The sequence below is a fragment of the Streptomyces venezuelae genome, assembly GCF_008642355.1.
Taxonomy (GTDB): domain Bacteria; phylum Actinomycetota; class Actinomycetes; order Streptomycetales; family Streptomycetaceae; genus Streptomyces; species Streptomyces venezuelae_B.
In genome coordinates this window covers 171,749-227,940 of record NZ_CP029193.1, presented here as the reverse complement: position 1 = coordinate 227,940, position 56,192 = coordinate 171,749, and the positions used below count along the sequence as shown (strand labels likewise).

54 protein-coding genes (2 of these 54 running past the window's edge) are annotated in these 56,192 nt (G+C 72.3%); 27 read left to right on the top strand and 27 right to left on the bottom strand.

What is annotated here, in order from left to right:
• Window positions 1-617, bottom strand: partial view of a M20 family metallopeptidase gene (locus tag DEJ47_RS00985; RefSeq protein WP_150164025.1) — the 5' portion only. Its footprint begins 514 nt before the window's first position; only the first 617 of its 1,131 coding nucleotides appear in the window; its start codon is at window positions 615-617; the stop codon falls past the left edge of the window.
• Window positions 618-812: 195 nt separating this feature from the next.
• Window positions 813-2,486 carry a PucR family transcriptional regulator gene (locus DEJ47_RS00980; protein WP_150175354.1) on the bottom strand — a complete coding sequence of 558 codons (1,674 nt, stop codon included), beginning with the start codon at window positions 2,484-2,486 and terminating at the stop codon, window positions 813-815.
• A gap of 274 nt (window positions 2,487-2,760) precedes the next feature.
• Between DEJ47_RS00980 and DEJ47_RS00975 the strand changes: the two genes are divergently transcribed.
• The 3 genes from DEJ47_RS00975 to DEJ47_RS00965 all read left to right on the top strand — a co-directional run bounded on the left by DEJ47_RS00975 (window position 2,761) and on the right by DEJ47_RS00965 (window position 5,658).
• The gene (locus DEJ47_RS00975) at window positions 2,761-3,909 is read left to right on the top strand and encodes a hypothetical protein (protein ID WP_150164024.1); all 1,149 of its coding nucleotides are present in this window, start codon (window positions 2,761-2,763) and stop codon (window positions 3,907-3,909) included.
• Between the two features lie 164 nt (window positions 3,910-4,073).
• Window positions 4,074-4,760 (top strand): response regulator, encoded by a 687-nt coding sequence (locus DEJ47_RS00970; protein WP_150164023.1) that lies wholly within the window; start codon window positions 4,074-4,076, stop codon window positions 4,758-4,760.
• Between the two features lie 142 nt (window positions 4,761-4,902).
• Window positions 4,903-5,658, top strand: a complete 756-nt coding sequence (locus tag DEJ47_RS00965) for a hypothetical protein (RefSeq protein WP_150164022.1) — start codon at window positions 4,903-4,905, stop codon at window positions 5,656-5,658.
• A gap of 32 nt (window positions 5,659-5,690) precedes the next feature.
• On the opposite strand, the gene DEJ47_RS00960 is transcribed toward DEJ47_RS00965, so the two are convergent.
• On the bottom strand, window positions 5,691-6,800 hold the full coding sequence (locus DEJ47_RS00960) for a hypothetical protein (protein WP_150175353.1): 1,110 nt from the start codon (window positions 6,798-6,800) through the stop codon (window positions 5,691-5,693).
• Between the two features lie 20 nt (window positions 6,801-6,820).
• The gene (locus tag DEJ47_RS00955) at window positions 6,821-7,939 is read right to left on the bottom strand and encodes a hypothetical protein (protein WP_223828181.1); all 1,119 of its coding nucleotides are present in this window, start codon (window positions 7,937-7,939) and stop codon (window positions 6,821-6,823) included.
• Window positions 7,940-8,185: 246 nt separating this feature from the next.
• On the opposite strand from DEJ47_RS00955, the gene DEJ47_RS00950 reads away from it, so the two are divergent.
• The 6 genes from DEJ47_RS00950 to DEJ47_RS36725 all read left to right on the top strand — a co-directional run bounded on the left by DEJ47_RS00950 (window position 8,186) and on the right by DEJ47_RS36725 (window position 13,007).
• Window positions 8,186-8,422 (top strand): phosphopantetheine-binding protein, encoded by a 237-nt coding sequence (locus DEJ47_RS00950; protein ID WP_223828180.1) that lies wholly within the window; start codon window positions 8,186-8,188, stop codon window positions 8,420-8,422.
• Window positions 8,419-9,675: a beta-ketoacyl-[acyl-carrier-protein] synthase family protein gene (locus DEJ47_RS00945; protein WP_150164021.1), complete on the top strand. Its 1,257-nt coding sequence runs from the start codon at window positions 8,419-8,421 to the stop codon at window positions 9,673-9,675. Before DEJ47_RS00950 ends, DEJ47_RS00945 begins: the two co-directional genes overlap by 4 nt.
• A gap of 73 nt (window positions 9,676-9,748) precedes the next feature.
• Window positions 9,749-10,606 carry an alpha/beta fold hydrolase gene (locus tag DEJ47_RS00940; protein WP_150164020.1) on the top strand — a complete coding sequence of 286 codons (858 nt, stop codon included), beginning with the start codon at window positions 9,749-9,751 and terminating at the stop codon, window positions 10,604-10,606.
• Window positions 10,607-10,661: 55 nt separating this feature from the next.
• Window positions 10,662-11,345, top strand: a complete 684-nt coding sequence (locus tag DEJ47_RS00935; protein ID WP_150164019.1) for a helix-turn-helix transcriptional regulator — start codon at window positions 10,662-10,664, stop codon at window positions 11,343-11,345.
• Window positions 11,346-11,377: 32 nt separating this feature from the next.
• A complete protein-coding gene (locus DEJ47_RS00930) occupies window positions 11,378-11,878 on the top strand; it encodes a DUF3291 domain-containing protein (RefSeq protein WP_150164018.1) in 501 nt (166 codons plus the stop codon).
• Between the two features lie 88 nt (window positions 11,879-11,966).
• Window positions 11,967-13,007, top strand: coding sequence for a helix-turn-helix transcriptional regulator (locus DEJ47_RS36725; protein ID WP_223828179.1), 1,041 nt, complete (start codon window positions 11,967-11,969; stop codon window positions 13,005-13,007).
• 13 nt (window positions 13,008-13,020) lie between these two features.
• Here the strand turns inward: DEJ47_RS36725 and DEJ47_RS00920 are convergent, their stop codons facing one another.
• The 4 genes from DEJ47_RS00920 to DEJ47_RS00905 form a co-directional block, all read right to left on the bottom strand.
• Window positions 13,021-13,716 carry a hypothetical protein gene (locus DEJ47_RS00920; RefSeq protein ID WP_150164017.1) on the bottom strand — a complete coding sequence of 232 codons (696 nt, stop codon included), beginning with the start codon at window positions 13,714-13,716 and terminating at the stop codon, window positions 13,021-13,023.
• 75 nt (window positions 13,717-13,791) lie between these two features.
• A complete protein-coding gene (locus DEJ47_RS00915; RefSeq protein WP_150164016.1) occupies window positions 13,792-14,469 on the bottom strand; it encodes a response regulator in 678 nt (225 codons plus the stop codon).
• Window positions 14,466-15,689, bottom strand: coding sequence for a sensor histidine kinase (locus DEJ47_RS00910; protein WP_150164015.1), 1,224 nt, complete (start codon window positions 15,687-15,689; stop codon window positions 14,466-14,468). Before DEJ47_RS00910 ends, DEJ47_RS00915 begins: the two co-directional genes overlap by 4 nt.
• On the bottom strand, window positions 15,686-16,294 hold the full coding sequence (locus DEJ47_RS00905; RefSeq protein WP_150164014.1) for a hypothetical protein: 609 nt from the start codon (window positions 16,292-16,294) through the stop codon (window positions 15,686-15,688). The genes DEJ47_RS00910 and DEJ47_RS00905 overlap by 4 nt, the downstream gene beginning before the upstream one ends.
• Window positions 16,295-16,450: 156 nt before the next feature.
• Between DEJ47_RS00905 and DEJ47_RS00900 the strand changes: the two genes are divergently transcribed.
• Window positions 16,451-16,789, top strand: coding sequence for a hypothetical protein (locus tag DEJ47_RS00900; protein ID WP_150164013.1), 339 nt, complete (start codon window positions 16,451-16,453; stop codon window positions 16,787-16,789).
• A 127-nt stretch (window positions 16,790-16,916) separates the two neighbouring features.
• Here DEJ47_RS00900 and DEJ47_RS00895 read toward each other — a convergent pair whose 3' ends face one another.
• Window positions 16,917-17,156, bottom strand: coding sequence for a chaplin (locus DEJ47_RS00895; protein ID WP_150164012.1), 240 nt, complete (start codon window positions 17,154-17,156; stop codon window positions 16,917-16,919).
• A 200-nt stretch (window positions 17,157-17,356) separates the two neighbouring features.
• Complete coding sequence (locus DEJ47_RS00890; RefSeq protein WP_190415209.1) at window positions 17,357-18,067, bottom strand: ribonuclease H; 711 nt, start codon at window positions 18,065-18,067, stop codon at window positions 17,357-17,359.
• Window positions 18,068-18,239: 172 nt separating this feature from the next.
• On the opposite strand from DEJ47_RS00890, the gene DEJ47_RS00885 reads away from it, so the two are divergent.
• Window positions 18,240-18,725 (top strand): hypothetical protein, encoded by a 486-nt coding sequence (locus tag DEJ47_RS00885; protein ID WP_223828178.1) that lies wholly within the window; start codon window positions 18,240-18,242, stop codon window positions 18,723-18,725.
• Between the two features lie 48 nt (window positions 18,726-18,773).
• On the opposite strand, the gene DEJ47_RS00880 is transcribed toward DEJ47_RS00885, so the two are convergent.
• Window positions 18,774-19,832 carry a vWA domain-containing protein gene (locus DEJ47_RS00880; protein ID WP_150164010.1) on the bottom strand — a complete coding sequence of 353 codons (1,059 nt, stop codon included), beginning with the start codon at window positions 19,830-19,832 and terminating at the stop codon, window positions 18,774-18,776.
• 94 nt (window positions 19,833-19,926) lie between these two features.
• Window positions 19,927-21,282 carry an MFS transporter gene (locus DEJ47_RS00875; protein WP_150164009.1) on the bottom strand — a complete coding sequence of 452 codons (1,356 nt, stop codon included), beginning with the start codon at window positions 21,280-21,282 and terminating at the stop codon, window positions 19,927-19,929.
• 116 nt (window positions 21,283-21,398) lie between these two features.
• On the opposite strand from DEJ47_RS00875, the gene DEJ47_RS00870 reads away from it, so the two are divergent.
• Complete coding sequence (locus DEJ47_RS00870; RefSeq protein ID WP_150164008.1) at window positions 21,399-21,863, top strand: winged helix-turn-helix transcriptional regulator; 465 nt, start codon at window positions 21,399-21,401, stop codon at window positions 21,861-21,863.
• Between the two features lie 75 nt (window positions 21,864-21,938).
• Window positions 21,939-22,634, top strand: coding sequence for a haloacid dehalogenase type II (locus tag DEJ47_RS00865; RefSeq protein ID WP_150164007.1), 696 nt, complete (start codon window positions 21,939-21,941; stop codon window positions 22,632-22,634).
• A gap of 15 nt (window positions 22,635-22,649) precedes the next feature.
• Here DEJ47_RS00865 and DEJ47_RS00860 read toward each other — a convergent pair whose 3' ends face one another.
• A complete protein-coding gene (locus DEJ47_RS00860; protein WP_150164006.1) occupies window positions 22,650-23,528 on the bottom strand; it encodes an alpha/beta fold hydrolase in 879 nt (292 codons plus the stop codon).
• A gap of 230 nt (window positions 23,529-23,758) precedes the next feature.
• Between DEJ47_RS00860 and DEJ47_RS00855 the strand changes: the two genes are divergently transcribed.
• Together DEJ47_RS00855 and DEJ47_RS00850 are read left to right on the top strand one after the other, a co-directional pair.
• On the top strand, window positions 23,759-25,780 hold the full coding sequence (locus DEJ47_RS00855; RefSeq protein WP_150164005.1) for a BTAD domain-containing putative transcriptional regulator: 2,022 nt from the start codon (window positions 23,759-23,761) through the stop codon (window positions 25,778-25,780).
• A 211-nt stretch (window positions 25,781-25,991) separates the two neighbouring features.
• Entirely contained in the window at window positions 25,992-26,705 is a 714-nt protein-coding gene (locus tag DEJ47_RS00850) for a hypothetical protein (RefSeq protein WP_223828177.1), read from the top strand.
• Window positions 26,706-26,789: 84 nt separating this feature from the next.
• On the opposite strand, the gene DEJ47_RS00845 is transcribed toward DEJ47_RS00850, so the two are convergent.
• Entirely contained in the window at window positions 26,790-27,707 is a 918-nt protein-coding gene (locus tag DEJ47_RS00845) for an MBL fold metallo-hydrolase (RefSeq protein WP_150164004.1), read from the bottom strand.
• A 111-nt stretch (window positions 27,708-27,818) separates the two neighbouring features.
• Here DEJ47_RS00845 and DEJ47_RS00840 point away from each other — a divergent pair, with 111 nt between their 5' ends.
• Genes DEJ47_RS00840 through DEJ47_RS00830 form a run of 3 tightly spaced genes read left to right on the top strand, consistent with a single transcriptional unit; the run spans window position 27,819 to window position 30,045 of the window.
• Window positions 27,819-28,046, top strand: coding sequence for a hypothetical protein (locus DEJ47_RS00840; RefSeq protein ID WP_150164003.1), 228 nt, complete (start codon window positions 27,819-27,821; stop codon window positions 28,044-28,046).
• Window positions 28,033-29,472, top strand: a complete 1,440-nt coding sequence (locus tag DEJ47_RS00835) for an amidase (RefSeq protein WP_150164002.1) — start codon at window positions 28,033-28,035, stop codon at window positions 29,470-29,472. Before DEJ47_RS00840 ends, DEJ47_RS00835 begins: the two co-directional genes overlap by 14 nt.
• Window positions 29,473-29,496: 24 nt before the next feature.
• Window positions 29,497-30,045, top strand: coding sequence for a TetR/AcrR family transcriptional regulator (locus DEJ47_RS00830; RefSeq protein ID WP_150175347.1), 549 nt, complete (start codon window positions 29,497-29,499; stop codon window positions 30,043-30,045).
• Window positions 30,046-30,058: 13 nt separating this feature from the next.
• On the opposite strand, the gene DEJ47_RS00825 is transcribed toward DEJ47_RS00830, so the two are convergent.
• The gene (locus tag DEJ47_RS00825; RefSeq protein ID WP_150164001.1) at window positions 30,059-30,766 is read right to left on the bottom strand and encodes an MgtC/SapB family protein; all 708 of its coding nucleotides are present in this window, start codon (window positions 30,764-30,766) and stop codon (window positions 30,059-30,061) included.
• Between the two features lie 469 nt (window positions 30,767-31,235).
• Between DEJ47_RS00825 and DEJ47_RS00820 the strand changes: the two genes are divergently transcribed.
• The 7 genes from DEJ47_RS00820 to DEJ47_RS00795 all read left to right on the top strand — a co-directional run bounded on the left by DEJ47_RS00820 (window position 31,236) and on the right by DEJ47_RS00795 (window position 38,531).
• Window positions 31,236-32,450: an MFS transporter gene (locus tag DEJ47_RS00820; protein WP_223828176.1), complete on the top strand. Its 1,215-nt coding sequence runs from the start codon at window positions 31,236-31,238 to the stop codon at window positions 32,448-32,450.
• Window positions 32,447-34,231: an alpha/beta hydrolase family protein gene (locus DEJ47_RS00815; protein WP_150164000.1), complete on the top strand. Its 1,785-nt coding sequence runs from the start codon at window positions 32,447-32,449 to the stop codon at window positions 34,229-34,231. The genes DEJ47_RS00820 and DEJ47_RS00815 overlap by 4 nt, the downstream gene beginning before the upstream one ends.
• Window positions 34,232-34,261: 30 nt before the next feature.
• Complete coding sequence (locus DEJ47_RS37285; RefSeq protein ID WP_263398878.1) at window positions 34,262-34,390, top strand: hypothetical protein; 129 nt, start codon at window positions 34,262-34,264, stop codon at window positions 34,388-34,390.
• A gap of 66 nt (window positions 34,391-34,456) precedes the next feature.
• Entirely contained in the window at window positions 34,457-36,388 is a 1,932-nt protein-coding gene (locus DEJ47_RS00810) for a RiPP maturation radical SAM C-methyltransferase (protein WP_150163999.1), read from the top strand.
• Entirely contained in the window at window positions 36,385-37,038 is a 654-nt protein-coding gene (locus DEJ47_RS00805; RefSeq protein ID WP_150163998.1) for a DUF5825 family protein, read from the top strand. Before DEJ47_RS00810 ends, DEJ47_RS00805 begins: the two co-directional genes overlap by 4 nt.
• Before the next feature lie 123 nt (window positions 37,039-37,161).
• Window positions 37,162-38,277, top strand: coding sequence for a winged helix DNA-binding domain-containing protein (locus DEJ47_RS00800; RefSeq protein WP_150175345.1), 1,116 nt, complete (start codon window positions 37,162-37,164; stop codon window positions 38,275-38,277).
• A 68-nt stretch (window positions 38,278-38,345) separates the two neighbouring features.
• Entirely contained in the window at window positions 38,346-38,531 is a 186-nt protein-coding gene (locus DEJ47_RS00795) for a hypothetical protein (RefSeq protein ID WP_150163997.1), read from the top strand.
• Window positions 38,532-38,610: 79 nt separating this feature from the next.
• Here DEJ47_RS00795 and DEJ47_RS00790 read toward each other — a convergent pair whose 3' ends face one another.
• A complete protein-coding gene (locus DEJ47_RS00790) occupies window positions 38,611-40,149 on the bottom strand; it encodes an MFS transporter (RefSeq protein ID WP_150163996.1) in 1,539 nt (512 codons plus the stop codon).
• 204 nt (window positions 40,150-40,353) lie between these two features.
• Here DEJ47_RS00790 and DEJ47_RS00785 point away from each other — a divergent pair, with 204 nt between their 5' ends.
• A complete protein-coding gene (locus DEJ47_RS00785; protein WP_398337834.1) occupies window positions 40,354-41,316 on the top strand; it encodes an RNA polymerase sigma-70 factor in 963 nt (320 codons plus the stop codon).
• Here the strand turns inward: DEJ47_RS00785 and DEJ47_RS00780 are convergent.
• From DEJ47_RS00780 to DEJ47_RS00770, 3 genes are all read right to left on the bottom strand, one after another.
• Complete coding sequence (locus DEJ47_RS00780; RefSeq protein WP_150163995.1) at window positions 41,250-42,509, bottom strand: serine hydrolase domain-containing protein; 1,260 nt, start codon at window positions 42,507-42,509, stop codon at window positions 41,250-41,252. The two genes, DEJ47_RS00785 and DEJ47_RS00780, sit on opposite strands and share 67 nt — an antisense overlap.
• 97 nt (window positions 42,510-42,606) lie before the next feature.
• Window positions 42,607-44,607, bottom strand: coding sequence for a DNA topoisomerase (ATP-hydrolyzing) subunit B (gene gyrB, locus DEJ47_RS00775; RefSeq protein ID WP_150163994.1), 2,001 nt, complete (start codon window positions 44,605-44,607; stop codon window positions 42,607-42,609).
• A 445-nt stretch (window positions 44,608-45,052) separates the two neighbouring features.
• The gene (locus DEJ47_RS00770) at window positions 45,053-46,204 is read right to left on the bottom strand and encodes a hypothetical protein (protein WP_150175343.1); all 1,152 of its coding nucleotides are present in this window, start codon (window positions 46,202-46,204) and stop codon (window positions 45,053-45,055) included.
• 95 nt (window positions 46,205-46,299) lie between these two features.
• Here DEJ47_RS00770 and DEJ47_RS37565 point away from each other — a divergent pair, with 95 nt between their 5' ends.
• Complete coding sequence (locus DEJ47_RS37565) at window positions 46,300-46,479, top strand: hypothetical protein (protein ID WP_398337838.1); 180 nt, start codon at window positions 46,300-46,302, stop codon at window positions 46,477-46,479.
• Here DEJ47_RS37565 and DEJ47_RS00760 read toward each other — a convergent pair.
• From DEJ47_RS00760 to DEJ47_RS00725, 8 genes are all read right to left on the bottom strand, one after another.
• Entirely contained in the window at window positions 46,466-49,384 is a 2,919-nt protein-coding gene (locus DEJ47_RS00760) for a LuxR C-terminal-related transcriptional regulator (protein WP_190415203.1), read from the bottom strand. The two genes, DEJ47_RS37565 and DEJ47_RS00760, sit on opposite strands and share 14 nt — an antisense overlap.
• Before the next feature lie 175 nt (window positions 49,385-49,559).
• Window positions 49,560-50,510: an alpha/beta hydrolase family protein gene (locus DEJ47_RS00755; RefSeq protein ID WP_190415724.1), complete on the bottom strand. Its 951-nt coding sequence runs from the start codon at window positions 50,508-50,510 to the stop codon at window positions 49,560-49,562.
• Between the two features lie 127 nt (window positions 50,511-50,637).
• Window positions 50,638-52,248: a sigma-70 family RNA polymerase sigma factor gene (locus DEJ47_RS00750; protein WP_398337841.1), complete on the bottom strand. Its 1,611-nt coding sequence runs from the start codon at window positions 52,246-52,248 to the stop codon at window positions 50,638-50,640.
• Between the two features lie 172 nt (window positions 52,249-52,420).
• Entirely contained in the window at window positions 52,421-53,554 is a 1,134-nt protein-coding gene (locus tag DEJ47_RS00745; RefSeq protein ID WP_150163993.1) for an LCP family protein, read from the bottom strand.
• A 53-nt stretch (window positions 53,555-53,607) separates the two neighbouring features.
• Window positions 53,608-54,093: a transglycosylase SLT domain-containing protein gene (locus DEJ47_RS00740; RefSeq protein ID WP_150163992.1), complete on the bottom strand. Its 486-nt coding sequence runs from the start codon at window positions 54,091-54,093 to the stop codon at window positions 53,608-53,610.
• A 343-nt stretch (window positions 54,094-54,436) separates the two neighbouring features.
• On the bottom strand, window positions 54,437-55,336 hold the full coding sequence (locus tag DEJ47_RS00735; RefSeq protein ID WP_150163991.1) for a family 16 glycosylhydrolase: 900 nt from the start codon (window positions 55,334-55,336) through the stop codon (window positions 54,437-54,439).
• Between the two features lie 181 nt (window positions 55,337-55,517).
• Window positions 55,518-55,961: a GNAT family N-acetyltransferase gene (locus DEJ47_RS00730; RefSeq protein ID WP_150163990.1), complete on the bottom strand. Its 444-nt coding sequence runs from the start codon at window positions 55,959-55,961 to the stop codon at window positions 55,518-55,520.
• 29 nt (window positions 55,962-55,990) lie between these two features.
• Window positions 55,991-56,192, bottom strand: the final stretch of a protein-coding gene (locus tag DEJ47_RS00725; protein ID WP_150163989.1) for an alpha/beta hydrolase family protein. The gene runs 1,016 nt beyond the window's last position; the window shows 202 of its 1,218 coding nt (coding positions 1,017-1,218); its start codon lies off the right edge, out of view; it ends in the stop codon at window positions 55,991-55,993.

The window sequence follows — 56,192 nt, the reverse complement described above, 5'->3', positions numbered from 1 at the left end:
TCCGTGGCGGCGTTGACGCCCTTCTGGGGTTCCAGGCCCGAGTGGGCGGCACGGCCGTGGACCGTGATCTCGTAGTGGGAGACGCCCTTGCGGGCGGTCTTCAGGGCGCCGCCGGTCGCCGACGCCTCCAGGACGAGGGCGGCCCGGCAGGCGCGCGCCGTGTCCTCGATGAGCGCGCGCGAGGTGTCCGAGCCGACCTCCTCGTCACCGGTGACGAGGACGGAGACGCCGTCGAGGGAGGGCAGCAGGGACAGGGCGTGGAACATCTGCACGAGGCCCGCCTTCATGTCGAAGACGCCGGGCCCCCGCGCGACACCCTCCCGTACCGAGAACGGATGGGTCTTGAGGGTGCCGACGGGCCAGACCGTGTCGTGGTGGCCGAGGAGCAGGACGCGCGGGGTCCCGAAGCTCCACTGCAGGTGGGTGACCCCACCGATCTCCAGCGTCCGCGGCCGCGCGCCGAGCAGCCTGGTGCCCTGATCGGCGACGACCCGCGCGCTGCGGGCCACGGCCGCGTGGTCGGCGGAGTAGGACTCGCAGGTCACGAGCTCCTCGAGGTCGTCGAGGAGCGCGCCGAGGGGTGGTGGCGCCGGGTGGGAAGGGTCTTCGGCCTGCACGAGGAGTCCTCCAGAAGTGGGATGGCCGGGGTGGGATGACCTCGGATGACCACCACGCTAGGCAGGACGCGAGCAGCTGCGTTCGTACGCGGACCACACACATCGGCCGAACTTTCGTACGGGGAACCGAAACGGGGAACCGAAACGGTCACCCGTCGGCAGGGCACCCACCCCGATACGCCCGAAACGGTGCGGTCAGCCTTCCGCGGGACGCCCCGCCCCGGAGACGCCGCTCCCGTCGTACGCCCCCATCAGCCGCAACTCCAGCATCGCGGCGAACCGCGCGGACGGATCCCCCAGATCGATCCGCCCCACCTCGGCGACGCGCCGGATCCGGTAGCGGAAGGTGTTGGGGTGGACGAAGACACCGGCCGACGCGGCGATCACGTCGCCGAACGCGTCCAGCCACGCCCGCAGCGTCTCGACGAGGTGGGCGTTGTGCCGCCGGTCGTACGCCGTCAACCGGGCGAGGGGGCCCGACAGTTCGTCGCGGTTGGCGACCGCGAGGTCCCTCATGTCCAGCAGCAGCGCGTCGATGTGGACGTCGGCGATGGCGGCGACGCGCCCGCCGCCGTCGCCGGGACGGTTCGTCAGCACGCGCAGCGCGCGGTCCGCGTTCGTACGGGACCTGGCCAGTGCGGCGGGCTCCGACGCCACCGAGCCGATGCCGATGACCGCGTCACCGCGGTCCCCGGTGCGCTGCAGGAAGTTCTCCGCCACTTGCACGGCCCGCTCCCGCGCGGCCCCCGCGTCGTCGGCGACGGGGAACAGCGCGTACGCGACATCGCCGAGCAGCGCCACCGCCGAGCGCGGCTGCACCGCCGTCAGATGCACGGCCAGCGCCGAGGCGAGCCGCTGCCGCTCCGCGGCGCGCCGGGCATGGTCGCCGCCCGTCGCGGACGTGGCTCCGAGCCCCATCGCCAGGACGAGCAGCGGCTCGTCGGCGAGACCCAGCCGGCCGAGCGCCGCGACCGCCCCGGGACCGCCCTCCAGCGCCGTCGTCACCAGATCGGCACGCAGCCGGTTCTCGGCGTCGGCGCCCGCCCGGAAGCGGAGCATGTGCAGGGCGACCAGCTTGGCCGCCTCCTTGAACGCCTCTTCCCGCTCCTCGGTCAGCGGTTCGCGCAGCGCCGCCCACACCGAGCCGAGGACTTCGTCGCCCGCCCGCACGGCGATCGCCACGCGCGGCAGCGCGACCTCGTCCCCGAGCGTCGGCGGCGGGATGTGCACGGGCCGGTCCGTGCGGTAGAGCTCCTTGAAGACGCCGTGCTCCTCGTGGAGGCGCAGGTACCGCTCGGGCACCCGCCGGGCCAGGATGCTCGCCACCCGTGCCGGGTCCGCCTCGTCCTGACGCCCGGAGAAGGCCAGGATGCGCGAGCGGCGGTCCTCGATGGTGATCGGCGCGTCCAGCAGCGTCGCGATGGCGTTGGCCAGCGCGAACAGATCCCCGGCCGGTACGCCGCCCAGCGTCTGCTCGTCGGTCCCGCCCACGTCGCCCTCCGACAGCAGAGTCCGCAGCATCGCCGCCAGCTGGGCCCAGGACGCCCCGCGCGTGAGCGCGAGCAGCGCGATCCCGGTCTCCTCCGCCACGGCTTCCAGGTCCGCCGTGTCCACGGGCCCGCGCACGACCAGCGCGGCGGCGCCCACGCCGGTGAGCGAGCGCATCAGCCGGGCGGTCTCCTCCGCCCCGTGCACACCGACACCGAGCACGACGGCGCGCTCCGGATAGTGCTGTTCGTCGTGCGGATCGTGGATGCCGACGCCGCCGATCCCGGTCACGGACGCGGGGTCACCGAGGAGCAGATCCAGGAGCGAGGGCCCGAGGTCGTCGAGCACCCGGCTCAGACCGCGGGCGGGGTGCGTCGACATATGGCTGATCATCTCCGCAGGTTAGGGCCGCTGGGATCCCGCGCATCCGTACGGGGATACGAGATTACGCGGCCATTCCCGTACCCCTGAACGAACCCCTTCCGATACGGTCCCGGAACTGCGACCCGCACCACACCCCTCACAAGAGCCGCACCCGGTACGGTCACCCCACCGGTCTCCGTCCCGGCCGCCGTACTACGGGAAAATCTCGATGGGCGCGTCGAGCGTGAGATGCGGATACGGTGCTGACGTGATGATCGAGAGGGAGGGACCCATGCCTGGAACCGTGCTGCTCGTCGCGGCCGCCCCGGTGGGCAAGGGACGCCTGGTGGACGCGGCTTCCGTGCTTCCCGTCCTCGCGGCGGTGCCCACGGAGACGCTCGCCGGGACGCCGACCGCGAGCATCGTGGAACTGGCGGACCCGCTGGACCCGCAGACGGTGCTGACCCGCCTGAGAGCCGCGGCCACGACCCCGGGACACCTGACGGTCTACCTGATCGGGCAGGTCCATCTCGACCGGCGCCAGCGGCAGTTGCACGTCGCGCTCGCCCGCACCACCACGGCGACGGTCCGCTACACGGGCTTCCCGTGGCACTGGTTCGCCCAGGAACTGCGGCACCGCCCATCGGGAAGCACCACGGTGATCGCCGACCTGCACGCCGACACGGAGAGCTGGCAGGTCCTCACCGAGCACCCCCTCGACGCGGGACCCGGCGTCGCCCTCCACGGCCGTGTCGCCCCGCCCGCCCGGCGCCGTACGCCCGCGATCCCCGCGTACATGAAGGCCGTCGCCACGATCCTCCGCAGCGGCCACCGCCCGCCACCCCTCCAACTCCACCAGCAGGCCGCAGCGCAGGGCCTCGGCGACGACGCCCCCGACCTGCTGCCCTTCCACGATCCGGCCACGCCCCCGGCCCCGCACCAGCAGCCCGCACAGCCCGCCGACGCCCACATGGACCCGCACGCGGCGATCACCGCGGCCGTCGAGGCGGGCCGGCACGGCGAGGCGGCCTCGCTCGCGGCGTCCTGGGAACAGAGCGCGCTGCGCATGCACGGCCCCGGGTCCAAAGAGGTCATCCACTGGATGGAAGTACGGGCGGACCTGGCGAGGTTCGCCGGTGACCCCGCGCGCAGCTGCGAGACGTGGCTCGCCGTGGCGTCCGCCCGCCTCACGTCGGGCCAGGCCCCCGATTCCCCCGAGGTGGAAGCGGCGGCGGACCGCGCCCACCACCTCTGGGACCGCATCAAGGACGCCGAGGCGGTCCGCGCCCTCGGCCCCGCCCTGGTCTCCCTGCGCCGCCAGGTGCCGGGCCGCCAACGCGGCACGCTGCTGCTCGCGCAGCGTCGGCTGGAACAGTTCCACGCACAGGAGATCCCCAGGATTCCGGCCCCCGGCGCCCAGCCGACGGCGAGCACGCCCTGAGGAACGGGCGGGGCGAGGGCGCACAGCGCACGACATCGGGTTCGGGACGCGAGGCTGGACCTCACATCTCTCTGCGCTGATTCGTCAGTAATAGGGAGACGGCACAACCCAGCAGCCGGCCCAGACCGCCCATCCCTCGCCGCTCGCCCCAGGGAGTAGAAGCCATGAGCATCTCCGTGCTCCTCGTGGACACCGACGCCTTGCTGCGCACCTGCTGCGCCACACTGCTCGCCGCGCAGCCGGACATAGCGGTGGTCGGGGAGGCCGGAGACGGTGCCCGGGCCGTGGAACTCGCGGAGCGGCTCCGCCCGGACGTCGTCCTCATGAACCCCCAACTGCCCGTCATGAGCGGCATCGAGGCGACCCGCCGCATCTCGGCCCGCCCGCACCTGTCCGGCGTACGCGTCCTCGCGATGGCCGCGCCCACGGCGGACTCGCAGGTGTTCGACGCGCTCGCGGCGCACGCCTGCGGGTTCCTGTTCCAGGACGCCGAGCCCGAGGAACTGTTTCGCGCGATCCGCGTGGTTTCTCAGGGCCAGGCGCACTTGTCTCCCCGCATCGTGCAGCGGGTCATCGACGAGTGCGTGTTACGGGAGAGGACCGCCGAACAGGCGCCCGGCATCCCGCTGGACAGCCTCACGCCGCGCGAGCGGGAAATGCTGGTGCTGATCGGCACCGGCCTGTCCAACCAGGAGATCGCCGAGAAGCAGTTCGTCTCCTGCACGACGGCCAAGACCCGCGCCTGCCGCATCATGGCCAAACTGGGCGCCCGGAACCGGGTGGAGCTGGTCTCCATCGCCTACCAGTGGGGTCTGGTCCGCCGCCGGGAAGCGGCCCGTCCGGCCAGGTGAGACCGGCGCCCCGCGACGTCGGACAGCTGAATCCGGCCCCGGGCGCGGGCGCGTGTGCCCCGTGGGACTCCGCGCACTAGAGTGCGGCGGACGTGCCCGGCGTACGCCGGGTTCTGCCCCGACGACAGGAGCCCCACCCCTCATGAAGCGGACCCGAACCGCTCTGGCCGCGCCCGCTCTCGCCCTGGTCTCGGCCCTGACTCTCAGCGCGTGCGGAGACTCGGACTCGTCCTCCTCGTCCTCCGAGGACACCTCAGCCTCCTCCGGCACGTCGGAGGAGTCCGCGAAGTCCCCGGAGAAGCCGGTGGATCCGGCCGCCGAGCTGCGCCGTGCCGCGCTCACCGAGAACGACGTCAAGGGGTTCACGGTCAAGAAGCCCGACAAGAAGTACGCGTTCGCCGCGTCCCAGGACCAGATGAAGGTCGACAAGGCCGCCTGCGCCCCCGTCGCCTACGCGACCAACCAACTCCCTCTGGGCACACCGCAAGCCGACCTGATCCGTCTCGCCACGGGAGCGAAGGGCCCCGGCGACTTCACCTACGTCACGCTCGCCACCTACGGCGACGGTGAGGCGAAGACCACCCTGGCCGACCTGGCCGAGGCCGTCCGCTCCTGTGGCACGGGCTTCTCCGCCAAGGCGGGCCGCAACACGGGCTCGTACTCCTCGATCACCGCCGAGACCGCCCCCGAGCCGAACGGCGCCGACGAGTCCCTCGCCTTCAAGGTGACCACGAAGTACGAGGGCATGACCCACACGATGCGCGCCCAGGCTGCCCGCCACGGCGACACCATCGCCCTGTACTACGCGGTGGACGGCATGGCCTTCACCCAGGCCCGCCCGGGCAACGCCAAGATCGGCAAGGCAGTGGTGGACGCCCAGAGCGCGAAGTTGGCGTAGCCGCGGAACCCGGCGCCGCGGTCACCCGAGTCTCAGTCGAACCGCAGGATGCGCGGAGCGAACGTACCCTCAGGTCCGGCCGCACGGCCGACCGCCCAGACCGACTCCGTGCCCGGCACCGACGCCAGCTGCAGCACCGACGAATCGCCCTCGCCCGGCACCGTCGGATCGCTGTACTCGGCGAAGGACTGACCGTCCCAGGCGAGGAAGTCCGGCCCCGGCACGAGCGGAGGGTACGTGCCGGGCGGGCCCCACTTCTGCGAGCGGGCCACCGAGACCCAGCCGAGCTTGCCGGACGCGGAGGGCGCCAGCGAGGTGATCGCGCCGAAGTTCGTGGGCACGGTGACCCGGCTCCACGACTCCCCGTCCCACCGGACCAGCAGCGGCGGGATCGGCTTGCCGGGCGGGCCGCCGACGAACCCGGCCGTGCCGCCCGCCCACACCTCCGTCGGAGAGGTCGCGAGCACCGTGCCCACGCCCGCCCGCGGGAACCCGTCCACGACCGTCTGCTGCCAGGCCTTCCCGTCCCAGTGCGACACGGTCGCCCCCGACCCGCTGGAGCCCGCGGCCCATACGTCGTCGGCCGCCAGGATGTGCAGGCCGTACACCGCCCCGGGCGGCACCGGCAGATCCCGCCAGCCGCCGGAGTCCCGGCGCAGCAGCACCTGCGCGCCCTCCCGCGAACCGATCAGCCACGTCTCGCCGCCACCGGCCACCACCTTGGTCAGCGCGACACCGCGCGGCGCCCGGCTCTCCTGCCACACCTTGCCGTCGAAGCGGAGCAGGCGCGCGCCGCCCGCCGAATCGCGCCCCACCGCCCAGGCCGTCGTCGTCGAGTCTGCGGCGACGGACAACAGTTCTCCCTGCCAGCCGACCCCGGGCAGGCTCTGGCGCTGCCAGGCGGTTCCGTCCCAGCGCAGCACCAGCGGGAACCCCGGCGCCTCGCGCCCGACGGCGTCGGCACCCACCGCCCACGCCCGGTCCGGGCCGGACGCCACGGCCTCGTTCAGGCCGGCCTGCGGACGCACCTGCTCCGGAACCGGCACGTGCTGCCAGGAGCGGGGCTCCGCCGCGGCGGACGACATGACGGCCACGACCGTCATGGCCACGGCGAGAACGGCGACGAGGAGGCGGCGCCACACGGGGCGTTGAGGTCTGCGGGTCATGACCGGCCTCCCAGCCGCTCGCTCATCAGATTCGGTTTCGAGCCGTAGATCTCCACGGTCCCGAAGGACAGCAGCGAGTCCCCGACGGTCGTCAGCGCCCGCGGTTTGACGTCGATCGCGTTCGTGCGTTCAGGACCGTAGGAGTAGGTGATGCGACGGCCGTCCAGGCGCGCGTACTTCGACTGGAACGCCCGGTCGCTGCGGACCGGCAGCCACAGCGCGCGGTCCGGGCCGCGCACCATGGCGGAGGTGGAGGCCTCGCCCAGCGCCGGATACGTGGTGCGCCAGGCATGCCCGTTCCAGGTCATCAGGTAGGTGCGGCCCACGCCGTCCGTGTACTGGCTGCCGACGATCGTCATCCGGCCGTACGGTTCGAGCAGCATCGTGTGGACGTTGCTGTTGGTCGGCAGCGGCACCTTCGCGTCCCGCCACTGTGTGCCGTCCCAGCGCAGGACGACGGTTCCGGCACCGGTGCTGGTGTCCGCCCACGCCCAGGCGTCGGTGGCCGTACGGGCGGTGATGCCCATCAGGTACAGCACGCCGTCCGGGGTGGGCTGCAGGGTCCAGCGGGACCCGTCGTAGTGCAGCACCTTCAGTCCGGTGCTGTCCTCGCCGACCACCCACGCGGCACCCGGCACGGCGACGAAGTCCTGGTACGTCCACAGGGTCTGCGGCAGCGGGACAGTGCTCCACGCACCCTCCGCCGAGCGGCGCAGGATCTCCCCGGCCCCGTCCCGCGTACGGAAGATCCACGTCTCCTCGCCCACGAACTGCACCTTGCCGAGGCGCCCTGGCTCCCCGGCGCCGGGGAACGTCGCGTCCCGGCTCCACGCCGCGCCGTCCCAGCGGTACAGCATCGGGCGCGGCCCGTCGGCGGCCTGCTCGGCCCCGGTCGCCCACGCCTCGTCGGGCCCGCGGGCCGCGAGATCGGAGACGGACGGGGGTGGGGCGGCAGCCGGCACGGGCACCGCCGACCAGTCGGCGTGCGCCGCCGCCCCGGGGCCCGCGGCCGCGGCCGGCGACACGACCGCGGCAGGTGACACCACCGCGGCACACGCGATCACCACGCAGAAGCAGACGGTGCGGAGCCTACGAAGAGTACGGAGACCGTTCACGACACCCCCAGGACGCGAAGGTCGCACAGCCTATTGGCATGCACACGACCCCGGATAGGCGGCATTCAGCCGTCCCGCCGCCCCGTCTCCCGCCGTCAATCCCGCTACGCCGACACTCCGCCGACGAGTGAATGACGCGGGACGGGGCGCGCCGGAGAATGCACTCCCCGCCGCCCGTGACCCGTGACCTCCCCGTGCGGTGGCGCGTTCCCCAGTCGACCATCGCGACCAAGGAGCGGTACCGACGTGGAAGCCACTGAGCGTGTCACGGTTCTCATGAAGAAGAACTTCGGGGTCCGTCTCGACGACGTGTCGTCGGACGTCCCCCTCTACCAGCTGGCCATCGACTCCCTCGCGCTGGAGGAACTGCTCCTGCTGATCGAGGACGAGTGCGCCATCGATCTGGCCGACCAGACCCTCTCGTCGCGCGACACCGTCGCGACGCTCATGTCGGTCGTGCGCCAGAAGGCGGCGGCGGAATGACGGCAGCGAACACGACCGCCTCCGCGCCCGCGGCCGTCGTCACCGGCCTCGGCCTCGTGACCGCCGCCGGCGTCGGTGTGAAGCACGCCTGGCACCAGATCACCAACGCGACCGTCCCGCAAGGAGTGCGGCGACCGGACCCGTTGCAGGATCTGCCCTGCGATTTCATGTACACCATCGACGACGGCGACCTCGACGTCGACGCCGTGCTCGGCGTGGCGAGCCACCGGCTCATGGACCGCTTCGCGCAGCTCGCCGTCGTCGCGGCCCGGGAGGCCGTGGCGGACGCCGGGCTCGGCCCCGACGTGTGGGACAGCGCACGCGTCGCCGTGGTCGTCGGGTCCGCCCACGGCGGCCTCACCTTCTACGACGAGCAGCACCGCACCCTCACCGAGCGCGGCCCGCGCAGGGTGTCCCCGAGAATGGCGCCGCTGACCGTCGTCAACGGAGCGGCGGGCAGCGTCGCCCGTGACCTCGGCACCCGCGGGCCCAGCTTCGCCGTGGCCACCGCGTGCTCCTCCGGCACCGACGCGATCGGCACCGCCCTCCACCTGCTGCGCGCGGGCGCCTGCGACATCGCCGTCGCGGGCGGCACGGAGTCCATGTGCTCCCGCGCCGTCTTCGCCGGCACCTGCAACGCGAAGGCGCTGTCCACGCGTACGACGGAACCCACCACCGCCTGCCGCCCGTTCGACGTGGACAGGGACGGGTTCGTGGTGGGGGAGGGGGCCGGGATCCTCGTCCTCGAGCGCGCGGAGCACGCCAGGGCACGCGGCGCGAAGGCCCTGGCCGCCTTGCGCGGGTACGGGGCGGCCACCTCGAGCGAGGCTTCCTCCCCCGTCGCCACGAGTGAGGCCGGTATCGAGCTGGCGCTGCGCGCCGCGCTCGCCGACGCGGACGTGGCCCCGGGCGACATCGGACACGTCAACGCCCACGGCACGTCCACCGTCATGAACGACCTGGTGGAAGCGGCCGTGCTGCACCGCGTCCTGGGCGAGGGCCCGTTGGTGACCTCCACGAAGTCCATGACCGGGCACACGCTGGGCGCCGCGGGCGGCATCGAGGCGGCGTTCACCGTGCTCGCCCTGCAGGAGCAACTGGTGCCGGCCACGGTGAACCTCAGGACGCAGGACCCGCGCGTACCCGTGGAAGTGGTCGCCGGATCCGCCAGGCCGGCCCGCCTGGACTGTGCGGTGAGTACATCGCTCGGATTCGGCGGGCACAACTCCGTACTCGTCTTCGCCCGAGACTGACCGACCGGGAGTGACCGTCCGAGACCGCTCGCCCTCGCCCGAAACGATCGCTGTGACCGAACCGGAAAGAAGCATGATCGAGGAATACGTCCGCACGGTGACCGCGCACGGGGTGCCGTACAACTACCGGGTACTGCGGCAATCGGACCCCGCCCGGAAGACCCGCGACGAGCCGGTCGTCGCGCTCGGCGGGGTGCTGGAGGGCATGCACGACTGGGCGTACCTGGAAGAGGCCGTCCTGCCCCGGGCGAGCCTGGTCACGCTGGACCTGCCGGGCCTCGACCCGGCCGCCTTCCAGCACGGGGACGGCCTCGACCTCCTCTGCGAAGGACTCGCGAGCGTCGTCGACGACCTCGGCGCCGCCCGCATCCACCTCTACGGCTACTCGCTGGGCGCGGCCGTCGCGCTGCAGTACACGCAGGGCCACCCCGAGCGCGTCGCACGGCTGCTGCTCGGCGGCGTCCCCGGCGACGTCACGGACGAGATGGAGAGTCACCTGCGTACCGCCGTCGGCTGCGCGAGGGCCGGCGACGCGGAGGGTTTCGCCGCCCTGATGGCCGACGGACTGCTCTGCCTCGACGACAGCCACCACGTCCACCGGCGGGCGCTGACCCGCGGATACCTTCGGCGCTTCATGCGCAACGCGGCCCATGTGCCGCGCAAGGTGGACCTGCTGGCCACCGCCCTGATCACGCGCCGCCGGCCCCTGCACGGCGGTCTGTCCGGGGTGCCCACGCTGGTGTTCTGCGGTGGCCACGACCACCTCCATCCGCACGAGGAACTGCAGGCGTTCGCCGCGAAGATCGAGGGCAGCCGGGTCGTCACTTTTCCCGACTGTGACCACATGCTGCCGTTGCAGCGTCCCGAGGCGGTCACGTCCCTCGTGGGGTCCTTCCTGCTGGACGAGCCGACGGCCCACGCCCGCGGCTGAACGACGTACGCCGCCGAGCGACGCCCCCCGTCGGCACTGTTCCTAGAATGGCCAGGTGGAGGACATCGACGCGATCGCGGCACTGCAGGACCCGGTGCGGCGTCGCCTGTACGAGTACGTGGCGGAGCAAGGCCGTGAGGTCGGGCGCAACGAGGCCGCCGAGGCCACCGGGGTGGCACGCACGCTCGCGGCGCACCACCTGGACAAGCTGGCCGAAGCCGGCCTCCTGGAGAGCGGCAGCCGCCGTCTGACGGGGCGTTCGGGGCCGGGGGCGGGCCGTCCCGCCAAGGTCTACACGCGGTCGCGGGCCGAACGGTCGATCTCGCTGCCCGCCCGCGACTACCGCACCGCCGCCGAACTCCTCGCCGAGGCCGCGGAGGAAGCCGGTCTGGACGACGGGCTGTGCGCGGCGGCGCGCCGCCGGGGCGAGGCCCTGCGCGGACCGGCGGAGTCGTGCGACGACGTGGACGCGGCGATGGAGCTGCTCGCCGCGCGCGGCTACGAACCGCACATCGAAGACGCGGACGAGGGGACGGGCGGGCCCGCGTCCCGCGTCGTCCGTATGCGCAACTGCCCTTTCCACGCAGTGGCCGAGCGCTTCCCGCCGCTGGTGTGCGGCATGAACCTCGCACTGCTTGAGGGGCTGATCGGATCGGATGGGGCGGTGCGTGCCCGGATGGACGCCAGACCGGGGGAGTGCTGCGTGATCATCGAGGCTTCTAAAAACAATATTCATTGACATAGAAAAGCGGCTCGTGCTGGGATGACGGCATGACCTCAGCCGCGCCTGCCGCCCACCTCGCCGAGCTCAACCTCGCCAAGCTTCGCCATCCCCTGGACGACCCGCGCATGGAGTCGTTCGTCGAGCTGCTCAATCCCGTGAACGCCGCCGCCGACGGCGCACCCGGTTTCATATGGCGACTGGTCGAGGAGGGGGCGCCCGACGCGACCGCGCTGCGCCCGGCCGGCGAGGACGTCATCGTCACCATGTCGGTGTGGGAGACGCCCGAGGCGCTGTGGGAATTCACCTACCGCAGCGGCCACTTGGAGGTGATGCGACGCCGACGTGAATGGTTCGACCGGCACGTCGAGGCGTACCTGGTGCTGTGGTGGGTGCCCGCCGGGCACGTGCCGACGGTGGACGAGGGCCTGGAGCGGTTGGCGGATCTGCGGGCGAACGGCCCCTCCCCGCGGGCGTTCACCTTCGCCTCCACCTACACGGCGACCGAGGCCGCCGGCACCCTGCGGGCGGACGCCGTCCCGACGGCATGAGGCTCGCCGCGCGGACGCGCAACCGTACGTAACACCAAAAGGCGTAAAAACAACGGCGGTTGCCGGCGTCGACTGTCACGCTCGACCCATGACCTTGCGGATGGGCTCCGTGGACGCGGTGAGCCGCGCCGTGCCGGAGGCGGCGGCGCGGGCGGGAACCGTGGCGGAGCTGGGGAGCGTGCTCTCGCAGCACCTCGCCACGGTCCTGCCGCACGACGGCTACCTGCTCTCCGGATTCGACCCCGTCACGGGCGCGCGCTGCTTCCTCGCCTGCGAGAACAGCTACAGCAGCCGCGCACGGCGCCGGATGGACCGGGCGAACGCCCTCGGCCGGACCCGCAGACCCGTCGCAGACCTCCTCCACGGCCCCTGTCCGGCGGTCGTGCTCGGCGCGGGGGCGCAGGACCCGTGCCCCGACACACGTCGCCTCCACGGCATCATGGCCGCCGACGACTACGGCAGCGAGCTGTGCATCGCCCTGTCCCGAAGCGGCGTCGCCCGGGGCGCGTTGGTACTGCTGCGGGAGCGGACCTCCAGACCCTTCTCCCCGGCGGAGAAGACCCGCGCCGCCCGACTGGCGGAGCCGCTGGCCGCAGCCGTGACGCGGTACGTCACGGACAAACCGCTGCGCCCCCGGCAGGTCCACCTCCCCCCGGCCGTCGTCGTCATCGGCAAGAACGACGAGATCGCCGGAGCGACCCCCACGGGGCGCGAGGCGCTGCGGGGCATCCTGCCCGGCGTCTACCCCGCAAGCGACCAGGAACTGTTCAGCTTCATCTGGCACATCACCTACACGGCCCGGCGCACCGCCATGCCCGCGATCACCCGCGCCCCCACCCCCCTCGGCTGGTTCTCCCTCCAGGCCCACCCCCTGGACGGCGCGATGACAGGCGACACCGTCGTCACCCTCCAGCCCGCCGCACCCACGGAACTGCTCCCCGCGCTCGCCCAGTGGTACGGCATCTCACCCAGGGAACGCACCGTCATCGAGCAGGCCCTGCAAGGCCTGGCAGCCAAACAGATAGCCCGCCGCCTCAACCTGTCCCCGCACACGGTGAACGACCACTTCAAGGCGGTCTACCGCAAGACGGGCGTAACGGGGAGGGAGGAACTGATCGCCTGCCTGTGAGGGAGGGGGCAGCTCAGCCGGGGTTCGCCAGCAACCACGCCAGAACCGTGACTCCGAAGCAGACCGGCGTGAGAACGAAGAAGGCGAGCAGCGGCACGTTGTCGATGACGCCCTCGCGGATCTTGCGGCCGGGTTTCAAGCGGCGGCGCGGGCGGGTGACCTCTTTTCGCAGGTCGAGGCGTTCCGCGGCGCGGTCCGAGACGATGACTTCCGCGCCGGGCGGGCGAGCGAGGAGGGCGCGGCGGACGAGGGCGTCGACGGTCTCGTCGCCGCCCGCCAGCTTGTCCAGGACAAGCCGCACGCCGTGCGTATCGGTGAGGATCAGCCGGTCGTCCATCCGCGTCTGGACCGGCACCTCAAGACGACCGACCTTGGTGAGCCGAGCCAGATCGATGGTGTGGCGGCCGGTGAGGGTGCGGGCGGAGAGCAGGCCGCCGTCGTACGTACGGGCATGCCAGCCCATGGAGGCGTACGACGCCACCAGACAACTGACCCACGGGGCAAAGATGTTGAGGAGAAGGATCCCCGAGCTGATCAGGTCTCGTCTGACCAGCACCACCGGGACCACGAAGGCGAGGAGTGGCAGCAGTAGGGCGATGAGGTCGGTGACCTGCCGGGCGGCGCGCCCCTGGGCGGGGGACACTGTCGTTCCCGCAGGTGCCGGCGAGTCCGGAGCGGGGGTGTTCTTCGCGCGCGAGTCGGTCGTCACGGCCATGACGCTATCGGGTTCCCGGACGGTCTCCAAAGGTGTCCGCAGGGCTTACCCGCGCCGGGATCCACCGGTTCAGGGGAGCGGAGGGGAAGAGCCCGGGGTTACCAGGCCGCACTGGTAGGCCGCGGCGACTGCCTGGGCTCTGTCTCGCATGCCGAGTTTCAGGAGGATCCGGCCGATGTGGGTCTTGACCGTGGCCTCGCCGATGAACAAGTGGGCGGCGATCTCCGCGTTCGAGAAGCCGTGGGCGACCAGGACGAGGACCTCCCGCTCCCGGCCGGTGAGCGCCGCGAGCTCCGCGGGGGCCGGTCTGATCCGCTCCGGGCGGGCGGCGAACTCGGCCAGCATGTCGGCGACCACCGCCGGGTCCAGCCAGCCGTCGCCGTCGGCGAGCGCCCGCACCGCGCCCACCAGTTCGCCGGGGGCTGCGTCCTTGAGCAGGAATCCGGAGGCCCCGGCGCGCAACGCCTGGTAGACGGCCTCGCTGACGTTGTACGTCGTCAGGACCAGCACCCGCGCCTCGCCCGGAAACGTGTCGGCGGTGATCTGCCGGGTCGCCTCGACCCCGTCCGTGCCGGGCATCCGTACGTCCATGACGACGACCGTGGGACACAGCTCCGCGGCGCGCGCGACCGCTTGGGCGCCGTCCGCGGCCTCGCCCACCACCTCGATGCCGTCCTCGCCGGTCAGCAGCAAGGCGAGCGCGGACCGCACCATCGCCTGGTCGTCGGCGATCAGTACCCGGATCATGACCCGGCCTCCTGCGGGGAGAGTTCCCGCGTCGGGAGGCCCGCGGTGACCCGGAAGCCGCCGTTCCTGACCGGACCGGCCTCGAACGTGCCGCCGCACACGGCCACTCGCTCGCGCAGCCCCAGCAGACCGTGCCCGGTCGAGAGTTCGGAGCGGTCGGCGGGCGGGACGCCCCGGCCGTCGTCCAGGATCGTGATCTTCAGCCGGTCTCCCGCCGGGTGCCAGTCGAGCCGTACGACGGTGACCGCACCTGGACCCGCGTGCTTGGCCGCATTGGTGAGCGCCTCCTGCACCAGCCGGTAAGCGGTCAGGTCGACGCTCCTGCCAAGCGGGGCGGGGTCGCCCGTGACCCGCAAGTGCGCGGTCAGGCCCGCCTGGCGCACGCCGTTCAGGAGCGGGTCCAGGTCGGCCAGGCCGAAGCTCGGCTCGTCGGCTGCGAGCCGCTCACCGTCGGCGCGCAGCACCAACAGCATGTGCCGCAGCTCGGCGACCGCTGTCTTGCCGCACGACTCGATCTGCTCGAGCGCGCACTCGACCCGGTCCGGGTCGGTCCGCAGCACATGACGAGCGCCGCCCGCCTGCAGCACCATCACGGTGACCGCGTTGGCGACGATGTCGTGCAACTCGCGTGCCGTACGCGCACGTTCGGACAGCACAGCCTCTTCGGCGCGGGCCACCGCGAGCCGGTCCCGGATCGCCGCCGCGCGCCCCGCGCGCACCCACCGGCCGACCGCCCACACCTCCAGATGGAGCAGCCCGTAGAAGCAGGCCACCCCGAGCAGAGACGTCAGCCGCTCCGCTTCGGGTACGTCGGCGAGCGCCGCCCGCACCGAGAGCGCGACCGGTACCGCCACGGACACCAGCGCGAGCACGGCGGGCCGGGCGCCGCGCAGGGCGGCGACGGTGTAGAGGGCGGTGAGCAGGGCCAGGGTCGGACTGTAGTCGAACGCCCCTGCGGCGGTGAGGAGTTCACCGCCGAGCGCGTGCGCCCACACGTGGCCGAACACCGCGAGCGGCGCACGCCGCCGCACCGCGAGCGCCGCGTAGCCGAGCACGGCGTACCCGACCGTGAGCAGCCGGTCGGCGAGTCCGACGGAGGGAAGCGCGAAGTCCGAGAAGAGAAATAGGTCGGGCAGCAGGAGCGCGGCGGCGAGCACCGAGTCCTGGACGGCGGGCGCCGCCCGGTACAGCCTGCCGAGGACGGTTCCGGGGCCGGTCATCGTGGTCCGGTCGGCGAGTGTGGCGTGTCGGGGTGCGGCGGGTGGGGCAGGCAGGTGCGGATGACCCGGCAGGGTCCCGCGGCGAGCGCGTCCAGCCGGTCCTCGCTCAGCGTGGCCGGGCCCGCCTTCCTGGGCCGGGCGGGCACCGAGGAGTCGTAGCCGAGCTCGCGCATCGCCGCCCACAGGTCGCCGTCCTCGATGCGCAGCGCCTCGGCGAGCCGCCGCTGCGTGGCGGGCTCGGCGCGGACCACGTAGCGCGAGGGACCGGCGAGCCGGACGACGCTGGCCAGCACGCCCGACGGAGGTTCACCCCCGCCCTGCCCCAGGTCCAGACCCCCCTCCCGGCCCTGGTCCTGGCCCTCGCCCCGCACGAGGTGCTCGACGTCGGCCACCCCGATCCGCTCCACGGGCCCGCTCTCCTCGGGCACCGGCACGATCACCGCGACCAGCGCCCCCGGCGGCTCGACGAGGAGCGGCGGCGGATCGGGGACGAGGAGCACGTCCCGGTCCACGAGGAGCGCCCGCGCCCCGATCGGTTCGAGGGTGACGTCCGCGGCTTTGACCAGCGCGGTTGACGCATCCATGGGGTCGCTCGAGTCGCTCATGGGTCCATGAAACGTGCTCGACTCCACGCAGAAACGTACACCCTGGGTCGTACACCGGTAATCCACTCCAGAGTGGACGCGAGGGTAGTCCTGATGCGCGCATTCTCATGGGTGTCGGAAACCCGTCCGACGCGGAGAAGGATCAGGGAGACGGACATGGGACACCAGGTCAAGTTCTACCAACTGCGCTGCATCGAGACCGAGGACAGCGGCGAGGACGAGACGTGGGTGGACTTCCGCGGCGGCCGCGTCTGGGGGCGCGGCGACGTCAGCAAGGGTGACGTCATCAACGTCAACAACGGGCCGTTCACCTTGTCCAACAGCGGGGCCGACGTCGTCTCCGTGTGGGAGCACGACACCCTCGACCCCAACGATCACCTGGGCGACTTCCACATCAGCCCGGCCGTCTCGGGCCGCGGCGAGCAGGTCGCCGTGTTCCGCGGCGACGACGCCCACTACACGCTCACCTACGAGGTGCGGCCGGACAACTGGTAGTCCCGCCCACCGACGAGTGCGCCCCAAGGCGCACGAAAGCGCGCCGCCGAAAGGGAAGGCCGGCGGCGCGCTTGCTCCTGCGCGCCGCGCGGGCCGGGCTCGGCTCCGCGCGGCGTGGGGCGTCAGATCAGTCGTTGACGCAGGTGTTGCCGAAGGCCGGGTTCAGCAGGCCGATGATGTCGACGGTGTTGCCACACGCGTTGACCGGGATGTGGATCGGGACCTGGAGGGCGTTGCCCGAGATGACGCCGGGCGAGTTCTGGGCAGCGCCCTGCGCGCCGGCGTCGGCAGAAGCCAGACCCGCAGCGCCCATCACCAGGGCGCCGGTGCCCAGGACCACGCTCAGCGTCTTCTTCGTTGCGGACATGGTGGATCTCCTTGCAGTCGTATGTGCCTGAGGGCGCCCGGTCGGGTCACCACACGCCGTGCGCGACCGGAGCAGCACAACTCTGGGCGCCCGCGGTGATCAACGCGCGCCCCCGCGGCCGGACACGCGTTCTCCCCCGAATGCCGCAACGGCCCTGATCCGCCGCATGTCCGGCCCCACCGCCGAAGGAGCGGGCGAGGTCACTCGCCGGCGGTGTCCCGGCACTCGACGTGGCCCCAGCCGTGCGCGTTCTTGGCGATCTTCTCGCCGGCCGCGTACGGCTTCTGGCAGTGGCAGCGGCCGGGGTACTTCGCCTTGATGACGGCCCCCGAGGACGCCTTGCCCGAGGACGCCTTCTTCGTACGGGCGGCGCCCTGCCGGGGCGTACGGCTCGCGGGGGAGGAGGTCATGCGGTCCGCCCGCGGCTCCGGGATCTCCGTCGCGCCGTGCGCCGTGCCCGCGGGTTGCTGGCTCGTCGCGGCGTCGCTGGCCGCGACGTCCGCGATCGCGTTGAGGTGGTCGCCGTCCACGCGGTGCGCGGCGACGTGCCGGAACGTCACCTCGCGGCCCTGGAGCAGCGCGTCGATGCGCACGACCAGGTCCTTGTTGGCGACCGGCTTTTTCGCCGCGGTCTGCCATCCGTTGCGCTTCCAGGACGCGATCCACTTGGTGACCGCGTTCATCGCGTACTGGCTGTCCATCCGCACCTCGAGCGGTACGGCCGGGTCGGTGGCCTCCAGGAGTTCCGCCAGCGCGGTCAGCTCGGCCACGTTGTTCGTGGAGTGACCGAGCGGACCGGCCTCCCAGCGCTGCGGGTGGCCGTCCGCGTCGGCGACCACCCAGGCCCAGGCCGCCGGCCCGGGATTCTTCTTCGCCGCTCCGTCACAGGCGGCAATGATCAAGTCAGACATCCCTCGATCGTTTCATCCCGCGACGGCCGGCGGGACACCGCAGGCCCCGGACGCGCCCGGCACGGCCGCTCGATGTCTTGTCGAGGAAATGCCGGGCACACGTACTTTCCGAAGCGAGCCGTGGCGGGGGGCGTGGTACTCCTGCGGTAGCCCTCAAGGAGACCGACACTCCATGAACGTGAACGAGCACTCTCCCACCGCCTGCGGCCGGCCCGGCCCCGGTGACCAGACCACTGTCGCCGACGGGGCCTGGCTCGCCGTCGCCTGCCAGCTCGCCACGGCGAGCCCGCCCTCGGACTCCGAGTTCAGCGCGGGTGCCGTCGTCGTCGCCGACGACGGCACCGAACTCGCCCGCTCCTACGCCCGCGAGAGCGGCGCGCACCACCACGCCGAGGAAGGAGCCCTGGCCAAACTCAGGCCGGACGACCCGCGCCTGGCCGCGGCCACCCTCTACGCCTCACTGGAGCCGTGCACGGAAGACGGCTCCGGGCCGCGCTCCTGCGTCCGGCTGATCCGTGACGCGGGAGTACGCCGGATCGTCGTCGCCTGGCGGCCCGCCACGTCCGGCAGCGGTCGCGCCGAGGAGGCCGGCCTCACCGTCATCGAATTGCCCGAGTACGCCGACGCTGCCAAATCCCCGAATTCTCATCTGATGTAATGGCCCGGTCGCTCGTCACTCGTCGTCCGCCTCCTTCTCCCAGAGTTGTCAGAGCATGATGAGCAGGCGCGTATTCGGCTTGAGTTTCCTGTTCACCGACCGACTCTGCACGTACACCTCCAGCTTGGGATTGTTGCCCGCCTTCACGGAGACAGTTCCGTGGATACCTGTACCGAAGAGAAGGCTGCGCGCCGCGTCTCCCGTATAAGCGCGGTCGGTGTCCTTCTCGACGACTATGACTTCCTTGTTCTGCTGCACCTGGGCCCGGGCTCCGAGCTGGTAATAGCAGGCACCCCTTTCATAGGTGACGCCCGGATGCGAGTTGACGAAGGGACGGATCTCTGTCTCCTTGTCGACCTTCAGGAGACGGTATTTGTCGGCCGGTATCGGTTCGAGGTTCGCGCGCACCTCGTCGACCGATATGTCCTGCCCGACGGCGAACAGGTTCTTCGTGCCGCGCACGCCCTGCTCCCGGCCGCGGAGGAAGCTGGTGGCGGCGGCGCGCACGGTGCCGATCGCGTCCTCGACGCCCTTCTGGGAGTCGGCGTCCCAGATGGCGATGTTGCCCGCCGGGAAGCCGTAGTTCTGCGCGGTGCGCTTGGCCAGCGAGTTCGGCACGAGGATCGCGGACGTCCAATGGCCGGGCAGCCCGCTCATCTTCGCCGTGATCCTGTCGAGCCAGGGGCCGAGGATGGTCATGTCGCCGTCGTGGCGCCTGTCCCCGCCGGAGGCGTTCTCCTCGCCGTCCGTGACGACGATCTGGAGGAAGCTGTGCTCCCCGTATTCCTCCCAGATGTGCCCCAGGTCGTCCAGGGACTTCAAAGAAGCCTCGATGAGCGCCGTCGCCCCGTTCTTCACCCGGTACAGCCCGCGCATGGACGGAAGATGCTTCACGTCCATGTCCCAGACCAGGTTCTCCACCTTGTGGTCGAAGGAATAGAGGCTGATACGGGTCTCGTGGCCGAGACTGTCCGACTCGGCCTTCAAACCCGCCACGAACTCGTCCACCACGCGAATGAGTTGGCTCTGGTGCGGCTGCATGGAACCGGAACAGTCGACCACCAGCGCGACGTGATTCACCTTGTGCTGAATCCTGTTTGCGGACACGTCAGTGCTCCCCCTTCGAGGTTCCCCGAGTGATGTTCCCCGAGTGATGTATTCACTCTATGCGGAGGCACTGACAACGGCCTTTGACGCCGAATCACCCCACCCTGTCCGCAGCCCCGTCGACACTCCGCCGCGTGGCCGCCCACAGCGCCAACGCGACGCAGCTGAACCCCGCGCCCAGTCCGCACACGGCTCCCCAACCGCCCACCGTGTAGAGGGAGGTCGCGGCGATGGCGCCGAGGGCGCTGCCGACCGAGTAGAAGACCATGTAGCCGCCGATCAGCCGACTGCCCGCCTCCGGGTGCAGTGCGTAGATCAACGTCTGGTTGGTGACGTGGACCGCCTGCACGGCGAGGTCGAGGAGCACCACGCCGATGATCAGGGCCGCGAGAGAGCTGCGGGTGAAGGCGAGGGGCACCCACGAGACGGCGAGCAGAGCCAGTGCGGTGCCGGTGGTCTGCCGGGAGAGACCGCGGTCGTTGAGGCGCCCCGCCGCGGTCGCGGCGAGGGCCCCGGCGGCACCGACCAGTCCGAGCGCGCCGATCGCGCTGTGGGACAGGGAGTACGGGGCCTCGCTGAGCGGCAGCGCGACGCTGCTCCACAGGGTGCTGAAGGCGGCGAACACCAGCAGGCAGAAAAGGGCGCGAAGCCGCAGCAGCCGCTCACGGGCGAACAAGGTGACGGTGGAGAGCAGGAGTTCGCCGTAGCGAAGGGGCGTCCTCCTCGTCCCGGGAGCGCCGCTGCCGGGCGGGAGCGCCCGGTCGCGCGGGAGCACCCGGTGGAGGACCAGCGCGAGCAGCGCGGTGAGGGAGGCCGAGGCGAGGTAGACGGAGCGCCAGCCCGCGAGGTCGGCCAGCACGCCGGACGCGGTGCGGGCCAGCAGGATCCCGACGACCACACCGCTGGTGACCAGGCCGACGACCCGTCCGCGGCGCGCGGCCGGCGCCAGCGAGGCCGCGAAGGCCACCAGTGTCTGGGTGACGACGGCGAGGAGCCCCGTGGCGGCCATCCCCGCGAGCAGCATCCCCGCTGTGCGGGCGGTGGCCACGAGGGACAGCGCGCCTACAAGGCCCAGTAGTTGGACCACGACGAGTCGGCGTCGGTCGACTCTGTCTCCGAGCGGTACGAGGAAGAAGAGTCCGAGGCCGTACCCCACATGCGTGAGCGTGACCACGCTGCCGATGAGTGCGGGGCTCATGGCGAGGTCGTGGCCCATGGTCACCAGGAGCGGCTGGGAGAAGTAGACGTTGGCCACGGATGCTCCGCAGGCGATGGCGAAGAGGAGCACGATGCCGGGGGAGAGGCTGAACGTGGCGCGGCCCCCGGTCTCGCCTGCGCTGCTGTCACCGTCTCCGTTCTCGGTCCCGGCCTCACCCCTGCCCTCGTTCTTGTTCCCGTCTTCCGCTCGGGTGCCGAACCGTCGTGTCGCGGCCTCGCCGTCGCAGGGCATGCGCGTCCCACCTCCGTCCATCCACGCCTGGTTGCAAGTTGCCACCAGGGGAGGTGATGACGGTAGCGGTCCTTGGTAGCATGTTGCAACCAAGGGGAGAGTGAGAGGCGGACGCCATGGTGACCAGGACGCGTTTCGACGACAGTGACTGCCCGGTGGCCCGGTCGGTGGACGCGATCGGCGACTGGTGGTCCCTGCTGATCGTGCGGGACGCCTTCGACGGGAGCCGGCGCTTCGGCGAGTTCCAGCGCAGCCTCGGCGTGGCGAAGAACATCCTCACCGCGCGTCTGCGCACTCTCGTGGACGGCGGAGTCCTGGAGTCCGTCCCGGCCTCGGACGGCAGCGCTTATCGCGAGTACGTCCTCACGCCCAAGGGAAAGGCGCTCTTCCCCGTCATCGTGGCGCTGCGCCAGTGGGGCGAGCAGAACTTCTTCGCGCCCGGCGAACCGCACTCCCAGTTGGTCGACCGGCGACAGGGTCAGAGTCTGCGCACCCTCGAAGTGCTGTCGGCGGACGGGCGGCGCCTGAGCCCCGACGACACGGCCGTCCACAAGGTCCCGCCCCGGACGCCGGCTCCGTGACCGTTTGTCCGGCCGCGCCCCGCACCGTCCCACATCGCCCAGTCCCGTCCCGCCCAGTCTGAGGAGCCCCTCCCCATGTCAGAGCTCGAAGTCGACGCCGTCGTGTTCGATGTCCTCGGCACGCTGGTCGACGAACCCGCCGGAATTCACGCCGGGATCAGCGCCCTCGCCCCCGCGCTCGACGAGTTCGAGGTCGAGCGGCTCCTGTCGGTGTGGCAGACGCACGTCGAGCGCGAGCAGCGGCGCATGGTCGACGGTCTGAGGCCCTATGCCACCAGCGACGTCCTCGACCTGGAGGCCGCGCAGCTCGTCGCCGACGCGGTGCAGGCCGGCGACGCGCGTGCCGTGGCGGCGCTGGGCCTGACGGGACGCAGGCTTCCGCCGTGGCCCGACACGGTGGCCGGGCTCACCCGTCTCGCCGAACGTTTCCCGCTGCTGGCGCTCTCCAACGCGAGCAGGCCGGCGCTGCTGGAGCTCAACGCGTACGCCGGACTGCGCTGGCATCAGGCGCTGTCCGCCGAGGACGCCCGGACCTACAAGCCCGACCCGGCGGTCTACCGCCTGGCCGTCACGGTGTCCGGGCGCCCGCCCGAGCGCCTGCTGATGGTCGCCGCCCACGCGTGGGACCTGCGCGCCGCGCAGAGCCTCGGCCTGCGCACGGCGTATGTGGCGCGTCCCGTCGGGGACCCGCCCGCGCCCTCGGACACGTTCGACCTCTACGCCGACGACCTGCCCCACCTGGTCGAGCAGCTCGACCGCCGCAGGAAGTGAGACGGGGGCGGGTGCTCAGCGCGTGAGCAGGTCGCGTATCGCCGCGCCGACCACGGCAGGCTCCTCCTCCGCCATGAAGTGCCCGCAGGACACGGTCGCGTGGTGCAGGTCGGGAGCCCAGGCGCGCCACAGCGCGGCGGCGTCGAAGCCGAGCGCCGCGCCCCAGTCCTGCTGGAGCACCGAGACCGGCATGGCGAGCCGGTTGCCCGCGTCCCGGTCGGCTTGGTCGTGCCGGACGTCGATGTGGGCGGAGGCGCGGTAGTCGGCGACGATGGACGGCACGGCCTCGCGGCACGCCTTCAGGTAGGCGGCGCGTACGTCGGCGGGGATCGCGGCGGGATCGCGCGTCCAGATGTCGAGGAAGTGGCCGAAGAACGCGTCCGGGGCGCTGCCGATCAACTCCTCGGGCAGGCCGGGTGGTTGGGCCATCAGGTACAGGTGGAAGCCCACGGCGGCCGTGGTGCCGTGCATGACCTCCCACATGTCGAGCGTCGGCAGCACGTCGAGGGACAAGAGGTGCGTGACCGCCTCCGGGTGGTCGAGACCGGCCCGTACGGCGACGAGGGCGCCGCGGTCGTGTCCGGCCAGGGCGAACCGGTCGTGGCCGAGGGCACGGGCCAGCGCGACGACGTCGGCCGCCATCGTGCGCTTGGAGTACGTTGCCCCGTCGGCGTCGGCCGGTTTGTCGCTGGCGCCGTACCCGCGCAGGTCCGGGCAGATCACGGTGTGCTCCGCCGCGAGGTCGGCCGCCACGTGCCGCCACATCAGGTGCGTCTGCGGGAAGCCGTGCAGGAGCACGACGGGGCTGCCGGAGCCGCCGACGGCGACGTGGAGACGTACGCCGTCCGCGACAGGGACGTGCTGGTGATCGAAGCCGGGGACGGTCGGTGTCATGGTGAGCTCTCCGGGAGTATGGGGTGAGGCCGCGAGCGGCGGACGCGTTCAGCCTCCCGCGGGCGAATCAGCAATCGATCAGAGACCGAGCCCCGATCAGGGGCCGATGAAGGAGCGGGCGGCGACCGATCGGTGAGTGGGACAGGAACGGACGGAACGGGTCGGGTGGCGTGGTGAAGGGAACGGAACGGCCGGAATCGGTGCGTCCGCAGCCGATGGGGCCGGAACCAATGGGGCCGGAACCAGTAGGTCCGCAATCGGTGGGGCCGGTCCGGTTCGGGGTCCTCGGCACCGTGACCGCCTGGAACGCCGAACGTCCGCTCGCCCTGGGCGGGCCGCGGCAGCGCGCCGTCCTGGCCCGCCTGATCGTCGCCCGCCGCCACGTCGTGCCCGTCACCCGCCTCATCGACGACCTGTGGGACGACCCCCCGGAACGGGCCCTCGGGACAGTACGGACGTTCGTCGCCGCTCTGCGCAAGGCCGTGGAACCCGACCGGCCGCACCGCGCTCCCGCCCGCCTCCTCGTGACCGAGGGCCCGGGTTACGCGCTGCGGGCCGCACCGGACGCCGTCGACGCCTGGCGGTTCGAAACGGCCGTGACCGAGGTCCGGCAGGCCCCGCCGCCGGACGCGCTGCGCCGCCTCGACGAGGCGCTGGCCTGGTGGCGGGGGCCTGCCTACGCCGATTTCCCGGACGAGGAGTGGGCACGTACGGAACGTTCCCGGCTCGCCGAACTGCGTGCGCTGGCCGTCGAGCGGCGCGCCGAAGCGGCGCTGGCGTGCGGCCGGGCCGCCGATGTCGTGCCCGACCTCGACGCGCACGTGGCCCGCCACCCGTGGCGCGAGGACGCCTGGCGGCTGCTGTCTCTCGCGCTGTACCGGGCAGGCCGACAGGGCGACGCGCTCGCGACACTCCGCCGCGCACGGGTCACGCTCGCCGACGAACTGGGACTCGACCCTGGCTCCGGTCTGCGCCGCCTGGAGTCGGACATCCTCGCGCAGGACACGGCGTTGGAGGACGGAAGGGAAGGCCCCTTTCTCGGCACGGCCGCGACGGCGCCTCCGCGGTCGGCGTCCCGGCTCTGGACCGAGGCGGCGGCGTCGTACGACCGCACCGTGGAGGCCGGCGCCCGCGCCCGTCTGGAGTCGACCGTCGGCCTCATGCGCAACCTCGCCGTGACCGGCGCCGGGGGACTGTTGGCCGCCCGGCGCCACCGCATGGCGGCCGTCGAGGCGGCCGAGGAGTACGACGACGCGGAACTGACCGCGCGCGTGATCGGCGCCTTCGACGTGCCGGCGATCTGGACGCGCGCCGACGACCCGGAACTCGCCCGGCAGATCGTCGCCGCCGCGGAGCGGACCCTCGTGCACCTGCCGCACGACGCGTCCGACGCGGCACGCTGCAGGCTCCTCGCCACCGTCGCGGTGGAGACGCGTGGCGCCAGGACACCGCGAGGACCGCGGGCCGCGCGCGAAGCGGAACGGCTCGCCCGGCACCTCGACGACCCCGCGCTGCTGGCGTTCGCCCTCAACGGGACGTACATGCAGTCCTTCACCCGCGCCGGTCTGGCACCGCAGCGCGACGCCATCGGCGCCGAGATCGTCGAACTCGCCGCGAGACAGGGCCTGGTGACGTTCGAAGTGCTCGGCCACCTCATCCGCCTTCAGGCACGCGCCGGGCTCGGCGACTTTCCGGGCGCCGACGCGCACGCCGCAGCCGCGGCGCGTCTCTCGGAACGTCACGAACTGCCGTTGGTCGGCGTCTTCACACGGTGGTACGACGCCCTGCGGCACGCCGCGTCCGGGGACGTGGCAGGGGCCGAGACCGCGATGCGGGTCGCGGCCGCGCACCTGGACGAGGCCGGGATGCCGGGGATGCGCACCGGGCTGCTGCCGCTGGCGCTGGTCACCCTGCGCCTGGCGCACCTGCTGCCGCCCGACGTCGACCTCACCCTGGACTGGGGCCCGCACCGCCCCTGGGCCGAGGCGCTGGCCCTCGCGGAGACGGGACGCCACGCGCAGGCACGGGCAGCACTGCGGGCCCTGCCCGAACCGCCGCCGGACCTGCTCTACGAGGCGTTGTGCTGTGTGGAGGCGGAGGCGGCGCTGCGCGTGGGGGACCGGGCGGGCCTGGAGCGGGTCCGGGCGCGCCTGTTGCCGGCGGCGGGGCAGGTGGCCGGTGCGGGCAGCGGGGTGCTTACGGCCGGACCCGTGGACATGTGGCTCGCGCGCGTCGGGGACGCGCGGGCGTGATGGCGGCAGGGACGGACGAGGGCTTCGGCCGGCGTGGGGCACAACTGTGTTGCCGGGCCGGGTTCCTCGTCACGACACTGGTCCCATGAACAGGGCGCCGAGGGAACCGCTGCCGGGAGGCGGACTCGTCCTGGCCGTACCGGAAACCGGGCCGCCGGGAGCGCCCCCGCCCCCTTCCCTTCGCTTTGCGCGTACGGGGTCTCGTCGCTGGGTGCTTCTGCAGAACGAACGGCCACTGCTGCTGGCCCGCTCGGAGGGCGACGGTTGCTGTCACGACCTCCACCTGCGTCGGCTGCCCGGCCACCACTCCCCGCTGCCACCCGTGTCCGCCGCGACGGTGCGGGCCGGGGGCGAGTGGACGCATCGGTACGCACGGTGGCTCGAGGACGCGGCGGAGTACGGACCGTTACGGGCCGGACGCTGGCGGCTGTCCCCACGTACGACGTTCGCCCCCGGCATCTGGAGCTGCGACCTCGTCCAGGACTGGCCCGACGCGACGATCGAGCTGCTCTGCGGCGGAGGCTGGCACGGCGTTCTGCCGCTGCGCCCCCTCCAGGCGCCGGACACACCCCGCGTCAAGGCCCTCCGCAAACACGCCCGTGAGGGAACCCTCGCCCCCGTGCTGCTGTGGTGGGTGTCCTTCCTGGACGGCTGGCTGCTCCTCGACGGTCACGACCGGGCGGCTGCCGCCCTGGCGGAGGGCACGGTTCCGGCCTGTGTGGAGCTGGTCCGCCTACCGGACGACGCCGACTGGCGCGCGACGGCGGCAGAGATCACCCGGAGCCACGAGGAACGCATGGCGCGCCTGGACGCACACCCCGCGACCTTGCACCACGCCCGCCAACGGCAGGCCATGGAGCGGGGGTACGCCGACGCCCTCTCCACGCTCCCGTACGACGCCGCCGCCACGCCGATCGACCCGTGATCCCCGCTCGTAGGCGGCCTCCCGCCGAACTGCTCTTCCTCGTGGCCGAGTTCGCCGACACGCCTGCTTTCCTCCGCCCGTCGCTCACGCTGGGGATGCGGTGTGTGACGGCGGGACCGGTGCCAGACGGTACGTATCCCCGTCGGACACCACGCGGCCTGCCGTCGGATGGGGGAAGTGGGTGCCGAGGAGCAGCGTCTCCGTGTCGGTGAGCGAGGCGAGCAGGTCGCTGCGTGTGGCCTCGGCCTGCCCGGGGTCGATGTCCACGCAGCTTCCGATGTGGGGGTGGGGGAGCTGCACGGGATGGTGCAGCAAGTCGCCCGTGATCAGGGCTGATGCGCCGTTGCTGTGCACCTCGACGGCGACGTGACCAGGGGTGTGCCCAGGGGTCGGTACGAGTCGGATTCCCGGGGCGACTTCGGCGCCCTCGGCCGGTACGTCGACCAGGTCGAGCAGCCCCGCGTCCTCGACCGGATGCACGGAGTCGCGGAACATCTGCTGTCGCGGTTCGTCCATGGCGTAGCCGGACCAGAACTCCCGCTCGGCGCGGGAGGTGACGTAGCGGGCGCGGGGGAACGTGGGAAGCCAAGCGCCGTTCTCCTCGCGGGTGTTCCAGCCGACGTGGTCGGTGTGCAGGTGCGTGAGGACGACGAGGTCGACGGAGTCCGGCGGGAAGCCCGCGTCGGTGAGGCGTTGCAGGTAGTCGGTGCGGAGATCGTGCCAGGCCGGGTTCGCGCGCGTCTTGCCGTTGCCGATGCCGGTGTCGACGAGGACGCGCAGTGTGCCCACGGTGAGCGCGAAGGTGTGGCTGTCGAGGCGCAGGGCGCTCGCGTCGTCGGTGAAGCCGGTGTGCAGCCAGGGGTGCTGGGCGACCACGTCGGGTGTGGCGTCCGGGAGCAACCAGGGGCCGGTCTCGGGCGGCAAGAAGATTTCGTCGATCCGGTGGACGGTGACGTCGCCGACGTTCCAGTGAGGGGTTCCGGGCGGGGTCTGCGTCTGCATGGGGGCTCCCTGGTGGCGGCCGGTAAAGGCTAACTGTTTGCGTTAAGGGAGCGTAGGCCCTACGGTGGGACTAACGCAAACACTTAGCTTTTAGCCCGAGGAGGGACCTCCATGCCCGACGCCGAACCGCCCCTCACTCCGCCGGAAGCCGCCCGATGGGCCGCACGTTCCGGGCTCCCGCTGGCGAGTGACCGCACCCGGGCGGTCGCAGCCACGGCCGACCACATCCACTCGGTCGTCGCCGTCCTGCGTGAGCTGGACTTCGCCGACACCCCGCCCGCCGCTCACCGCGCGGCGGAGGAAACCCACGGAGTGGAGGCCCACGATGCAGCCGTATGAGTTGACCCTTGCCGCCGCGGCCGAGGAGATCCGGACGCGGCGACTGTCCCCCGTCGAGCTCGTGGACTCCGTGCTCGACCGGATCGCCCGGACGGAACCCTCCCTCCAGGCCTACGTCACCGTGACGGCGGAGCGGGCCCGCGAGTCGGCGCGCGCGGCCGAACGCGCGACGGCGGCCTCGGCCCCGGCCTCCGCCTCGCACGGCCCGCTGCACGGCATCCCCGTGGCGTTGAAGGACCTGATCGACGTCGCCGGTCTCGCCACCACCGCGAGTTCCCGCGTCCGGGAGGCCCATCCGACGGCCGACGCCGACAGCACGGTCGCCGCACGCCTGGCCGCGGCCGGTACCGCTCTCGTCGGCAAGACGCACACCCACGAGTTCGCCTACGGGCTGACCACGCCGCAGACCAGCAACGCCTGGGACCCGGACCGCGTGGCGGGCGGTTCCAGCGGTGGTTCGGCCGTCGCCGTCGCGGCCGCCGCGGCGACCTTCGCCCTGGGGACCGACACCGGAGGGTCGATCCGCGTACCGGCCGCGTTGAACGGTGTCGTCGGCCTCAAGCCCACGTACGGCCTCGTGCCCCGGCACGGCGTGACGTCCCTGTCCTGGTCGCTGGACCACGTGGGCCCCTTGACGCGGACCGTCGAGGACGCCGCCCTGGTGATGTCCGTCCTCGCGGGCCACGACCCCCGTGATCCCGCCAGCCTGCCCACGCCGTCCTCCGTGGACTACCGGCCGCTGCCGGGTGCGGACCTGAGGGGAGTACGGGTCGGTGTGCCGCGCAACTACTACTTCGAGCACGTCGACCCCGACGTGGAGCTGGCCGTGCGCGGCGCCGTCGAGCAGCTCCGGGCCCTCGGCGCGACACTCGTCGACGTCGAGATCCCCATGACCCGCTACATCCAGGCCACCCAGTGGGGCCTGATGGTTCCCGAGGCCACCGCCTACCACGAGCGGACCCTGCGCTCGGCGCCCGAGCGGTACGGCGCGGACATCCGCGTCCTGCTGGAGGCCGGCGCGCTCATGTCCGCCGGTGACTATCTGCGCGCCCAGCGGGCCCGCACCCTCATGCGACGGGCATGGCTGCGGATGCTGGACGAGGTGGACGTGGTCGCCGCGCCCACCGTCCCCGTGACCGCGGTCCGCGCGGACCAGGAAGCCGTCGTGTGGCCCGACGGCACGAGCGAGAGCGTCTCCGACGCGTACGTCCGCCTCTCGGCGCCCGCGGACATCACCGGTGTCCCGGCGCTGTCCGTCCCGGTCGGGCGCGACGGCGCGGGCATGCCCATCGGCATGCAACTGCTCGGCCGACCGCTGGGAGAAGCCACGGTGCTGCGGGTGGGGCACGCGTACGAGGAGTCGGTGCCCGCGCGCGGATACGCTCCGGTGACGACCCCCGCGGGCCCGCGCGGCGACGCGCTCTAAGGTGGTGACGTGAGTCGTAGACCGATGGCGCGTCCCGGCGGGCGCAGTGCCCGCGTCCAGGAAGCGGTGCACACCGCCGTGCGTGAACTCGCGGACGAGGTGGGCCGCGACGCGCTGACCGTTCCCCTGATCGCGGCCCGTGCCGAGGTCACCCCCTCGACGGTCTACCGTCGCTGGGGCGATCTGCAGGCGCTCCTGTCGGACGTGGCGGTCGAACGGCTGCGTCCGGAGGCGCCCCCGGAGGATCTCGGGGACCTCGGAAGCGATCTGCGAGCCTGGGCCGAGCAGTTCCTCGACGAGATGGGTTCGCCCGCGGGCCGCGCGTACATCCGGGACGCCCTGCTCGGCGACCCCGACGGCAGCAACGCGGGCCAGTGCTCCGCCTACGCGGCCGAGCAGGTCGGCGTCGTCCTCGCCCGCGCGGCGGACCGCGGGGAGACCGCACCCGACGTCGAGACCGTCCTCGACCACGTCGTCGCGCCGATGATGTACCGCATCCTGTTCCGCCCGTCCGGGCACGACGCCGCGTACGCGCGGCGGCTGGTGGCCGAAGTGCTCGACGCGCAGGTGTAGGGGACCGGCTCCCTCACTCGTCCCCGTAACCGGGCCGCGCGCACGCCACCACTCCGTCCACCGCCACGAACCGCGCCGTCAGCGCGTCGGCGTCACCGCGTCCCACCACGGCCAGCAGCACCTCGACCGTGTGTTCCGTCCCGTCGCCGTAACCGCCCTTGGGCACGGAGGCGCTGAGGGTGCGCACCTCGGCGATGTCGAAGCCGGCGCGGGCGCACTCCGCGAACAGGTCCTGCAACAGACCCGTGCGTTGGAGATAGGTGATGCGGTAGTGGACGGGTACCGAGCGCAGCAGTGAGAGGCGGCGGGCCAGCGGGCGGACCGCGTACGCGACGAGGAAGTACGACGCCGTGGCGAGGACCGCGAGCAGGGGCAGGCCGGCCGCCGCCGCGGAGCCCACGGCGGCGGTCAGCCAGATCGTGGCCGCCGTGGTCAGGCCCTGCACGGACCCCCGCTGCACGAAGATGACGCCGGCGCCGATGAAGCCGAGACCGGAGACGATCTGCGCGGCCACCCGGGACGGATCGAGGGTGACGGTGCCGGACTGCAGCACGTCCGTGAACCCGTACTTGCTGACCAGGGTGAACAGTGCGGCGCCCACGCCGACGGTCGTATAGGTCCGCAGGCCCGCGGCCTTCTGCCGGATCTCACGCTCCAGGCCGATCGCGGCGGACAGGCCGAACGCCACGGCGAACTCGGAGCCCTGGCCACTCGGTTCCATCACTCGTCCTCACCCCGGCCGTACGGTCACCCGTTCCTCCTCGTGCCCACTGTTGCCGATGGGACACACCTCCGCGATCCGGACGGCGTCCACCGGGTTCGTCGTCGCGAACCGGCCATAGTCCGGACGGCGCGGCTCCGCCGACGGCTGTCTCCGGTCCCGGAGGCGGGGGCGTCTGCGTACGTAATTACCCTCTGTCGCACATGGATGTACGTGTCCGTCATGGCGTCCCTCACGTCACAGGTGACGCTTGGATCACACCCGGCACGTGCGTTCTGGCGGAACTCGAACTTCCCTTTGCGGTCGTGCCGAGAGTCCGCCCTGTGCCGCTGCCGCCGCGCTTTTCGGACAGCGGAGCCCGCACCTTGTAGCCCGCTCGCAGCGCTGGCTACGATCCCGCTCTCGTTTCACTCCCATCCCATTTTCTTCACTCATCTTCACGGCAGCTTCATGTTCATGGAGGAATTGCGTGGAGTCGTCATCCCTCTCTTCCGCAGGCACCTCCGCCCGCGACTTCCGGCTCTTCTGGTGGGCCAACGCGACCGACGCGCTCGGCACCCAGGCCTCCGGTGTCGTACTCCCGCTGCTGCTCCTCTCGCTCGGGCACTCGGCGCAGACCGCGGGGCTCGTCGCCGGCCTCTCGCTGGCCGCCGGAATCCTGCTGGGGCCGCTCGCCGCCGTCCCCGCCGACCGCGGCGCGCGTAAGACGATCATGTTCTGGTCCGCCGTCGTCTCCGCGCTCGCCATGGGCTCCGTCGCCCTCGTGCTCGCCCTCGGCCACCTCACGCTCGCGCACCTCCTCGGTGCCGTCCTCGTCGAACGCTTCGCCACCGCCACGCACGACGCCGCGTCGCGCGGCACGGTCGCCCTGGTCTGCCCGCCCGACGACCAGCCCCGCGCCGTCGCCCGGCTCGCCGCCGCCGACCAGGGCGCCCTCATCCTCGGGCCGGCCCTCGGCGGCGCCGCCTACCAGCTCTCGCGCGCACTGCCCTTCCTGGCCGACGCCCTCTCGTACGCCGTCGCCGCCTGCTGTGTGCGCGGCATGCGGGCCGAACTGAAGGCCGCGGAGCAGCCCCACGGGGGAGGGCTGCTCCGTGAGGCCGCCGCCGGGCTGCGGCTCGTGCGGAGGCAACCGCTCCTGCGCCTCGTCCTGGTGTGGATCGCCCTCGTCAACGGCGTCGCCGTCGCGCTCTACTACGCCGCCGTCTTCGCCCTGGAGCGCTCCGGCTCGGGCGCGCTCCCGATGGGCGTCGTCCTCGCGGTGTCCGGGGCCGCCGGTCTGGCCGGGTCGCTCGCGGCGCCACGGGTCGCCGTGCGGGTCGGCGCCGCCCGGGTCCTCGTCGGCGTGACCTGGCTGCTCGTACCGCTCACCGCGGGCCTCGCCACCGCCGCGGGACCCTGGACGTACGGGCTGCTGCTCGGCACGGTGTGCCTGCTCGTGCCGCTGCCCGCCGTCGTCCTCCAGGCGCGCGCCCTCCTCGTCACGCAACCCTCCGTGCAGGCGCGCGTCGGTGCGGTCCTCGCCACGGCGTCCGGCGGCACCGCCGCCCTCGCCCCGGTACTCGCCGGACTGTGCGCCGACCGGATCGGCACCGCGGCACCCGCACTGGGATGCGCCGCCCTGCTCACCCTCCTCGCCGTGCACACCACACGGCGGGCCGCCCTCGCGGAGGCCACCGCATGAACCGCTTCCAGGTCTACCGCGCCGCACTGCCCGAGGTGTGCACCGCCGACCCGCGCCGCATGGTCTTCACCGCCGACGCCGAAGGCCGCTGTGAGATCAGCACCTGGGACGCCGCGACCCGCCGCTCCCGGCGCGTCACCGACCGGCCCGGTGGCACCCTGCACGGTGCCATCGACCGCGACGCACGGGTCTGGTGGTTCGACGAGGACGCCCGCGGCGTCGGCCGGTGGCGCCACCAGGCTTTCACCGGCGGACCCGACCGGCCGGGCCTCACCGGCGTCCCGGACGGCACCGCCCGCGGTCTCGCCGTCATCGGCGGCCCCCTGGTCACCCTCGGCATCGGCCTCGACGACAGCACCACGATCCGCATCGGCACGCGCGGCGGCCCCGGCCGTGAGGTGACCCGCGTCGAAGGACCCGCCGCCCTCGCCGGACTCGCCCCGGGCGGCGACCTGCTGGCCCTCACCCGCACCGCCGACTCACCCGCCGCCGTCACCCTCCTCACCCCCGACGGCACCGTCGTCGCCGTCCTGCCCGGCCACGGCCCGCACGGCAGACTCTGGGCCCTCGGCTTCGCGTCCACCGGGCCGCGCCCCACGCTCCTCCTCGTCCGCGAGCACGAGGACCGCTACCTGCTCACCACCTGGACCCCCGACACCGGTGCCGTGACCCACGACTGGTGCGCCTTCGACACCCAGATCACCGCCCGCTGGTACCCGGACGGCCACAACGTCCTGATCCGCCAGGACCGCCACGGCCGCTCCCTGCTCCACCGCGCCCACCTGACGACCCGCGCCCTCGTACCTGTGCCCACCCCGCCCGGCACGCTCCTGGACGCCGCCCCGCGCCCCGGCGGCGACCTCCACACCCTCTGGACCGACACCACGCACCCGCCGACGATGACCTCCAGCGCCGGCACCCCCCTGCCACCGCTCGGCACCGTCGCGGGCCACGTCCCCGGCACCGTCCGGGACATCCACACCCCCGGCCCCGACGGCCCCGTGCACACCCTGCTGTGCCTCCCCGAGGACGGCACGGGGCCGCACCCCGCCGTCTTCCTCGTGCACGGCGGCCCCGCCGACCACGACAGGGACGCCTACGACGGCACCGTGCACTCCTTGGTCGCCTCCGGCTTCGCCGTCGCCCGGGTCAACTACCGCGGCTCCACGGGCTACGGACCCCGCTGGCAGCGCGCCTACCGCGACGGCGTCGGCCACACCCAGGTCGCCGACCTCGCCGCCGTCCACGCCGACCTCACCGCACGCGGCCTGATCCGCCCGGACGCGACCGGCCTGTGGGGCACCTCGTGGGGCGGCTACCTCGTGCTGCTCGCCCTCGGCACGCGGCCCGGCCTGTGGCGGGCGGGCGTCGCCGTGAAGCCCGTCGCCGACTACGCCGCCGCCCACGCCGCGGGCACCGTTGCCCTGCGCGCCCTGGACGAGCGGCTGTTCGGCGGCACACCCGACCAGGTGCCCGCGCGGTACGCGCACAGCTCCCCGGTCCGGTACGCCGCCCGCGTACGGGATCCGCTGCTCGTCGTCGCCGCCACACACGACACCAAATGCCCTGCGCAGCAGGTCCGTTCCTACCTCGCCGCCCTCGACGCCGCGGGCGCCCGGCACGAGTCCCTGTGGCTGGACTCCGGGCACGACGGCTACGACGGCGGCGACCACATGACCGTACTGCGCCGCGCGGTGCTCTTCCTCGACAGGGAGCTCCGCCCACCCAGACGCCCCGCTCCGAGAGGTGACGGGTCGATGCACCACACCGTCCAGCAGTGAATCAGCGCGACCTACCGAGAGGAGAGAGCCATGCAGAAGGACGTCATCCACAACGACCCGCTCGCGGAGGACGAGACGAACCGTAGGCCGAGCGTCGGCATCACGGTCACCGTCCCGTTCCGCAACGCCGAGGACGGCGAAGAGACCGTCGAGGACTGATCCCCACCGGCCGGCTCCCGGGCACACCCCGGGGGCCGGCCGGCCCTCACCCCCGGAGGAGCGCCCGTGCGCGTACTGCTGGTCAACATGCCCTGGTCGCCCATCGACCTTCCGTCGCTCGCCCTGGGCATCCTCAAACGAAGCGTGGACGAGCGTGTCCCCGGCGCCACCGCCGAGGTGCTGCACGCCAACCTCGCCTTCACCGACTGGATCACCGAACGCACCGAGTTCACCGGTGACGACTACGAGTACTACGCGCTCTCCTCGTACTTCATGGGCTGCGGCGACTGGGTGTTCTCCTCGGCCCTCTACGACGACCCGGAGTGGCGGGACGACGAGTTCACCGGCGTCATGACCGGCAAGCTGAAGGCCGCGCGGATGAAGATGACGCGCGCACTGCACCGGATCGTCCCCGAGTTCGTCGAGATGATCGCACAGCAGGTCGTGGCGAGCGGTCCCGACGTCGTCGGCTTCACCTCCACCTTCCAGCAGAACACCGCCGCCCTCGCCTGCGCCCGCCGCGTCAAGGAACTCGCCCCGCACCTCGTGACCGTCATGGGCGGCGCCAACTGCGACGGCGAACAGGGCGCCGCCGTGCACCGCAACTTCGACTTCGTCGACCACGTCGTCCGCGGCGAGGGCGAAGCCGCCTTCCCCGCCTTGCTCACCGCCCTCACGGAGAGAACCCCGCTCGACGACATCCCGGGGCTCTGCCACCGCGACGCCACGGGCAAGAGCGTCGCCAACCCCATGGCCACCCGGCCGCTGCCGCCCGCCGCGATCCTGCCGCCCGACTACAGCGGCTACTTCGAACGCCTCGCCGCGTCCGTGGCCCGCAACTGGGTCGAGCCCAAACTCGTCGTCGAGGGCGCACGCGGCTGCTGGTGGGGCGAGAAGCACCACTGCACGTTCTGCGGACTCAACGGCTCGTTCATGGAGTTCCGCTCCAAGAGCCCGGACACCTTCTACGAAGAGATCATGGACCTGGCCCGCCGCCACAAGGTCCTGGACATGTACGTCGTCGACAACATCCTCGACATGCGCTACCTCACCACCGTGTTGCCCCGCATCATCGAGAGCGGCTACGACCTGCGCCTGCACATCGAGATCAAGGCCAACATGAAGCGCAGCCAGCTGCGCACCCTCGCCGAAGCGGGACTCATCTACGTACAGCCCGGCATCGAGAGCCTCAACAGCCGGGTCCTCGACCTGATGGACAAGGGCGTCAGCGGCTGCCAGAACGTCCGGATGCTCCGCGACGGCGCCGAGACGGGCCTCTCCGTCGCATGGAACTACCTCCACGGCTTCCCCGGCGAGAGCGCGGAGGACTACGACCCCGTCATCGCGCAGATCCCCGCCCTCGAACACCTCGACCCACCGGTCGACCTCTCCGCCCGCATCGCCATCGAACGCTTCAGCCCCTACTTCGAGCGCCCCGAACTCGGCTTCACCGGCCTGCGCCCCGAAGGCCACTACCGCTTCACCTACGACCTGCCGGAAGAAGAGCTGTACGGCATGGCGTACGTCTTCGAGGCCCCGGCCCGCGGCATCGGCGAGTCCACGGTGAAAGCCCTCAACGAAGCCCTCGCCGACTGGCGCACATATCACACCGACGCCCGTCTCACCCATGACGACCACGGCGACCGCATCGTCCTCGTCAGCCGCCGACGCACCTTCTCCTGGCGCGCCATGGAGCTCACCGACCCCTTCGAGCTGGCCGTCTTCCGCCTCCTCGACCAGCCGCACAGCGTCCAGGCACTCCTGCGGAAAGCCGCCGCACGGGTCTCCGACATGGCCCTCGACGAGACCAGGCTGCAGGAACTCCTCGACTCGTGGCTCGCCCTCGGCATCGTCTTCTCCGACGCCGGCCAGTACGTCCACATCGCACCGGCCGCGGTCAACGAGGACCTGCTCCGGCTCGACTTCATGCGGCACATCCACGCCGAGCCCGAACCCGAGCCCGAACCCGAGCCCGCCCGAGCCGGAGGAGCACGATGACCGTGACCCTCGCCACGCCGACCCTGCTCGCCTGGCGCGACTACGACCCGGCCGCGTGCGCGCTGCCCGGCATGTTCCTCGGCGAGGTGCCGCTGCCCGGACCGCCCAGCGGGCAGGCCGAACGCCTCTGGCAGCTCGGCGCGCGCCGGGTGCGCCTGCCCGACCCCGTCGACCTCACGGCCACCGCGGACCCGGCCGCCGCGCTGCACGGACTCGGGCTCGTACGGGACCTGACCGCGCGAGCCGTCATGGTCGAGTGGAAACTGCGCCTCGACCCGGACTCGGGGGACCGGTGGCGCATGCTCAGCCACCTCCAGCCGCCGGCGACGCTCCTCGGCCCGGACGGCGCCGAGGACGCGCTGAACACCTGGCGACGCGGCCACTACCTCTGCAAATGCCTGTGGCGCAGAGGCCCCGGCTTCATCCAGATCCGCGACCGGCGGTGGGGAGAGCTGCGCCGCTTCACCGCCGACGAACCCGAGTACGCGACGACCATCGACCGCCTCGACCACGGCGCCCTCGCCGACACCGTCCCGAAGGCGGTCCTGGACGACTTCCGGGCCGAGCAGCTCGTCCTGGACATCGGCCCGTACGCCTGGTGGCTGCCGTACCGCGTGAGCCGCTGGCTCCAGCAGTCGATCGCGATCTGAGGAACTCGACGGGTATGGACGAGGAGGTAGAGGACAGAAGCTGACCGCGATGTCTGGGAGCGTGGTGCTCGGCCGCGCAGAACCGAGCACCGAGCACCCAGGAGCAGCCGCATGTCCGCGAACGTGACCGTCCTCGACACCAGGACCCTGAACCGAGCCACGCTCGCCAGGCAACTGCTCCTCGACCGCGCCGACATGCCGCCCCTGGACGCGGTCGCCCACCTCTGCGGACTCCAGGCGCAGGAGCCGCAGGAACCCTTCGTCGGCCTCTGGTCACGGCTGCGCGCCTTCGAGCCGGGCACCCTCTCCGAGCTGCTCGTCGAACGGCGCGTGGTCCGTACGCACCTCATGCGCCGCACGGTCCACCTCCTCACCGCCGACGACGTCCTGGCCTGGCGCACCCGGCACGACGCGATGCTGCGCCAGCGGGTGCTCGGTGTGTACCGCCGCGAGCTCGACGGCGTGGACCTCGACGAACTCGCCGCGACGGGCCGGGAGACGATGGCCGACGGGGAGCCGCGCACCATGGCCGAACTGACGCGGGCGGTCGCCGACCGCTGGCCGGGTGTGCCGCCGCGGGCGCTGGGGGAGATGCTGGTCGCCGCGCTGGTGCCGATGGTGCAGCTGCCGCCGCGGGGCCTGTGGCGGACGAAGGGCGGCGTACGCAACCTCCCGCTCGCCACCTGGCTGGGCAAGGACACAGAACCCGACCCGTCCTCCCTGAACACCTCGTCCCCGGACGGCTCCGACCCCGTGGGCCAAACTCTCCTGCGCCGCTACCTGGCCGCGTTCGGCCCCGCCGCTACCGCCGACCTGCGCGCCTGGAGCGGACTCGCCGGGCTTCCGGCCGCGGTCGCCGCCGCCCGCCCCGAGCTCGTCTCCTTCCGCGACGAGCGAGGCCGCGAACTGCTCGACCTCCCCGACGCGCCCCGCCCGGACCCGGACACCCCGGCGCCGGTCCGCTTCCTGCCCGCGTTCGACAACGCGATCCTCGGCTACCAGGACCGCCGCCGGATCATCGACGACGCCCGCCGCGGACTGTCGGTCGCCGGGGAGCGAGTCGTCCTGGTCGACGGGCGGGTAGCGGCGACGTGGACGGTCGAGGACGGCACCGTGGTGGCGACCCCGCTGCGTCGGTTCTCCCGTGCGGAGCGCGCGGAGGTCGCGGAGGAAGGGCGGGCGGTGGCGGCGTTCCTGTCGGACCAGGCGAGCGAACGCGTACGGGTCGAGGCGTTCTGACGCGCCCTGCTAGCCCCGGTCCCGCGTGCGACCACGGGACACGGGGAACAGCGAGGGGAGCGATGGTGATGTCGAACCCGCAGCAGCCCGAACGGCGACGCAGTGCCAAGGGCGGAGCGACGCCCCAGGAGAGCGCCGAACTCAAAGCGCGCCGGCCGGGCGGACGCCGTGCCGGTGCCCACGACCACGGGACGGACAAGGGCGGCGGCCCCGGCGGCGGGACCCCGCCCGAACAGAGCCCGGAGCATCCCTGAGCCCGGAGCATTCCCGACCTCGGGGCATCCCTGAGTTCGGAGCACTCCCCAACGGGGCGGGGCGTACGTCGACAGGAAGTCAGGACTGGCTGAATTCCGGCTCCGCCCCCTCCGGCTCCGCCCCCTCCGGCTCCGTGCCGCGGGCGTCGCCCCGGTCGGCCGCCGCCGCACTCTCCGGCCGCGGGGCGTTCATCAGGACGGTGACGATCAGAGCGCCGACCAGGATGATCCCCGCGGCCCACGTGCTCGCCGTCTCGAAGCCTTCGAGGGCCGCCCGCCGTGAGAGGAGCGGATCGTGCTCGGCCCGCCCCGCGTGCGAGGTCAGGTAGTCCGCCGTCGCGCTCGTCGCGATCGTGTTCAGGAGTGCCGTGCCGATCGAACTGCCCACCTGTTGCGCGGTGTTGACGCTCGCGGAGGCGACGCCCGCGTCTCCCGGGTCGACGCCGTGCGTGGCGTGGTTGAAGGCCACCGGCATGACTAATCCCGCGCCGAGACCGAGCAGGAGCCCGGCGACGAGCACGCCCTGCGCGTATGAGGTGTCCGTGTCGATCGTCAGGAACCACAGCATTCCGGAGGCTGCCAGGAGCATGCCCGGCACGATCAGTACCCGCGGCGCGACCTTCGGCAGGAGACGGGTCGCGAGTCCGCCGGCCGACAGCAGGACTGCCACCGTCATCGGCAGGAAGGCCACCCCCGTCCTGATCGGCGAGTAACCCTTGATGCCTTGCAGGTAGTACGTCATGAAGAGGAACGCCCCGAACATGCCGAGGATGGCGAGGCCCGCGGCCAAGTAGGCGCCGCCCCGCGTGCGGTCGGCGATCAGGCGCATCGGCAGCAACGGCTGCGGCACCCGGCTCTCGACCACCGCGAACGCCACGAGCAGCACCGCCCCGACGCCCAGCAGGCCGACGGCCGGCGCCGCACCCCAGCCGTCGGCCTCCGCCCGGCTCGTTCCGTAGACGATCGCGACCAGCCCGCTCGTCACCAGCAGCACACCGAAGACGTCGAACCGCGCCCTCTCCTGCCGCCGTGACTCGGCCAGCACCCCGTACCCGCCGACCGCGGCGATCAGCGCGATGGGAACGCTGATGTACAGGCACCAGCGCCAGTTCAGATACTCGGTCAGCGCTCCACCCGCCAGCAGGCCGATCGCACCGGCCATGGCCGTGATCGCGCCCCAGATCCCGAACGCCTTCGCCCGTTCCTTCGGATGCGTGAACGTCACGGTCAGCAGCGAGAGCGCCGAAGGGCCGAGCAGCGCGGCGAACCCGCCCTGCAGGGCACGGGCGGCCAGCAGCATCTCGAAGGAGCCCGCCGCCCCGCCGAGCGCCGACGCGGCGGCGAAACCCAGCAGACCGATCAGGAACGCCCGCTTGCGCCCCGTGTAGTCGGCGATCCGGCCGCCGAGCAGCAGCAGACTGCCGAACGCCAGCGTGTACCCGGTGATGACCCACTGCCGGTCACCGTCGGAGATCCCGAGGTCCCGCTGGAGAGTCGGCAGCGCGATGTTCACGACCGTGCCGTCCAGAACGATCATCAGCTGGGCCAGGCCGATAAAGAACAGCGCGGCCCACCGGCGCGGATCAGCCGCGGGATCCCGCGGCTTCGTGGTTGCCATGACTTCGTCCTCACTCGTCACTCCTGGCGTGCGCGCCGCGCGGATCGTCCGCACGGCGTCCTGATGCCCACAAGACGCCGGCGCCCCCGTCGCCATGACAGGTCGGTGGTGTGACGTGGGTCATCGCGCCGGGATGTCACAGAACGGCGGGCCCCGGCGTCTTGTGCGGGTGACACAGTCGAGAGGGACGGGCGGGAGCCGAGCATGAGCGAGCAAGGCGACGCGGAGAGCGGCACGGTTGGCATGAGTGGCACGGACGGCACGGACAGTGGGGGTGCAGGGCATCTCGACCCGGCCACCGAGGCGTTCGTCGTCCACCGGAACCTGTTGTTCACCGTCGCCTACGAGATGCTCGGCTCGGCCGCCGACGCCGAGGACGTCCTGCAGGAGAGCTGGCTGAGATGGGCGGGCGTCGATCTCGCCTCGGTGCGGGACCGGCGGGCCTACCTGGTGCGGATCGTCACCCGGCAGGCACTCGACCGGCTGCGCACGCTCGGCCGTCGCAGGGAGTCCTACGTCGGGCCCTGGCTCCCCGAACCCCTGCTGACCACGCCCGACGTGGCCGAGGACGTCGAACTGGCCGACAGCGTGTCGATGGCGATGCTGCTCGTGATGGAGACGCTCACGCCGACCGAACGCGCGGTGTTCCTGCTGCGCGAGGTGTTCGAGCTGGAGTACGACGACATCGCCGAGGCCGTCGGCAAGAGCCTCGCGGCGGTCCGTCAGACCGCCCACCGGGCGCGCGCCCATGTCGCGGCACGCCGGTCGCGGGGCCTGGTGTCGCAGGCGGACGGCCGGGCCGCGCTCCGTGCCTTCCAGCGGGCGATCGACTCGGGCGACCTCCAGGGCCTGGTCGACATACTCGCCCCGGACGTCGTCTACCTGGGCGACGGCGGCGGAGCCCGACGGGCCACGCTGCACCCGGTGGTGGGGTCCGACAAGGTCGCCCGCCTGCTCACCACGGGCCTCGTCGCGTTCCACACCGGCGTCACCGCCGAACCCGTCCAGGTCAACGGCTGGCCCGGGTTCCTGCTGCGGCGCGAAGGCGGCATCGACGGTGTCGTGGCGATCCGCACCGAGGACGGCCTCATCACCGGGCTCTACTCCGTACGCAACCCCGCGAAGCTGTCACGCGTCGAGCGGGAGACGGCGCTGAGCCGGCTCTGACCGCCGGTCCTCCCCGTTCCCGGTCCGCAGAACTCCGCCTCGATCACCGCGTGACTGTCGCCCGTCCAGTCGCCGTTGAAGTTGAAGGAGAGCGCGTGGCGGCCGTCCTCCGTCGCCACCGACTCGGTGGTGGAACCGAGGATGCCGCCGTGATGGCCCCAGACCGTCCGGCCGCAGCTCAACCTGCGTTCGGCGATGCCGAGTCCATAGCGTGCGGCCTGCGGAAACTCCTCGCTCATGGGGACGGTCGTCTTCATCTCGGCGAGCTGCCGCTCGGGCAGCAGCCGGCCACCCAGCAGGGCCGCGTGGAAGCGGTTCAGGTCGGCCGAGTCGGAGATCATGCCGCCGCTCGTCCAGGCGGCGGACGGGTTGAACTCCGTGACGTCGTACGACGGACCCGTGCTGTCGTCCGACAGCTTCGAGTACGCGCGGCTGCTGGGTCGCGGCATGCCGGGCCCGGTGCGGGGAACCGAGGTCTCGCGCAGCTTCAGCGGCTCGATGATGCGCTTGCGGACCTCATGGGCGTACGAATGGCCGGTGATCTTCTCCAGGATCATCCCGGCGAGGATGTAGTTCGTGTCGGAGTAGTGCCAGGTCCTGCCCGGGGTTGCGGAAGTCGGCTCGTGCCGCATGGCGACCGCCACCAGCTGCTCGGGGCGCCAGGTGTCGTAGCGGTGCTCGAAGAAGCCGTCGCGCAGCCGGAAGGAGGCCGCGAAGTCGTCGTCCGCGTAGTAGTCGTAGATGCCGCTGGTGTGGTTGAGGAGCTGGCGGACGGTGACGCGTCTGCCGTCGTGGCCGTTGCCCCGCACCAGACCCGGCAGCCAGCGGTCCACGGTGTCCTCCAGGTCCAGCTTCCTCTCGCCCACGAGTTGCAGGAGGACCGTCGCGACGAAGGTCTTGGTGACGCTGCCGACGCGGTAGTGGTCCCGGGAGCCGCGTGGTCTCCCGGTTGTCAGGTCGCCGACGCCCGAGGTGCCGTTCCAGGTGCCGTACGCGTCCCTCGCCTGGCCTGTCACGCCGGGGACGCCGTCCTCGACGGCTGCGTCCATGGCCCGCTGGGCCGGAGCGTGCCGGCCGCCGTCCGACCCGTGCGGCCGGGCGTGAGCGGGGTCGGGCGCCACGAGCAACCCCGCCGTCACCGCGGCCGAAACGGCCAACGCGGCCGTGCCTGCCAGAGAGCTCCGTGCTGACATGTGCTGTCCCTTCGATCGACGGGTGCGTCGAGGGTGGGGGACCGGGTGGCGTGGGGCAAAGGTTGCTCGTGGCGCGGGAGTTGAGCGATTTCCGGCCTTAAATGTCGAGGAAGCGGACGTCCCTGGCGTTGCGCTGGATGAAGTGGCGGCGCGCGTCGACGTCCTCGCCCATCAGGACGGAGAAGAGGTGGTCGGCGACGGCGGCGTCGTCGAGGGTGACCTGTCCGAGGACCCGGTGGTCCGGGTCCATGGTGGTGACGCGCAGCTCCTCCGCGTTCATCTCGCCGAGCCCCTTGAAGCGCTGGACGGAGTCGTCCCTGACCCGGCGGCCCGCCTGCCGGCCCTGCTCGATGAGCACGTCGCGCTCGCGGTCGGAGTAGGCGTACTCGACGTGGTCCCGGCTCCACTTGATTTTGTACAGCGGCGGGCGGGAGAGGTGGACGTGGCCGTGCTCGATCAGCGGGCGCATGAACCGGAAGAGGAAGGTCAGCAGCAGGGTGTTGATGTGCTGGCCGTCGACATCCGCGTCCGCCATCAGGATGACCTTGTGGTACCGGAGCCCCGCGATGTCGAAGTCCTCGTGGACGCCCGTGCCGAACGCGGAGATGATCGCCTGGATCTCCTGGTTGTGCAGGATCTTGTCGATCCGTGCCTTCTCGACGTTGAGGATCTTGCCGCGGATCGGCAGGATCGCCTGGTACCGCGGATTGCGGCCGGATTTGGCCGACCCGCCCGCGGAGTCCCCCTCGACGATGAAGATCTCCGACAGCGCCGGGTCGTTCGACTGACAGTCGGACAGCTTGCCCGGCAGCGCCGCGGTTTCGAGGAGTCCCTTGCGGCGGGTCAGATCGCGTGCCCTGCGCGCCGCTGCCCGCGCCGTCGCCGCCTGGACCGCCTTGCGCACGATGTCCGCGGCGTCGTTCGGGTGGCGGTCGAACCAGTCGGTCAGATGCTCGTGGACGACCTTCTGCACGAACGTGCGCGCCTCGGAGTTGCCCAGCTTGGTCTTGGTCTGGCCCTCGAACTGCGGTTCACCGAGTTTGACCGAGACGATCGCGGTCAGGCCCTCGCGGATGTCCTCGCCGGACAGGTTCGTGTCCTTCTCCCGCAGCAGCTTCCTCTCCCGCGCGTAACGGTTGACCACGGTGGTCAGGGCGGTGCGGAAGCCTTCCTCGTGGGTGCCGCCCTCGTGGGTGTGGATGGCATTGGCGTACGAGTACACGCTGTCCGTGTACTGGCCGTTCCACTGCAGGGCGACCTCGACCGAGAGCAGCCGCCCCGGGTCCTCGGCGGCGAGCGTGACGACCGACGGATGGACCGGCTCCCCCTTGCGGGCATTGAGGTGGGCGACGAAGTCGGCGATGCCGCCGTCGTAGCGGTACGAGACCGTCTTCGCGGCCGGGACCGGGCCGGCGGCGTCGGCCGCGGCCGTGGCACGCGCGGAGGGCCGTTCGTCGGTGAGGGTCAAGGTGAGACCGCGGTTGAGGAAGGCCATCTCCTGGAACCGCCGGGCGAGTGTCTCGAAGGAGTACGTGGTGGTCTCGAAGATGTCGCCGTCCGCCCAGAACGTCAGCGACGTGCCGGTCCGCGTCGTGGCCTCGTGGCGGGCCGGCGGGGCGACGGGAACTCCGTCCCTGTAGTCCTGAGTCCATCGGTGCCCGTCGGTCCAGACCTCCGCCGACAGCCGGGTCGACAGCGCGTTGACCACGGACAGACCCACACCGTGCAGGCCGCCGGAGACCGCGTACCCGCCGCCCCCGAACTTCCCGCCCGCGTGCAGCACGGTCAGCACGACCTCGACGGCCGGCCGCTTCGCCGCCGGATGCATCCCCACCGGAATGCCGCGGCCGTTGTCGACCACCCGCACGCCGCCGTCCGCCAGGATCGTCACGTCGATCCGGTCGGCCACCCCGGCCAGCGCCTCGTCCACGGAGTTGTCCACGAGCTCCTGCACCAGATGGTGCAGCCCCCGCTCACCCGTGGAGCCGATGTACATCCCGGGCCGCTTGCGCACGGCGTCCAGGCCGTCCAGAACGGTGATCGCGTGGGCGTCGTAGGTGTCGTTGGAGGCGGGACGGGTGGCGTCGTAAGTGGTCACGGATGCTCTCTTTCGGGCATGGCGGACCGCGCTCCGGCACCACGTGCGGGCGGAGCGGACGGACGGCCGACGAAGACGGGACAGGGCAGCGCGAACAAGGCCCGGAGGCGCGCGAACCTCGGGACCGTCGACTGCGAATACTCATCCAGACTATCGAAGGTGCACCCCGGCGAAGGGGCGAGAGGGCCCCCAGGTGGCGTTGTGAGGCTCGAACGCCGGCAAAGGTGAGCCCCCCTGCGCGGAATCCTCAATAATCCGCCAGAGGGGCACTCAGGGGCCTTCCTGGCGCCTTGCCGCCTCGTCGATCAGGCGCGATTTCCGCGTGACTCCCCGCGCTCCCGGCGTCGAACCGGCAATCGGTCAGTCGCCCGCCGCTGCCCGTATCGGCTCCGGGACCGGCGGCGTTGTGGCCATGGCCGCCTCGCTGTCCGGGGTGTGTCCCCCGTCAGCCGTCGAGTCGTTCCGTGTACGCCTCCGTCGGCGGGGCCGGCACCGGGCTCGTCATGCCCGCCGACCAGAATCCGCCCGTGCCGGGCACGGCGGTCACGTCGTTCAGGTACGGAGCCGTCGCCCCGCCCGCCGGGCCCCGGACGACGGTCCAGCCGTCGCCGTCCCGGCGCAGATACGTACTGCGGCTCTGGTCCTGGTAGTTCCACCCCGATATCCAGGCGGCACGGCCGTGTGCGTCACCCGCGATCCCGGACAGCGACCCGATGGTGAAGCCCGGCTCGACCCGGGTCCACGCCGTGCCGTCCCAGTGCGCGAGGACGGGGTTGCCGGGGCGTCCCGGTGGCCCGCCGACACCGGCCTCCGTGCCGACGGCCCATACGTCGTCCGCGGCGGCCGCGTGCACGTCGCCGATGCCCAGCCGGGCGCCCGCGATCGGCGGCAGGACGGTCCATGCGCCGTTCCACCGGGCCACGAGGCCCGACCAGCCGCCGCCGGACGCCTGGTCGCCGCTGACCCAGACCTCGTCCGGCGTGCGCAGGACGATCCGGTACAGGTTGGCGCTCGCGACCGGCAGCGGATCGAGCCAGGTCCAGCGCTTGCCGTCGCCGAGCAGCAGCCGGGCGGCGCCGCCCCGAGTGCCGCAGATCCACACCCGCCGGTCGGGACCGACCGCCACCGACTCGAGCCTGACACCGGCCTCACCCCGCCCGGGGAAGGACGCCTGGCGCCAGGTCGCCCCGTCCCAGCGCAGCAGCGGACTCGCGTCACCCGCGGGCAGGCCGACGCTCCACGCGGCGGTGGCGCAGACGCCCGCGACATCACTCAGCCGCCCGCTGTAGTCCAGATGCGACAGATCGGTCTTCGACCAGGCGCTGCCGTTCCACACCATGGCCAGTGCCCGACCGCGCGAGGGCCCGGCGAGCCCTTCCTCGCCGACAGCCCAGGCGAGCCCGGCCCCGGCGGCGGATATACGGCGCAGCTGCGCGGCGGGGACGCTGCCTGGTGCCGGGACGGCCCGCCAGTCCTGTACGTTCCGAGCGCCCCGCGACCGGGGTGCCTCCGTGCCGGACCGGGGTGCCTCCGTGCCGGCTCGGGCTGTGCCCGCGCCGAGAGCGATCCCGGAGACCGTGCCGATCGTTCCCGCCACAAATCGTCTTCGCCTCACCGCTGGTCCCTCCACTCGGTCCACTCCGTCGGGGAGATAACCGTCGGGCAGGGACGCGTGGAGGACTAGCCACCCGTGTGACAAATCCAGGCAGGGACAGGCATCCGTCGCGGACAACCAGGCCATCGGAGCCCGCCTTCCGCCTCACCGAAGGCACCGTCGAGTCGCACCTGGCCCGCGTCCACGCCGAGCTCGACGTCGATTTCCGCACGTCCGCCGTCGCCACCGGCATCCGGCTCGGCCTCATCCGACGGTGACGACGCCGCTGCCGCCCTCCCTGGCGAGCAGCCGCGACAGCTCCACGCGGGACCGTACGCCGAGCGCCGCGAACACGTTCCGCAGGTGATGGTCGACGGTGCGGTGGCTCACCGAGAGACGCACCGCCACCTCCCGGTTGGTGGCGCCCTCCGCGACGTGCCGGGCGATGCGCTGCTGCTGCGGGGTCAGCGTCGCCAGCGGACCGGGGCTCGGCTCACCGGCGACCGCCTCGCCCGCCGCACGCAGCTCGGCACGGCTGCGCTCCGCCCAGGCCCGTGCCCCGCACCGCTCGAAGGAGACCAGCGCGTCACGCAGCGGCCCGCGCGCCTCGCGGGTACGGCGACGGCGCCGCAGCCACTGCCCGTACAGGAGCTGCGTACGGCCGCGCTCGAACTCGCCCGGCAGACGGTCATGCTCGGCGACCGCGCTCGCATACGCTGCGGCTGTCTGGTGGGGCGGGGCCAACAGGGCGCGGCAGCGCGCGAGTTGAGCCGACGCCAGCCCGTCGGCGGTCGCCCCGGCCCAATGGGTGAACTCCGCGGTGGCCCGCCGAGCCTCCGCCACGCGCCCCACCTGCACGGCCGCCTCCACGAAACAGGGGACGGCCAGCATGCGCACGGCGAAGTGACCGCACCGCGGCCCGGGGGCGACCAGCGGGGCGAGCCGCGCCGCCGCGTCGGCGGGGCGTCCGGCTGCCAGCTCCGTACGGGCGACGGCCCAGACGGCGAGCGTGGCGGCCTGCGCGAGTCCGCGCGGCCCCGCGCCCGCCGCCGCGGCAGCCGCGTGGGCGGCGCAGGCGTCCGCGTCCCCTTCCACGGACGCGGCGAGCGCGAGGACGGCGTGCAGCGACACGGCGACGTTGGGCTGCCCGATCCGCCGCGCCGCCCCGAGCCCTTCGAGGGCGTGCGCGCGGGCACTGGTGTGACGTCCCGCGCGCAACTCCCCATAGGCCAGGTGTTCCAGCGCACGCGGCAACAGAACCTCGGGCCCATAGGCCCGCACAGCCGCAAGCGCCCGTGCCCCGGCCTCACAGGCGACCTCGACCTCCCCGACCACGAGAGCGGCAACCCCCGCCCGCAACAGCCCCCCGGGCACGCTCGCCCCGCGGGCTTCCTCCGCCCGGGCGGTGCCGTCGAGTCCGGCCGCTTCGGCGCGCAGTGGTCTGTCGAGGACGTCGGTCCTGCGAACCTGTCCTGCCTGCCCGGCTGCGGTAAGGGCGGTCGCTTCGGGGCGCGGTAGCCCATCGGATGTGTCTGTGCGGCGGGCTTCTTCCGGCCGGTCGGCCCCGTCGGCGCTGTGCGCCCCTGCGAGGGAGAGCGCCTCTGGCGCACCCGCCCGGTGCGCCTCTCCCGTCCGGGCGGCCCCGTCAGGCTCGGCCACCCCGGCGCGCGACAACCCGCCGGGCACACCCGCTCCGCCGCCCTCCTCGCCCTGCTCCGCCCCGCGCAAGCCGTCCACGCAGCGGCGCAGCAGCGCGTGGCCCTCTGGGGTGCGGCCTGCGAGGACTGCGCACATTCCTGCTCGGTACGCCTCCAGCATCGGGTCGTCGTCGCAGGGCGGTATGCGCGTCATCGCCTCTCGGTACGCCGCCGCGTCGCCCATCGCCCACGCGGCCTCCGCCGCGCCGATGAGGGCGCGGCGGGCCCGTGCGGGTGGGAGGAGCGCCGCCGCGGTGAGCAGGGACTCCCTGGCGTCGTCGGCCGGGCCGTCGGCGAGGGTGAGCAGGCCGCGCACGCGGTGGACGCCGCCGTGTGCGGGGGCGGCACCGGCCCGCGCCAGCAGCGCGCGTGCCCGTACCGGGTCCCCGGCGAGGCGGGCCGCCTCCGCCGCGTCGGCGAGCCGGTCGGTGCGCGCCCCCGTGTCGGCGGTGAGCGCCGCGGCGCGGGCCAGGGCGGCGGAACGTTCGGCGTGGGGCCGGTGCGTCGCCGCCGCGGCGGCAAGGGACGCGGCGAGCCGCGCGTCGTGGTCGTCCGCCGCGCAGGCGAGCTGCATCAGGCGGGGGAGACGCTCGCGGCAGGCCTGGGCGAGGCGGATGTGGCCCGCTCTGCGGCGGTCGGGCGCGGCACGCCGGAGCACCGCCCGGCGCAGCAACGGGTGGGTGAAGTGCAGCCGTCCGCCCACCGCGACGGCGACTCCCGAGGCTTCGGCGGGAGCAAGTCCCGCGGGGTCTCCGCCCGCGCGCAGGACCAGCGCGAGGTCCGCGCCCGCACCGTCGGGCTCGTGCTCCGCGGCCGCCGCGGCGAGGAGCAGCAGGGCGCGCGCCGGGCCGGGCAGCTCGTCGACGCGGAGTGCGTGGTCGGCGAGGAGGTCTTCGCCGCCGGGCAGGGGGTCGGGCAGCGGGGTGCGGCCGGTCAGCTGGCCGGGGGTGAGGGCGGCGACGAGCGCGCCGAGCAGGCGCGGGTTCCCCGCCGCCTCACGGACCAGCCAGGCGCCGACGACCGGGTCGGCGGTGCCCAGGGTGAGCCGGTCGAGGAGCGAGGCCGCCGCGCCGTCGTCGAGCGGCCCCAGCCGAAGCGTCGCCAGCCCCGCGAACTCGTCCGCGCCGACACGGTGCTCCGCGACGGTCAGCAGTACGGCCACGGGGGCCGGGCCGGGCATTCGGCGGAGGTCCGCCGCGAGAGCCGATCGGGATGCCGCGTCCCAGCGGTGCACATCGTCGGCACAGACCAGCCGCGGTCCGTCCTCCCCGTACACGGCGAGCCGGGCCGGCACGGCCGCCTGCACCGACGGGACCGTGCCGCAGATCCCCCGCGCGTACTCCACCAGCGCGGTACGCCCGAGGCCGGGCGGCGCGGTCAGTACGAGCGCCCCGCCGTGACCGTCCCGCACGCGTCCCACCAGGGACTCCACGGCGGCGATCGCCTCGCGGCGGCCGAACAGTTCGGGCGGCTTCTGAAGGGTCACGCCGGCACGTTACTGTCGCGTAACACGGTCCGGAAGGCCTGCGTCCACAGCTCTGGGCACGCCACCAAACGTCTCTGTGCACGGGCACAGGACGCCCGCGTACCGGCGCGGGACGACCGCCGCCCGGCACCGGACGGCGGTCGTCGTAATCCCACGGGGGACCGGGGGAGGAGCGTCAAGACGTGTGCGGGCAGTTGCCGCGGTACTCCTCGATCGTGAGGCTCGGCCTCGGCAGCGGACAGAGGAACTGCTCGTAGCGGGTGTCACTGTCGATGAACCGCTTCAGCCAGGAAATGCTGTACTTCGCGATCGTCGTGTCGGACGTGTTCGGCGTGAAGTGACTCGCGTTGTTGAGCTCCAGATACGCCTTGTCCAGAGAGCCCGGCAGCGACTCGTAGAACGGCTCGGAGTGACTGGAGACCGGCGCCACGGTGTCCCCGTCCGCGCCCACGACCAGCGTCGGTGTCCGCAGCTCCGGCCAGGTCGTGTCGAGGTTCCAGCCGGTCAGCGGGATCGCCGCCTTGAGCGACGTACGGCTCTTGGCCGCCTCCAGCGTGCCGCCGCCGCCCATCGAGTGGCCCATCACACCGAGCCGGGACGCGTCGACCCGGCCGCGCACCGAGCTCGACTTGGTCAAGTAGTCCAGAGCGGACAGGAGCTGACGTCCCCGGCTGGCGGGCTGGTCGAGGGTGGTGAGCGTGTCGATCGTGAAGACCACGAAACCCTGCGAGGCGAGCCGCGGACCGAGCCACGCGATGCTCGACTGGTAGGCGGTGAAGCCCGGCGAGATGACCACCGCGCCGAACGTGCCGTCGGCGGTCGACGTCGGGTAGTAGATGGTGCCGCCGCCGAACCCGGACACCCCCAGCGAGGAGACGCTGGTCTGCGAGACGGCGTAGGAGCCGCGCGGCGCCTCGATGCTGGAGACGGTCGGGTCGGGGCCGCGCTCGTACGGGTTGTCCGCGGCGGCGTGGGCTCCCGGCGCGAGGCCGGTGCCGAGGAGTCCCGCGGTGGCGACCGTCGCGGCGAGACAGGCCCGCACCACGGGGCGGGAGAAGACGTGCAGCTGCACGGGGGGTCCTCTCGGTCGTGGCGGGAACCACCCGGGCGGCATGCGGTGCGGCATGCGCGGAGAGGGGAACGCCCTGGTGGGGCCCGCCGTTTCGTTGGCGGTCCCCACCGTGGCGCTGATGACGGTGCACGGACATCGGTGAAATCACCGGTGCCGTGCCGCCGTGCCGCTGCCCCCGCGGTCAGAGAGCCGTGCCGAAGGCCTGCGTCCACCAGGGGCCACCGGAGCCGTTGTGGATGCCCACGCCCAGCTCCTTGAAGTCGCAGTTCAGGATGTTGGCCTTGTGGCCGGGGCTCTTCATCCAGGAGTCCATGACCGCCGCGGGGCTCTGCTGGCCGCGGGCGATGTTCTCGCCGTACGTGCTCCAGCGGTAGCCGGCGGCGGTGATGCGGTCGCCGGGGTCCGTGCCGTCGGGGCTCGTGTGGTCGAAGTAGTCGCGGGCCGCCATGTCGGCGGAGTGCTTGGCCGCCGCCGTGGCGAGCTTGCCGTTGGAGCGGACAGGGCCGCAGCCCGCCTTCGCGCGCTCGGTGTTCACCAGGGCCACGACCTGCTCGGCCGTGCCGCTCGGCTGCTGCGGCGCGGGCTTCGGATCGGGCGCCTCGGGCTTCGGCTTCGGCTTCGGCGCGGCGGAGGTACGGTCCGGCGAGGGCTTCGCCTTCTTCTTCTCCTTCTTCGTCTTGCTCGGCTTCGGCTTGGCGCTGGGGGACGCGGAGCGCTTGGGAGAGGCGGAGGGAGCGGCGCTCTTCGCGGCGGACGGGGTCACGGGTGCGGCGGGTGCGGCGGCGGTGGACGGCGTGCTCTCGTCCGCGTCCGGGCTCGTGAGGAGGTGCACGGCGGCGCCTCCGATGCCGAGCGCCACGACCGCGGCGGCCACTCCTGTCGTACGCCGCCGGCGCCTGGCCCGATCACGGCGGGCCTGCGCCCGAGCGGAGACCTGACCGGACGAACCGTCGCCGGACGTGCCGGAGACGGCGGACGCCGAACCGACCTCGACGAGATCGGGCGGCAGGACGAGACCCGCGAGCACGGCGCCCACGGGCACGAGCCCCAGACCCACGAGCAGCCCCTCGGCGGGCACCAGGTTCGACCAGTGGCCCTCACAGACGGAGCAGCCCCGGGCGTGGCGCGCCAGCCGCTTGCGCCACAGAGCCGACGGCACGCCGTCCCAGCCGGCGGTGATCTGCCGGAGCCCCCCGCACGGCGGGTTGGCCGACAGTGCGCGTACGACCACGCGCGCGGTTTCCAGCTGGGCCTTCATGCGCTGCACCCGTACCGCCGCGTGCTGCGGGGACAGCTCGAGCGCCTCGGCGACCTCCGCCCGCGTGAGCTCGCCCGCGGACTCCAGCCACCACAGCGACAGCAGCGCCCGGTCGTCCTCGTCCAGCCAGCGCGTCGCCTCGGCGGTCTCCCTGCGCTGCCCCGAAAGCCCGAGCCGCGTGATGGTCAGATCGACGAAGTCCGCGCCCGGATCCACCACGTCGTACGCGTCGGCGAGACCGCCGCCGGCGGGTATCGCGCCCGAGGCGCGCTCCCGCCAGTGCCCGCGTATCTGGTTCATGGTGATGGCGACCAGCCAGCTGCGGAAGGTCTCCGGGCCGCGCAGACCGTCCAGGCCGCCGAGGACACGCAGCATGGTCTCCTGCACCACGTCGTCGACGTCCGCATGGCCGTTCAGGGCCCGTCCGACGATGTTGTAGACCAGCGGCAGATACTCCGCCACCAGCGCGTCCTGCGCCTGCTGGTTCCCGTCCTGCGCTGCCCTGATCATCGCGATGTGGCGTTCGCTGCTCACGCTGTGTCCACTCTCTATGTGGGGGGCCTGTCTCCTCCGACACAGAGGAGACGCCCTGAGCCCGCCTCGATAACAGAAACCGCGCACAAAATATGCACGGTTTCCGTCGAACCCGGTCTGCTGACCGTATCGAGTGGAGTCCGACCCTCGACATGAGGTGCAGGCCGGTGGTTCAGGAGCCTGCCGAGACCGGCGAGTCCGTCCTGTCGGCCACCGACTGCTCGGTTGCGGACTTCGGTATGGCCTTGTCGTGGCGCAGCGCGTTCCACACCTGGTGCGAGGCCTTGTCGTGCGGCAGGACGCGGCCCGCGTCCTGTGCGTCGTAGGTCACCGGCATCGTCACCATGTCGGTGTCGTCGGGGCCGACGCCCTTGAGGTCCTTGGCCAGGCCGAGCAGCTTGTCGGCCGACGCGAGGTCGGAGTCGGCGCTGACCGTCTTGGTCGCGGTGTCCGCGAGGCCGTAGGCCTTGGCGGGGTTGCTGAGCGGGTCGACGGTGTCGGCGCGGTGGATCAGGGCCTTGATGAAAGCCTGCTGGAGCTGGATCCGGCCCAGGTCGCTGCCGTCGCCCACGCCGTGCCGGGTGCGGACCAGCGCGAGGGCGTCCTCGCCCTTCAGCGTGTGCTTGCCCGCGGTCAGCGAGAGACCGCTGTTGGGGTCCTTGATGGCCTTGTGAGTGGTGATGTCCACGCCGCCGAGCTCGTCGATGAGCTTCTGGAACCCCTTGAAGTCGACTTCGAGGTAGTGGTCCATGCGCAGGCCCGACATCTGCTCGACCGTCTTCACCGTGCAGGCGGGCCCTCCCACCTGGTACGACGAGTTGAACATGGCCTGCTGGGCGCCCGCCGCGGCGCCGTGGGACGTCACGCACTGCGGCCGCTCGACCATCGTGTCGCGCGGGATGCTGACGACCGAGGCCTTCTGGTGGGTCTTGTCGACGTGCAGGACCATCGCCGTGTCGGCACGGGCCCCCTGCACACCGGCGCCGTACCGGCCGTGGGTTCCCGCCCGCGAGTCCGAGCCGAGCAGGAGGATGTTCATCGATCCGTCCCGCTGCTCCGCGGGCCTGTCGTGGCCGAGAGCGGCGTCGACGTCCGTGCCCTGGATGTTGCCGTCGAGGTGCTGCCAGGCGTAGGCGACGCCTCCGCCACCGGCAAGGACCAGGCCCAGGGCACCCCACGCGACATAGCGCAGGGCCTTCTTGCGTGGCTTGCGCCGCGAGCCGCGGACCCGGGCGGGCCCGTAGGCGGGCACCGAGGGGCCGTCCGCCGGGTGTGCCGGGTGCTCGTTCTGGCTCTCGTGCGGCATGCGCTGTCTCTCCTCGCGAATCAGGTGTCCGGGAAACTCGGGGGTTCCGGGACTCAGTACGCGGAGTCGACGTTGTCGATGGAGCCGTACTTGTCGGCGGCGTAGTTGGCGGCCGCGGTGATGTTGGCGACCGGGTCGGTCAGGCTGTTGGGGGTGCCCTCGACGTGGTAGGCGTCGAAGGTCGGCTGGATGACCTGCAGCAGGCCCTTGGACGGCGTGCCGTTCTGGGCGTTCACGTCCCAGCCGTTCTGCGCGTTCGGGTTGCCCGAGGACTCACGCATGATGTTGCGGTGCAGACCCTCGTAGGAGCCGGGAATGCCCTTGGCCTTCATGATGTCGAGGGACTCGCGGATCCAGCCGTCGAGGTTCTCGGGGTACTTCTTGTCGCCCGCGGCCTGCGGGGCGGCGGCAGCGGCCTTCGCGGGCTCCGCGGCGTGGGCGGGGGAGGGGACGAGGGTCAGTGCGGCGGCGGCCGCTCCCGCGGCGGCGATGCCGGCGACGGAGAACTTGCGGGTGCGAGCGGTGCGCGTCAGGGACATGCGGGTGCAACTCCTGGGTGGGGACGAGATGGGCGCCGGATCGGCAGGCGACTGTGCCTGATGTGCGATCCCGGGCGTCCCGAAGACTCAGCCAGGGTTAGCTGCGCCCGGGGTCGGGCGCAATGATGTGACGTACTACCGCGATACGAAGACGCCCTGGCGGAGGCCGTGCCCCATGAGGCTCCCGGCCCCGGCTGAGGCCTGACGGCGCCTACTACCGTCCTTAGCATGTGACGTGGCCCCTATGAGGGGCTTCACAGCCGTGGAGGCCTCCGAGTGGCCTGGGTCACCGGGATTCCGGGTAGCCGCCACCGCCGCTCGGAGACGCGCCCGCGGCCGGTGCTCAGTTGCCGCTCGGAGCCACGTTTCCGCCGGTCACGCGGACGTAGTCGACGACCAGCTGCTGGGGGAAGGTCGTGCTGCCGTCGGGGTCGCCGGGCCAGTACCCGCCGACCGCGAGGTTCAGGATGAGGAAGAAGGGCTTGTCGAAGACCCACCTGTTGCCGTTGAGGTCGGCCGGGGTGCGGGTCTGGTAGACACGGCCGTCCACGGACCAGGTCACCTTGTTCGGCGACCAGTCCACCGCGAACGTGTGGAACTTGTCCGCGAACGCCTCGCCGCCGGGCAGCGTGTACCCCGCGCCGATCCCGCCCGACCCCGAGTAGCCCGGCCCGTGCAGCGTGCCGTGCACGGTGGACGGCTCGAAGCCGACGTTCTCCATCACGTCGATCTCGCCGCTGTTCGGCCAGCCCACGCTGCCGATGTCGGCGCCGAGCATCCAGAACGCGGGCCACATGCCCTGGCCGCGCGGCACCTTCATCCGCGCCTCGACGTGCCCGTACGTGCTCGTGAACTTGCCGGAGGTGTTGAGCCTGGCCGAGGTGTACTCGCAACGCCCGTACCAGCACTGGTAGTTGCCGGGGTTCTCCTTGCGGGCGGTGATGACCAGATTGCCCTGGCCGTCGAGTGCCGCGTTCTTGTTGCCCGACGTGTAGTACTGCCGCTCGTGGTTGTTGACGTTGTCGCCGGTCTCGATCTGCCACTTGCCGCCGTCGACCGCCGCTCCCGCGGGGCCGTTGAAGTCGTCGGTGAACGTGCTGGCCGCCGGTGCGGCGGAGCGGGCCGGGGCCGGGGACGCGTTCTCCGCAGAGGCGGTGGGCGGCACGCCGAGGCTCGCCACGCCGCAGACCAGGGCGAGCGCGCCGAGCTTGGTGCGGCGACTGAGGGAGGTGGGCACTGTCATCACATCGCTTCGCGTGGGGGGTGGGGGGAGCGTGCGTGAAGATGCACAAGGCATGCGCATGACAAGTAGGCGTCGAGAAGTGAACGCGACGTACCATTCGTCGCGCCCACTTCGTTCACTGCTTGATTTAAGGCAGACTCCCGGGCCCCGTCAAGGAGTTGGTGCGGACCGGCCTCGTTCGTCAGCGGGCCGGCATCGAGCGGTACATGCCGATCGAGTCGTGCGTCGCGGTGTCGGCGAAGCCGAACTTCTCGTAGAGGTGGCGCGCGGGTCCGTCCGCGATCAACGAGACGTACGCGGTCGCGGGAGCGCGCCGCTCCAGTTCCTCGGTGAGCGCCGCCATGATGCGCCTGCCGAGGCCCCGCCCCTGGTGAGCGGGGTGTACGCAGATGTCGACGAGCTGGAACGCGGTGCCGCCGTCGCCGATGATCCGGCCCATGCCGATCGGCTCGCCCTCGTGGTGGAGCACCACGCCGTGCCAGGTGTTCGGCAGGGCGAGCGCGACGGCTTCGGGTGCCTTGTCGGAGAGGCCGGCGTCGGTGCGCAGGCGGCGGAAGGTCTCGACGGACGGCACTTCCGCGCGCAGCTCGTATGGGTCACCGTAAGGGTCACTATTCTCATTCATGCATTACATGCTAGCGGTCTGCCGCCGGGTCAGTGCCGCTGGAACGTCACCTCGGGATGCCCCGGCGACGGCCCGTCGAGCAGCGGCTGCGGGGTACCGCGCAGGTGTTGCTCGTAGAACGCGCCGATGTAGGCCCGGGTGATCTGTTCCGAGCGCTCACCGGACAGCGGCGCCTCCGGGTCGACCACACCCGCCTGCGCGGCGAGCACAGGCACGTCGGTGAAGGTGAAG

Coding starts and splice junctions, on each gene's coding strand:
- DEJ47_RS00975 (WP_150164024.1), top strand. CDS start 2,761: ATGCCTGGAACCGTGCTGCTCGTCGCGGCCGCCCCGGTGGGCAAGGGA.
- DEJ47_RS00785 (WP_398337834.1), top strand. CDS start 40,354: ATGAGCGAGCAAGGCGACGCGGAGAGCGGCACGGTTGGCATGAGTGGC.
- DEJ47_RS00815 (WP_150164000.1), top strand. CDS start 32,447: ATGAACCGCTTCCAGGTCTACCGCGCCGCACTGCCCGAGGTGTGCACC.
- DEJ47_RS37285 (WP_263398878.1), top strand. CDS start 34,262: ATGCAGAAGGACGTCATCCACAACGACCCGCTCGCGGAGGACGAGACG.
- DEJ47_RS00945 (WP_150164021.1), top strand. CDS start 8,419: ATGACGGCAGCGAACACGACCGCCTCCGCGCCCGCGGCCGTCGTCACC.
- DEJ47_RS00980 (WP_150175354.1), bottom strand. CDS start 2,486: ATGTCGACGCACCCCGCCCGCGGTCTGAGCCGGGTGCTCGACGACCTC.
- DEJ47_RS00805 (WP_150163998.1), top strand. CDS start 36,385: ATGACCGTGACCCTCGCCACGCCGACCCTGCTCGCCTGGCGCGACTAC.
- DEJ47_RS00910 (WP_150164015.1), bottom strand. CDS start 15,689: ATGACCGGCCCCGGAACCGTCCTCGGCAGGCTGTACCGGGCGGCGCCC.
- DEJ47_RS00735 (WP_150163991.1), bottom strand. CDS start 55,336: ATGACAGTGCCCACCTCCCTCAGTCGCCGCACCAAGCTCGGCGCGCTC.
- DEJ47_RS36725 (WP_223828179.1), top strand. CDS start 11,967: ATGACCTTGCGGATGGGCTCCGTGGACGCGGTGAGCCGCGCCGTGCCG.
- DEJ47_RS00905 (WP_150164014.1), bottom strand. CDS start 16,294: ATGAGCGACTCGAGCGACCCCATGGATGCGTCAACCGCGCTGGTCAAA.
- DEJ47_RS00885 (WP_223828178.1), top strand. CDS start 18,240: ATGAACGTGAACGAGCACTCTCCCACCGCCTGCGGCCGGCCCGGCCCC.
- DEJ47_RS00930 (WP_150164018.1), top strand. CDS start 11,378: ATGACCTCAGCCGCGCCTGCCGCCCACCTCGCCGAGCTCAACCTCGCC.
- DEJ47_RS00835 (WP_150164002.1), top strand. CDS start 28,033: ATGCAGCCGTATGAGTTGACCCTTGCCGCCGCGGCCGAGGAGATCCGG.
- DEJ47_RS00795 (WP_150163997.1), top strand. CDS start 38,346: ATGTCGAACCCGCAGCAGCCCGAACGGCGACGCAGTGCCAAGGGCGGA.
- DEJ47_RS00755 (WP_190415724.1), bottom strand. CDS start 50,510: ATGCCGCACCGCATGCCGCCCGGGTGGTTCCCGCCACGACCGAGAGGA.
- DEJ47_RS00790 (WP_150163996.1), bottom strand. CDS start 40,149: ATGGCAACCACGAAGCCGCGGGATCCCGCGGCTGATCCGCGCCGGTGG.
- DEJ47_RS00870 (WP_150164008.1), top strand. CDS start 21,399: ATGGTGACCAGGACGCGTTTCGACGACAGTGACTGCCCGGTGGCCCGG.
- DEJ47_RS00915 (WP_150164016.1), bottom strand. CDS start 14,469: ATGATCCGGGTACTGATCGCCGACGACCAGGCGATGGTGCGGTCCGCG.
- DEJ47_RS00855 (WP_150164005.1), top strand. CDS start 23,759: ATGGGGCCGGAACCAGTAGGTCCGCAATCGGTGGGGCCGGTCCGGTTC.
- DEJ47_RS00745 (WP_150163993.1), bottom strand. CDS start 53,554: ATGCCGCACGAGAGCCAGAACGAGCACCCGGCACACCCGGCGGACGGC.
- DEJ47_RS00895 (WP_150164012.1), bottom strand. CDS start 17,156: ATGTCCGCAACGAAGAAGACGCTGAGCGTGGTCCTGGGCACCGGCGCC.
- DEJ47_RS00825 (WP_150164001.1), bottom strand. CDS start 30,766: ATGGAACCGAGTGGCCAGGGCTCCGAGTTCGCCGTGGCGTTCGGCCTG.
- DEJ47_RS00730 (WP_150163990.1), bottom strand. CDS start 55,961: ATGAATGAGAATAGTGACCCTTACGGTGACCCATACGAGCTGCGCGCG.
- DEJ47_RS00780 (WP_150163995.1), bottom strand. CDS start 42,509: ATGTCAGCACGGAGCTCTCTGGCAGGCACGGCCGCGTTGGCCGTTTCG.
- DEJ47_RS00875 (WP_150164009.1), bottom strand. CDS start 21,282: ATGCCCTGCGACGGCGAGGCCGCGACACGACGGTTCGGCACCCGAGCG.
- DEJ47_RS00860 (WP_150164006.1), bottom strand. CDS start 23,528: ATGACACCGACCGTCCCCGGCTTCGATCACCAGCACGTCCCTGTCGCG.
- DEJ47_RS00900 (WP_150164013.1), top strand. CDS start 16,451: ATGGGACACCAGGTCAAGTTCTACCAACTGCGCTGCATCGAGACCGAG.
- DEJ47_RS00965 (WP_150164022.1), top strand. CDS start 4,903: ATGAAGCGGACCCGAACCGCTCTGGCCGCGCCCGCTCTCGCCCTGGTC.
- DEJ47_RS00940 (WP_150164020.1), top strand. CDS start 9,749: ATGATCGAGGAATACGTCCGCACGGTGACCGCGCACGGGGTGCCGTAC.
- DEJ47_RS00970 (WP_150164023.1), top strand. CDS start 4,074: ATGAGCATCTCCGTGCTCCTCGTGGACACCGACGCCTTGCTGCGCACC.
- DEJ47_RS00830 (WP_150175347.1), top strand. CDS start 29,497: ATGGCGCGTCCCGGCGGGCGCAGTGCCCGCGTCCAGGAAGCGGTGCAC.
- DEJ47_RS00840 (WP_150164003.1), top strand. CDS start 27,819: ATGCCCGACGCCGAACCGCCCCTCACTCCGCCGGAAGCCGCCCGATGG.
- DEJ47_RS00865 (WP_150164007.1), top strand. CDS start 21,939: ATGTCAGAGCTCGAAGTCGACGCCGTCGTGTTCGATGTCCTCGGCACG.
- DEJ47_RS00890 (WP_190415209.1), bottom strand. CDS start 18,067: ATGTCTGACTTGATCATTGCCGCCTGTGACGGAGCGGCGAAGAAGAAT.
- DEJ47_RS00845 (WP_150164004.1), bottom strand. CDS start 27,707: ATGCAGACGCAGACCCCGCCCGGAACCCCTCACTGGAACGTCGGCGAC.
- DEJ47_RS00740 (WP_150163992.1), bottom strand. CDS start 54,093: ATGTCCCTGACGCGCACCGCTCGCACCCGCAAGTTCTCCGTCGCCGGC.